Source organism: Actinokineospora sp. PR83 (assembly GCF_021056305.1).
In the GTDB taxonomy this organism is placed as follows: Bacteria; Actinomycetota; Actinomycetes; order Mycobacteriales; family Pseudonocardiaceae; genus Actinokineospora; species Actinokineospora spheciospongiae.
The window spans coordinates 172,862-226,859 of sequence record NZ_JAJCXD010000005.1; the positions used below are offsets into that span (position 1 = coordinate 172,862).

General features: G+C 73.2%; 50 protein-coding genes and 1 pseudogene (1 of these 51 only partly in view). 24 read left to right on the top strand and 27 right to left on the bottom strand.

Annotated elements, in window-relative coordinates:
* Positions 1 to 3: the 5' portion of a PaaX family transcriptional regulator C-terminal domain-containing protein gene (locus L6E12_RS01910; RefSeq protein ID WP_236226124.1), read on the bottom strand. Its footprint begins 723 nt before the window's first position; only the first 3 of its 726 coding nucleotides appear in the window; it begins with the start codon at positions 1 to 3; its stop codon lies off the left edge, out of view.
* Between the two features lie 54 nt (positions 4 to 57).
* Between L6E12_RS01910 and L6E12_RS01915 the strand changes: the two genes are divergently transcribed.
* From L6E12_RS01915 to L6E12_RS01925, 3 genes are all read left to right on the top strand, one after another.
* Positions 58 to 1,722 carry an acyl-CoA dehydrogenase family protein gene (locus L6E12_RS01915; RefSeq protein WP_236226125.1) on the top strand — a complete coding sequence of 555 codons (1,665 nt, stop codon included), beginning with the start codon at positions 58 to 60 and terminating at the stop codon, positions 1,720 to 1,722.
* Positions 1,723 to 1,827: 105 nt separating this feature from the next.
* On the top strand, positions 1,828 to 2,409 hold the full coding sequence (locus tag L6E12_RS01920) for an ABATE domain-containing protein (protein WP_236226126.1): 582 nt from the start codon (positions 1,828 to 1,830) through the stop codon (positions 2,407 to 2,409).
* Positions 2,410 to 2,413: 4 nt separating this feature from the next.
* A complete protein-coding gene (locus tag L6E12_RS01925; protein ID WP_236226127.1) occupies positions 2,414 to 2,800 on the top strand; it encodes an SRPBCC domain-containing protein in 387 nt (128 codons plus the stop codon).
* Positions 2,801 to 2,836: 36 nt separating this feature from the next.
* Here the strand turns inward: L6E12_RS01925 and L6E12_RS01930 are convergent, their stop codons facing one another.
* The 5 genes from L6E12_RS01930 to L6E12_RS01950 form a co-directional block, all read right to left on the bottom strand.
* Positions 2,837 to 4,057 carry a hypothetical protein gene (locus tag L6E12_RS01930; RefSeq protein WP_236226128.1) on the bottom strand — a complete coding sequence of 407 codons (1,221 nt, stop codon included), beginning with the start codon at positions 4,055 to 4,057 and terminating at the stop codon, positions 2,837 to 2,839.
* Positions 4,058 to 4,251: 194 nt separating this feature from the next.
* A complete protein-coding gene (locus tag L6E12_RS01935; RefSeq protein ID WP_236226129.1) occupies positions 4,252 to 4,887 on the bottom strand; it encodes an NUDIX domain-containing protein in 636 nt (211 codons plus the stop codon).
* 20 nt (positions 4,888 to 4,907) lie between these two features.
* Positions 4,908 to 6,155 (bottom strand): adenylosuccinate synthetase, encoded by a 1,248-nt coding sequence (locus L6E12_RS01940; protein WP_308073966.1) that lies wholly within the window; start codon positions 6,153 to 6,155, stop codon positions 4,908 to 4,910.
* 1 nt (position 6,156) lies between these two features.
* The gene (locus L6E12_RS01945) at positions 6,157 to 7,149 is read right to left on the bottom strand and encodes a hypothetical protein (protein WP_236226130.1); all 993 of its coding nucleotides are present in this window, start codon (positions 7,147 to 7,149) and stop codon (positions 6,157 to 6,159) included.
* Positions 7,146 to 8,156, bottom strand: a complete 1,011-nt coding sequence (locus tag L6E12_RS01950; protein WP_236226131.1) for an adenylate cyclase — start codon at positions 8,154 to 8,156, stop codon at positions 7,146 to 7,148. Before L6E12_RS01950 ends, L6E12_RS01945 begins: the two co-directional genes overlap by 4 nt.
* A gap of 183 nt (positions 8,157 to 8,339) precedes the next feature.
* Between L6E12_RS01950 and L6E12_RS01955 the strand changes: the two genes are divergently transcribed.
* From L6E12_RS01955 to L6E12_RS01980, 6 genes are all read left to right on the top strand, one after another.
* On the top strand, positions 8,340 to 8,918 hold the full coding sequence (locus L6E12_RS01955; RefSeq protein WP_236226132.1) for a QsdR family transcriptional regulator: 579 nt from the start codon (positions 8,340 to 8,342) through the stop codon (positions 8,916 to 8,918).
* Between the two features lie 114 nt (positions 8,919 to 9,032).
* Complete coding sequence (locus L6E12_RS01960; RefSeq protein WP_236226133.1) at positions 9,033 to 10,418, top strand: alpha/beta hydrolase domain-containing protein; 1,386 nt, start codon at positions 9,033 to 9,035, stop codon at positions 10,416 to 10,418.
* The gene (locus L6E12_RS01965) at positions 10,415 to 11,761 is read left to right on the top strand and encodes a hypothetical protein (protein ID WP_236226134.1); all 1,347 of its coding nucleotides are present in this window, start codon (positions 10,415 to 10,417) and stop codon (positions 11,759 to 11,761) included. The genes L6E12_RS01960 and L6E12_RS01965 overlap by 4 nt, the downstream gene beginning before the upstream one ends.
* Positions 11,762 to 11,903: 142 nt before the next feature.
* Entirely contained in the window at positions 11,904 to 12,863 is a 960-nt protein-coding gene (locus L6E12_RS01970; protein ID WP_236226135.1) for an alpha/beta fold hydrolase, read from the top strand.
* 315 nt (positions 12,864 to 13,178) lie between these two features.
* Positions 13,179 to 14,357, top strand: a complete 1,179-nt coding sequence (locus tag L6E12_RS01975) for a lipase family protein (protein WP_236226136.1) — start codon at positions 13,179 to 13,181, stop codon at positions 14,355 to 14,357.
* Positions 14,358 to 14,495: 138 nt separating this feature from the next.
* Positions 14,496 to 15,554 (top strand): hypothetical protein, encoded by a 1,059-nt coding sequence (locus L6E12_RS01980; protein ID WP_236226137.1) that lies wholly within the window; start codon positions 14,496 to 14,498, stop codon positions 15,552 to 15,554.
* Positions 15,555 to 15,560: 6 nt separating this feature from the next.
* Here L6E12_RS01980 and L6E12_RS01985 read toward each other — a convergent pair whose 3' ends face one another.
* The 3 genes from L6E12_RS01985 to L6E12_RS01995 are packed head-to-tail and all read right to left on the bottom strand — an operon-like array spanning position 15,561 to position 17,767.
* A complete protein-coding gene (locus tag L6E12_RS01985) occupies positions 15,561 to 16,796 on the bottom strand; it encodes an RNA polymerase sigma factor (protein ID WP_236226138.1) in 1,236 nt (411 codons plus the stop codon).
* The gene (locus L6E12_RS01990) at positions 16,793 to 17,116 is read right to left on the bottom strand and encodes a YciI family protein (protein WP_236226139.1); all 324 of its coding nucleotides are present in this window, start codon (positions 17,114 to 17,116) and stop codon (positions 16,793 to 16,795) included. Before L6E12_RS01990 ends, L6E12_RS01985 begins: the two co-directional genes overlap by 4 nt.
* 39 nt (positions 17,117 to 17,155) lie before the next feature.
* The gene (locus L6E12_RS01995; RefSeq protein ID WP_236226140.1) at positions 17,156 to 17,767 is read right to left on the bottom strand and encodes a dihydrofolate reductase family protein; all 612 of its coding nucleotides are present in this window, start codon (positions 17,765 to 17,767) and stop codon (positions 17,156 to 17,158) included.
* A 299-nt stretch (positions 17,768 to 18,066) separates the two neighbouring features.
* Between L6E12_RS01995 and L6E12_RS02000 the strand changes: the two genes are divergently transcribed.
* Both L6E12_RS02000 and L6E12_RS02005 read left to right on the top strand, forming a co-directional pair.
* Positions 18,067 to 18,798: an alpha/beta hydrolase gene (locus L6E12_RS02000; RefSeq protein ID WP_236226172.1), complete on the top strand. Its 732-nt coding sequence runs from the start codon at positions 18,067 to 18,069 to the stop codon at positions 18,796 to 18,798.
* 155 nt (positions 18,799 to 18,953) lie between these two features.
* Positions 18,954 to 20,312: a GAF domain-containing protein gene (locus tag L6E12_RS02005; RefSeq protein ID WP_236226141.1), complete on the top strand. Its 1,359-nt coding sequence runs from the start codon at positions 18,954 to 18,956 to the stop codon at positions 20,310 to 20,312.
* A gap of 247 nt (positions 20,313 to 20,559) precedes the next feature.
* Here L6E12_RS02005 and L6E12_RS02010 read toward each other — a convergent pair whose 3' ends face one another.
* Positions 20,560 to 21,219: a CatB-related O-acetyltransferase gene (locus tag L6E12_RS02010; RefSeq protein WP_236226142.1), complete on the bottom strand. Its 660-nt coding sequence runs from the start codon at positions 21,217 to 21,219 to the stop codon at positions 20,560 to 20,562.
* A 73-nt stretch (positions 21,220 to 21,292) separates the two neighbouring features.
* Here L6E12_RS02010 and L6E12_RS02015 point away from each other — a divergent pair, with 73 nt between their 5' ends.
* A complete protein-coding gene (locus tag L6E12_RS02015; protein ID WP_236226143.1) occupies positions 21,293 to 21,913 on the top strand; it encodes a TetR/AcrR family transcriptional regulator in 621 nt (206 codons plus the stop codon).
* Between the two features lie 88 nt (positions 21,914 to 22,001).
* Entirely contained in the window at positions 22,002 to 22,856 is an 855-nt protein-coding gene (locus L6E12_RS02020; protein WP_236226144.1) for an adenylate/guanylate cyclase domain-containing protein, read from the top strand.
* A gap of 47 nt (positions 22,857 to 22,903) precedes the next feature.
* Here L6E12_RS02020 and L6E12_RS02025 read toward each other — a convergent pair whose 3' ends face one another.
* The 6 genes from L6E12_RS02025 to L6E12_RS02050 form a co-directional block, all read right to left on the bottom strand.
* Entirely contained in the window at positions 22,904 to 23,821 is a 918-nt protein-coding gene (locus tag L6E12_RS02025; RefSeq protein WP_236226145.1) for an aminoglycoside phosphotransferase family protein, read from the bottom strand.
* 41 nt (positions 23,822 to 23,862) lie between these two features.
* The gene (locus tag L6E12_RS02030) at positions 23,863 to 24,969 is read right to left on the bottom strand and encodes a winged helix DNA-binding domain-containing protein (protein WP_236226146.1); all 1,107 of its coding nucleotides are present in this window, start codon (positions 24,967 to 24,969) and stop codon (positions 23,863 to 23,865) included.
* A 236-nt stretch (positions 24,970 to 25,205) separates the two neighbouring features.
* Positions 25,206 to 25,814, bottom strand: a complete 609-nt coding sequence (locus L6E12_RS02035; protein WP_236226147.1) for a hypothetical protein — start codon at positions 25,812 to 25,814, stop codon at positions 25,206 to 25,208.
* 27 nt (positions 25,815 to 25,841) lie between these two features.
* Positions 25,842 to 26,570: a hypothetical protein gene (locus L6E12_RS02040; RefSeq protein ID WP_236226148.1), complete on the bottom strand. Its 729-nt coding sequence runs from the start codon at positions 26,568 to 26,570 to the stop codon at positions 25,842 to 25,844.
* Positions 26,571 to 26,584: 14 nt separating this feature from the next.
* Positions 26,585 to 26,926 carry a hypothetical protein gene (locus tag L6E12_RS02045; RefSeq protein ID WP_236226149.1) on the bottom strand — a complete coding sequence of 114 codons (342 nt, stop codon included), beginning with the start codon at positions 26,924 to 26,926 and terminating at the stop codon, positions 26,585 to 26,587.
* A complete protein-coding gene (locus L6E12_RS02050; RefSeq protein WP_236226150.1) occupies positions 26,919 to 27,446 on the bottom strand; it encodes a hypothetical protein in 528 nt (175 codons plus the stop codon). The genes L6E12_RS02045 and L6E12_RS02050 overlap by 8 nt, the downstream gene beginning before the upstream one ends.
* 609 nt (positions 27,447 to 28,055) lie before the next feature.
* Here L6E12_RS02050 and L6E12_RS02055 point away from each other — a divergent pair.
* On the top strand, positions 28,056 to 29,381 hold the full coding sequence (locus L6E12_RS02055; RefSeq protein WP_236226173.1) for an FAD-dependent oxidoreductase: 1,326 nt from the start codon (positions 28,056 to 28,058) through the stop codon (positions 29,379 to 29,381).
* 46 nt (positions 29,382 to 29,427) lie between these two features.
* On the opposite strand, the gene L6E12_RS02060 is transcribed toward L6E12_RS02055, so the two are convergent.
* The gene (locus L6E12_RS02060) at positions 29,428 to 30,081 is read right to left on the bottom strand and encodes a response regulator transcription factor (protein ID WP_236226151.1); all 654 of its coding nucleotides are present in this window, start codon (positions 30,079 to 30,081) and stop codon (positions 29,428 to 29,430) included.
* A complete protein-coding gene (locus L6E12_RS35240; RefSeq protein ID WP_236226152.1) occupies positions 30,078 to 31,178 on the bottom strand; it encodes a sensor histidine kinase in 1,101 nt (366 codons plus the stop codon). Before L6E12_RS35240 ends, L6E12_RS02060 begins: the two co-directional genes overlap by 4 nt.
* A 128-nt stretch (positions 31,179 to 31,306) precedes the next feature.
* Between L6E12_RS35240 and L6E12_RS02070 the strand changes: the two genes are divergently transcribed.
* Positions 31,307 to 31,963, top strand: a complete 657-nt coding sequence (locus L6E12_RS02070; protein WP_236226153.1) for a DUF2306 domain-containing protein — start codon at positions 31,307 to 31,309, stop codon at positions 31,961 to 31,963.
* 76 nt (positions 31,964 to 32,039) lie between these two features.
* Here the strand turns inward: L6E12_RS02070 and L6E12_RS02075 are convergent, their stop codons facing one another.
* The 3 genes from L6E12_RS02075 to L6E12_RS02085 all read right to left on the bottom strand — a co-directional run bounded on the left by L6E12_RS02075 (position 32,040) and on the right by L6E12_RS02085 (position 34,805).
* Positions 32,040 to 33,536 carry a vanadium-dependent haloperoxidase gene (locus tag L6E12_RS02075; RefSeq protein ID WP_236226154.1) on the bottom strand — a complete coding sequence of 499 codons (1,497 nt, stop codon included), beginning with the start codon at positions 33,534 to 33,536 and terminating at the stop codon, positions 32,040 to 32,042.
* 371 nt (positions 33,537 to 33,907) lie between these two features.
* Positions 33,908 to 34,321, bottom strand: coding sequence for a hypothetical protein (locus tag L6E12_RS02080; protein ID WP_236226155.1), 414 nt, complete (start codon positions 34,319 to 34,321; stop codon positions 33,908 to 33,910).
* A gap of 106 nt (positions 34,322 to 34,427) precedes the next feature.
* Complete coding sequence (locus tag L6E12_RS02085) at positions 34,428 to 34,805, bottom strand: hypothetical protein (protein ID WP_236226156.1); 378 nt, start codon at positions 34,803 to 34,805, stop codon at positions 34,428 to 34,430.
* Between the two features lie 873 nt (positions 34,806 to 35,678).
* Between L6E12_RS02085 and L6E12_RS02090 the strand changes: the two genes are divergently transcribed.
* Both L6E12_RS02090 and L6E12_RS02095 read left to right on the top strand, forming a co-directional pair.
* The gene (locus L6E12_RS02090) at positions 35,679 to 37,013 is read left to right on the top strand and encodes an NAD(P)/FAD-dependent oxidoreductase (protein WP_236226157.1); all 1,335 of its coding nucleotides are present in this window, start codon (positions 35,679 to 35,681) and stop codon (positions 37,011 to 37,013) included.
* Entirely contained in the window at positions 37,010 to 38,611 is a 1,602-nt protein-coding gene (locus L6E12_RS02095) for an aminotransferase class I/II-fold pyridoxal phosphate-dependent enzyme (protein WP_236226158.1), read from the top strand. The genes L6E12_RS02090 and L6E12_RS02095 overlap by 4 nt, the downstream gene beginning before the upstream one ends.
* 63 nt (positions 38,612 to 38,674) lie before the next feature.
* Here L6E12_RS02095 and L6E12_RS02100 read toward each other — a convergent pair whose 3' ends face one another.
* The gene (locus tag L6E12_RS02100; protein WP_236226159.1) at positions 38,675 to 39,916 is read right to left on the bottom strand and encodes a hypothetical protein; all 1,242 of its coding nucleotides are present in this window, start codon (positions 39,914 to 39,916) and stop codon (positions 38,675 to 38,677) included.
* A gap of 115 nt (positions 39,917 to 40,031) precedes the next feature.
* On the opposite strand from L6E12_RS02100, the gene L6E12_RS34985 reads away from it, so the two are divergent.
* Entirely contained in the window at positions 40,032 to 43,049 is a 3,018-nt protein-coding gene (locus L6E12_RS34985; protein WP_308073974.1) for a BTAD domain-containing putative transcriptional regulator, read from the top strand.
* 299 nt (positions 43,050 to 43,348) lie between these two features.
* Here L6E12_RS34985 and L6E12_RS02120 read toward each other — a convergent pair whose 3' ends face one another.
* Together L6E12_RS02120 and L6E12_RS02125 are read right to left on the bottom strand one after the other, a co-directional pair.
* Positions 43,349 to 44,086, bottom strand: coding sequence for a Calx-beta domain-containing protein (locus L6E12_RS02120; protein WP_236226160.1), 738 nt, complete (start codon positions 44,084 to 44,086; stop codon positions 43,349 to 43,351).
* 112 nt (positions 44,087 to 44,198) lie between these two features.
* Entirely contained in the window at positions 44,199 to 44,492 is a 294-nt protein-coding gene (locus L6E12_RS02125) for a YkvA family protein (protein ID WP_236226161.1), read from the bottom strand.
* Here L6E12_RS02125 and L6E12_RS02130 point away from each other — a divergent pair.
* The gene (locus L6E12_RS02130) at positions 44,482 to 45,288 is read left to right on the top strand and encodes an ATP-grasp domain-containing protein (protein WP_236226162.1); all 807 of its coding nucleotides are present in this window, start codon (positions 44,482 to 44,484) and stop codon (positions 45,286 to 45,288) included. The genes L6E12_RS02125 and L6E12_RS02130 overlap by 11 nt on opposite strands.
* Positions 45,289 to 45,547: 259 nt before the next feature.
* Positions 45,548 to 47,104, top strand: a complete 1,557-nt coding sequence (locus L6E12_RS02135; RefSeq protein ID WP_236226163.1) for a hypothetical protein — start codon at positions 45,548 to 45,550, stop codon at positions 47,102 to 47,104.
* Here L6E12_RS02135 and L6E12_RS02140 read toward each other — a convergent pair.
* Together L6E12_RS02140 and L6E12_RS02145 are read right to left on the bottom strand one after the other, a co-directional pair.
* On the bottom strand, positions 47,092 to 49,098 hold the full coding sequence (locus L6E12_RS02140) for a tetratricopeptide repeat protein (protein ID WP_236226164.1): 2,007 nt from the start codon (positions 49,096 to 49,098) through the stop codon (positions 47,092 to 47,094). The genes L6E12_RS02135 and L6E12_RS02140 overlap by 13 nt on opposite strands.
* Before the next feature lie 25 nt (positions 49,099 to 49,123).
* Complete coding sequence (locus L6E12_RS02145; RefSeq protein ID WP_236226165.1) at positions 49,124 to 49,402, bottom strand: hypothetical protein; 279 nt, start codon at positions 49,400 to 49,402, stop codon at positions 49,124 to 49,126.
* A 446-nt stretch (positions 49,403 to 49,848) separates the two neighbouring features.
* Between L6E12_RS02145 and L6E12_RS35245 the strand changes: the two genes are divergently transcribed.
* Complete coding sequence (locus tag L6E12_RS35245) at positions 49,849 to 51,036, top strand: sensor histidine kinase (protein ID WP_236226166.1); 1,188 nt, start codon at positions 49,849 to 49,851, stop codon at positions 51,034 to 51,036.
* Positions 51,033 to 51,716, top strand: coding sequence for a response regulator transcription factor (locus L6E12_RS02155; RefSeq protein WP_236226167.1), 684 nt, complete (start codon positions 51,033 to 51,035; stop codon positions 51,714 to 51,716). Before L6E12_RS35245 ends, L6E12_RS02155 begins: the two co-directional genes overlap by 4 nt.
* 66 nt (positions 51,717 to 51,782) lie before the next feature.
* On the opposite strand, the gene L6E12_RS02160 is transcribed toward L6E12_RS02155, so the two are convergent.
* Positions 51,783 to 52,325, bottom strand: coding sequence for a DUF1453 domain-containing protein (locus tag L6E12_RS02160; RefSeq protein ID WP_236226168.1), 543 nt, complete (start codon positions 52,323 to 52,325; stop codon positions 51,783 to 51,785).
* Between the two features lie 416 nt (positions 52,326 to 52,741).
* Here L6E12_RS02160 and L6E12_RS02165 point away from each other — a divergent pair, with 416 nt between their 5' ends.
* Complete coding sequence (locus L6E12_RS02165; RefSeq protein WP_236226169.1) at positions 52,742 to 53,416, top strand: hypothetical protein; 675 nt, start codon at positions 52,742 to 52,744, stop codon at positions 53,414 to 53,416.
* Positions 53,417 to 53,520: 104 nt separating this feature from the next.
* Positions 53,521 to 53,998: pseudogene (locus L6E12_RS02170) on the top strand (hypothetical protein); the annotation flags it as partial.

Genomic DNA, 53,998 nt, shown 5'->3' on the forward strand with positions numbered 1-53,998 from the left:
CATCGCGGCTGACATTACATCCTTGGCACAGCCGCAGCGAGGACGTAATGTCGGGTCATGACCTCCACCCTGCCCACGCCGACCCAGCACGCGACGCACGCGGTGGAGAACCAGCCGCCGCCGCTGTCGCCCTACGACGCCTCCGACAACCCCGCGCTGCTCGACGGACTGCGGCGGGAGGGCGCGGGCTGGGCGGAGGACGACCTGCTCAGGCTGGGCGCGCACGCCGGGTCCCCGGAGGCCCAGGCGTGGGCGGAGCAGGCCGACGTCAACGAGCCCGTGCTGCGCACCCACGACCGCTACGGCCACCGCGTCGACGAGGTCGACTTCCACCCCGCCTGGCACAGCCTGATGCGGGTCGCCGTCGCCGAGGGCACCTTCGGCTCGGCGTGGGCCGACGAGCGGCCGGGCGCGCACGTGGCCAGGTACGCCGCCCTGCAGGTGTGGGGCCACACGGAGGCGGGCCACGGCTGCCCGGCGGCGATGACCTACGCGGCGGTGCCCGCGCTGCGCCACTCCCCCGCGCTGGCCGCGGTCTACGAGCCGGGGTTGACCAGCCGCGTCTACGACCCGGGCCTGCGCGCGCCCGCGGGCAAGCGCGGGCTGCTGGCCGGGATGGGCATGACCGAGAAGCAGGGCGGCTCGGACGTGCGCGCCAACTCCACCACCGCCACCCCCACCGGCGAGGACGGCGTGTTCACCCTGCGCGGGCACAAGTGGTTCACCTCCGCGCCGATGTGCGACGTGTTCCTCGTGCTGGCCCAGGCGCCGGGCGGGCTGTCGTGCTTCCTCGTCCCGAGGGTCCTGCCCGACGGCACCCGCAACACCTTCCGCATCCAGCGCCTGAAGGACAAGCTGGGCAACCGCTCCAACGCCTCGTCCGAGCCGGAGTTCGACGGCACGGTGGCCTGGCTGGTCGGGCCGGAGGGGCGCGGTGTCCGGACGATCATCGAGATGGTCAACTGCACCCGGCTGGACTGCGTGGCGGGCTCGTCGACGCTGATGCGCAAGGCCCTGGTCGAGGCCGCGCACCACGCGGCCCACCGCAGCGCCTTCGGGGCCCGGCTCCTCGACCAGCCGCTGATGCGCAACGTCCTCGCCGACCTCGCCCTGGAGTCCGAGGCGGCCACCACCCTGACCATGCGCCTGGCGGGGGCGGCCGACCGGGCCGTGCGCGGCGACGAGGCCGAGCGCGCCTTCCGCCGCATCGGCGTCGCGGTCGGCAAGTACTGGGTCACCAAGCGCGCCCCCGGTTTCACCGCCGAGGCGCTGGAGTGCCTGGGCGGCAACGGGTACGTCGAGGAATCCGGCATGCCCCGCCTCTACCGCGAGGCGCCGCTGAACTCCATCTGGGAGGGCTCGGGCAACGTCGCCGCCCTCGACGTCCTGCGCGCCCTGGCCAAGGAGCCCGGGACGGCGCAGGCCCTGTTCACCGAACTGGACACCACCCGGGGCGCCGACCGCCACCTCGACGACGCCGTGGCCCGCCTCGGCCGCGAACTGTCCGACGTGGACGGCATCCAGGCCAGGGCCCGCCGCGTCGTGGAGCTGATGGCCTTGGCGCTGCAGGCGTCGCTGCTGGTCCGCCACGCGCCCGCCCCCGTCGCCGACGCCTTCTGCGCCACCCGCCTCGGCGGCGACTGGGGCAACGCCTACGGCACCCTGCCCGCGGCCGCCGACGTGACCGCCATCCTCGACCGCGCCGCCGTCGGCCGCGGCTGAGCGGGCGCGCGGACCGGGGGCCACCGGCTTCGACGGCGGTCGTCGTCTCGGCAGGTCTCGTGCAGCGGGCTGTTCACGTCGTATGTAACCAGTTATGGTGGTTACATGACCTCGGTCGGGATGGTGCTCCGCTCGCACACGGGCGTGGAGTACCGGTTCGACCCCGGGGCGCTGTGCCTGGAGCTGCTGGTGACCGGCGGACCCGGCCCGTACCAGCGGTACGAGGTGCTGCACGCGCCGGACGACCTGGTCGCCTGGGCGGAGCGCGCGCGGCTGACGCCGACGCCGAGGCTGCGGGTCACCGCTGAGCACGTCGCGGCCGCTCGCCGGTTCCGGGACGCGTTGTTCCGGGTGGTGCACGCGTCCACCCCGGACCAGGCAGACCTGGAGGTCGTGAACGCGGCGGCGCGGCGACCGGCGCTCGCGCCGGTGATCGGGCCGGGCGGGGCGAAGGCGTGGGCGGGCGAGCCCGACGGCGAGCAGCTGCTCGCCACGGTCGCCAGGGACGCGGTGGAGTTGCTGACCGGGGCGTTCGCGCACCGGGTCAGGACGTGCTCCGCCGCGGACTGCCAACTGGTCTACGTCGACACGTCCCGGCCGGGGAGCAGGCGGTGGTGCTCGATGGAGCACTGCGGCAACCGGCACAAGGTGCGGGCCGCCCGGGCCCGCCAAGCCGAAGGGGGATGAGCACGTGCCCACCGGACTCACCAGGGACGCGGGGTGGCAGATCGGGGTGTCGCGCACCGTGGCGCACCCGCTGCCCGTCGTCTGGGACTTCCTGAGCGGGCCGGAGGGGTTGGCGCTGTGGCTGGGCGCGGACCCCGCCCCCGAGCCGGGAGCGCCGTTCCGCACCGCCGACGGGGTGGAGGGCGAGGTGCGCGGCCACCGCGAGCGGGACCGCATCCGCGTCACCCACGGCACGACCACCATCCAGGTGGCCGTGCGCGCCAGTGGTCCCGACCGGACGCTGCTGCGCTTCCACCAGGAGCGGATGGCAAGCGGTGACGAGCGCGAGCGGCAGCGCGCGCACTGGGCGTCCGTGCTGGACACCGTCGCCGCCGCGCTCGACCGCCGCTGAGCGGGCCCGCGCCGTCGACGTGGGCCCGCGGCCGGGTCAGGCGTCGTGCCAGGCGCCCGCGTTGGTGATGTAGGCGCCGGTGGGCTTGGTCGGGTCGCCGTCCTCGATGACGTTGAAGCGCTTGGCGGCGTCGTCCCACCTGGTGAAGCAGGGGAACACCGGCGACGCGTGCCTGCGGTAGACCATGACGATCTCGTTGACCGACTGCGTCGCGCCCGCGCCGAGGATCACGTTGTGCTGCAACGCGTTGTTGCGACGGCCTTCGATGTCGACCTCGTCGGCGATGATCTCCGCGGCGCCCTTGGCCCGCTGCACCCGTCCGGTGACCCCGTAGCGGGCGCGCACCGGGGCGGGCGGGCCCGCGCCGTCGTCGACGAAGATCGTGTGCATGTCGCTGCCCTGCGCCAGGCGGATGCGGGTGAGGGCGTTGCGGTACCCGCGCAGCACCGCCGCGTTCGGCTTCTCCAGGGAGGAGATGGCGTTGAACACCTGCGCGTCGGTCTCACTGGGCACCGGCATGAACACCACAACCGCGTCGGCGTAGCCCTTGAGCTGCTCGAAGACGGTGGGCTTGGACCCGTCCAGCAGGGAGGCGCTGAGGTCGTGCAGGCCCAGCGCGTCCTTGTGGTTCGCGCCGGTCTTCGGGTCGTTGAAGTTCGCCGGGTCCATCCGCGCCAGCACGCCCTTGGCCGACCGGTCGAGGACGATGTTCACCTGCTTGGTGGGGTCGCGGCGGGCGGCCTTGTTGACGATGGAGAACTCGCCGCCGCGCCCGTCCGCGCCGATCTGCCGGGCGGACATGCGGTTGGCGGCGTAGGCACTGGCCCAGGTCTCCCTGGCCTCGGCGGCCTTCAGGTCGGCCCACCACTTCTCGATCTGCGCCTTGCGCGCCTCCCAGGTGGTCCCGGCCCCGTCCAGGGCGACCAGGCCCTGCTGCAGCAGCCGCTGCCCGACGGCCCGCTGCGCGTCGGCGCGCTCCCGCGCCACCCGCTCCCGCTCGGCGACCTTGACCGGGTCCTGCCGGTCTTCGACTTCCTTGCGCAGCTCCGCCTTCTGCGCGGAGGTGAAGTGGAAGGTCTCGACGTCCTTGAGCATGTCCCACACCTCGAGCAGCTCGGGGAGGCTCAGCTCGCTGGTCCACCCCTTGTACTGGGGGATGTACTGCTTGGTCCGCTCGTCGTACTCCTGGAACCCGGTGGACAGGATCTCCAGGAACCGAGGGGACTTGGCGTCCTCCATGGCGGACTTCCAGCTCACCCGTGAAATCTGCACGTGCCCACTCCGATCCGATCGGGCGCACCACCCGTCGGAGGGGGGTCGACCCCCGGGAGGAGCCCGTTACGGCGATGGCGCATAACGGCCACCGATGGCGCGGCCGAGTCGGGGGGCAGTCCGTGGACTGCCGGTGGAGAGCGCGGTGGTGCGGGTGCCGGTGACGTGCCCGGCACCCCTCAGGAGGTCCACCTCCACACCAGTGGCGGGCGGCCGCCCTTCGGCAGGGCCGCGGCGTGGTGGGCGGTGCGTTCGAGGCCGGGGACGCGGTCCATCGTGCGGCCCAGGTTGGCCGGGTAGGGGCGGTCGCCGGTGAGGGACTCGGTGACGTCGAGGGCTTGCGCGGTGGTGAACTCGCCGCCGAGGAGGCCCGCGGTGAACTGCGGGTCGCGCCACAGCTTGTCGGCCAGCAGGGGGCGGCAGTCGGTGATGATGCGGTCGTGGTCGAAGGCCAGTGGGGGGACGGCGTCCAGGGGGGTCCAGGTGGCGGTGCCGTCGTCGGGGCGGGTGGGGGCGACCGTGGCCCACAGGGCGATCGACAGGGTCGGGCCGCGGGGGTCGCGGGAGGGTTCGTCGAACGTGGCGAGCTGGCCGGTCGCGGTGACGGCCGCGTCGGGGACGCCCAGCTTGCCGGTGACGGCGCGGCGGGTGGCTTCGCGCAGGCGTTCGCCCCTGCCCAGGAGCACGCCCGGCAGTGCCAGGTCGCCCGCGAACGGGGGCGTCGCGCGCGGTGCCACCCCGAGCAGCACCGCGCGCGCGTCCGGGTCGAAGCGCAGCACGAGGACGTCCACCGAGACCAGTGTCGACTCGATCATGAGGGGGATTGTCCCGCACGTCAGCGGTGGGCCGGTGCCCGCACGGTGTAGTCCGCCCGGGTGGGGCCCGTCCCGGTGACGAGCACCGGGACGTCGAGCAGGTCCTCCAGGAAGCCCACCGGATCGGGCAGGGGCTCCAGGACCGGGGTGCAGCCCGCCACCAGGTCCGCAGGTGACTCCAGCTCGGTGAGGTGGCCCGCGCCGGTCCGGTAGGCCGTGGCGGCTTGGAGGTCCCGCGCGTCCAGGTGCGTCACGGCGAGGCCGTCGACGCCGCCGCACGCGGCCATGGCGTACCGCAGCAGCACGGTGTCCAGGTGACCGGCCCGCCACGCGCCCTGGTACTCGCCGGTTCCGTTGTGGCGCTCGGGGAACCGGTCGAGGACACCGCGGTCCTCGGTCGGCAGCGGGCCCGCGCCGTGCCGGGTCTGGTAGGTCCGGGTCACCCCCAGCACCCGCGCGCCGCGACCCGCGAGCAGCGACCTGGCGTTGCGCGGTGTGACGGTGGACCAGGTGGTGTGCGGGTGGAAGCCGTGCGTCTCGTCGAGGAGGACCCCCTGCGCGCCCTCGAAGACCAGCCGCCCGGCGTCGGCGAGCCTGGACGCCTCGTCGCCGGTCGTGATCCGCACGGCGTCGGCGAACGCCCGGTAGAGGGCCACGAGGTCGTCGACCCGGGGGCCGTCGCCGATCAGCGGCTCGTAGAACCGGGCGAGCACGTCGAGCTTGCGCCGCAGCGCGACCGGGTTCGCGCAGTCGCCCACCGTCGGTGGGGGGCCGGGAACACCCCTCAGTTCCTGGCCCTCCACCACCTCGCCCGGTCGGGCTCCCCGCTCGGCCAGCAGCGCGTACCACGCGGTCTCGCCGATGCCCTTGCCGCACGACCCGTGCCGGTCGCGGCCCCTGGCGTCCTCCCGCGCCCGGTTCGCCGCGACGTGGAACGGGGTGGTCAGCAGCGCGTCGGCGTCGATCGAGACCATCGCCAGCGGGTCGGCGACGCCGAGGGCCGCCAGGTCCCGCGACTCCGCCGCCAGCGCGATCGGCTCCACCAGCACGTGGCGGGACAGCCAGGTCGGCACGCCCGCGAGCGTGCCGGACCCGAACTGGCTGAACGTGTGGTGCGCGCCGCCCGCGACGACGTTGTGCGCGGCCTGCGCGCCCCCGTTGAACCGCACCACCGCCGACACCGAGCCGTCGGCGCACAGCGCGTCGACCACCGCCCCCTTGCCCTCGTCGCCGAACCCCAACCCGACGACGACCACGTGCTCGTCCACGTCAGCTCAGCACCACGTCGTCGGGACCGTCGATGCCCAGCGGGGCCGCGGACTTCGCGGGCGACCTCCCGCTCGCGCCGACCGAGACCAGCGCCTTGCCGACGGCCCTGCTCTCGGCGACCGAGCCGACCTCGGCCAGGTCCACCAGCGCCTGGTCCAGGTCGACCACCCGCTCCTCCACGCCGATCGTGGCGGCGATCAGCTCGCACACCGCGCCGGGGTCGTCCAGCTTGAGGAAGTTCTGGCCCAGGATCTGCCGCCAGTGCTCGCCGATGGCGTCGTCGTTGTAGTACGAGGACTGGTTGGGCAGGATGAAGTACACGTTCCACTTGCGGGCCAGCTCGCGGTACACCGACACCGGGTCGATGTCCTGCGCGACGTCGTCGCCGATGACCCGGCGGATGTGCCGCGCCTCCAGCCGGGGCTTGTTCAGCTCGTCGCCGATGAGGAACAGGTAGCCCTTGCGACCGCGCTTGCGCCAAGCGTCGGTGACCACGTGCCGGGCCACGAAGTACGCGGCCAGCTCGTAGGACTCGCTCTTCTGCCCGCCGCCACCGCCCTCCAGGAAGATGTCGCGCAGCTGCTCGTCCATCCGGTTGTCCGACTCGAACTGCCCGACCTGCAGCGGCACGCGGTCGCTGTCGGCGTCGCCGATCCCGCCGAACATCAGTTGCGGGTCGGCGAGGTAGCCCTTGCGCTGCAACAGCCCGTGCAGCTTGCCGAGCTTGCCCTGCATGATCTTCGGCACGGCGCCCATCGAGCCGGTCACGTCGAACAGCACCGCGATCGGCGTCGAGTCGGCGTGGTCGGGCGAGTCGCGGCACTCGCGGGCCGCCACGCCCAGCGGGTCCAGGGCGGGAGCGGCCTTCCAGTCCCTGGACGACTTCTTCCGCAGCGCCGCGGTGTAGCCGAAGTCGGCGATCCCCTTGGCCGCGCGGAAGGTCTTGGCCGCCAGGTAGGCGTTGTCGTCCCACTTGCCGTGTCCCATGGTCATGCTCCTGTCGTTCGGGGGAGGGCGAACGGGCGGAAGACCCGTGCGCCGTACAGCTCTTCGAGCAGTTCGTCGTACTCGCCCAGCAGGTCGACCGCGTCCGGCCGTCGGGACGGCCGGTCCTGGGTGCACCCGCGGGCGAACGTGATCTGCCCCTTCTCGTCGGGCACCAGCAGGTCCAGCATCAGCGTGTGTGCCATGTGGACGTCCGTGGCGGTGGTGACCGGTTCCCCGGCGAGGACCTCCGGCGGGTAGGTGATGGTCTTGCTGGTCGCGAGCAGCCGCTGCCCGCTCTCGACGGCGAACGACCACCCGGCCAGCACGATCCCGTGCTCCTCGGGGTGCACCAGCACGTTCTCGGCGGTGACCGCGCCGTGCACCAGCCCGAGCCGGTGTGCCCCGGCCAGCGCCTTGAGCAGCCTGCGGTGCATCCACGCGTAGTCGCGGCCGTCCAACCCGCGGGGGAACGCGCGCCGCACGTCGGCGAGCGTCACGAACCCGTCCACCAGCGGGTCGAGCACCGTGAACGCCCGCTCGCCCCGGCCGAGGTCGCCGGAGGTGTCGAGCAGGCGCGGGTAGTAGGGGCGCAGCCAGCGGTGCCGGTCGGTGAACCGCTCCAGCGCGCGCAGCGCATCCCACTCGCCGTGCAGCAGCGGGTTCAGCGCCGGGTTGCGCACCACCTTGACCACGTGCGGGCCGTCGGCCTCGTACACGTTCGCGACGCTGCCGACGGCGAACGGTTCGCCGATCCGGTAGGTGCCGGTCGCCGTGCGCAGTTCGACCGTCGTGCCCCGCGTCCACTCGTGGTGCATCCGGGTCAGCTCCGCGGACGCCGCGTGCGCCCGGGTGTCCCCCTCGCCGGTCACGTCCGGGTGCAGGGCGGAAGCCAGCGCCCGGTACAGCCGCCGCGCCTCCGCGCGCCGCGTCGGGTCGGTGGTGGGAGGCCCGAAGAGCCCGGCGGCCGACCCCGCCCGCTCGACCCGTTCTAGCGCTTCTGCCCTGGTGAACATAGTTTGAGTCTACATAACTCAAACCAGGGGTGCAACTGTTCCCCGGTGGTGTGGCCCACCCCGACCGGTCCGAGGACGACAAGAGCGCCGCACCGGTGCCCGGCGTGACCTCGTGGCCGGGTGGTGGTGGAGGCGATGATGGGTGGGAGTGCGGGCGGGCGGCCCGACGGGAGTGGAGGCGTCATGGCGAGCCCGGTCGGCGCCCGGCGGGTCGTGAGCCGGGAACAGGTCGTGCTGGGCGCGTCCCGGTTCTTCCTGCGGCACGGCACGGTGGACATGGACCGGCTGGCGACGGCCCTGGCCATCAGCCGGGCGACCCTCTACCGGGTGGTGCACAGCCGGGACGGCCTGCTCGGCGACGTGCTGTGGCTGCTCGCCGAACGGCTCCTGGTGCGGGCGCGGCAGCAGCGCAGGCGCGGCGGGGACGACGGCGTCCTGGAGGTGACCCAGCGGTTCACGGACCAGCTCCGCGGGTCGGCGCCGTTCCTGGCGTTCCTGCGCGGTGAGCCGGAGACGGCCGCGCGGGTGCTGTTCAACGCCACCGGCGGGGTGCACCGGCGGGCGGTGTCGGCGCAGCGGGAGATCCTGCGGGAGGTGCACGGCCCCGGTGCGCCGTGGTCGCCGTCGGCGCTGGACCAGCTCGCCTACCTCTACGTGCGCATCGTCGAGTCGATGATCTACGCCGAGCTGCTGGGCGGTGCCCCGCTCGACCCCGACCTGGCCGAACGGGCCGCCAGGGCGGTGCTGCGGCCCTCCGGGTGAGGTGACCCGCGCCCGTGCGACAGCGGTCTCACGATCGCCGCCCGTCCTGGTGCGGGGTGTGCGGGCCCGGTTACGTTCCGTGTGCCCCCATCCCCCATCGTCGCGGGAGCCGGTATGCCGCTTTCCCCCTGGCGCCGCGTCGGCCTGGTCACGGCCGCGCTCGCCCTGCTCGCCCCGAACGCCGTCCCGGCGTCGGCCACCGCCGCCGCGGAGCCCGTGCCCCGGGTGGTCGGTCCGCTGCCGGGGACCGTGCCCGGCGATCGGTTGGCCGAGCGGATCGAGGACACATATCCCTTCTTCGCCACCCCCGTCGACCTGACCGCGCGCGGCTACGTCGAGCAGGAGTTCCACCTCTCCGGGCTGGCCGACGGCTGGTCCGCCGCGGGTGCGCGGGTGGCCGACGACGTCCCGTACACGACCAGGGTCGTGGTGCGGCGGCCCGCGCTGGCCCGCGACTTCTCCGGGACGACCCTGGTGGAGTGGCAGAACGTCACCGCCGGGTACGACCTGGACGCACTGTGGAACGCCGACTCGGTGGTGCGCGCGGGCCACGCGTGGGTCGGGGTGTCGGCCCAGCGGGTCGGCGCGGAGAAGCTGCGCGGGTGGAGCCCCGCCCGCTACGGCGGCCTCGACGTGACCGGCGGCGGCCGCTTCCCCGCCGACGAGCTGTCCTACGACATCTTCACCCAGGCGGGCCGGGCCGTGGAGCTGGGCGCGGTCATGGGCGGGCTGCGGACCAGGACCCTGCTGGCGATCGGGGCCTCCCAGTCCTCGGCTCGGATGGCGGTCCTCTACGACCGGGTGCTGCCGCGGACGAGCCCGGTGTTCGACGGCTACGCCTTCGTCGTCGGCGCGGCGCCGACGCGGGCGGGCGCGGAGCCGGTCTTCCAGGTGCAGTCCGAGACCGACGTGCGCAGCGCGCAGCGGCCCGCGGATACCGACCGGTTCCGCCGTTGGGAGGTCGCGGGCGCGGCGCACTCCGGGTACGAGGGGCAGGTCTACCGCGCCCCCATCTCCGAGCGCGACCTCGGCGGGGCACCGGAGTACGCCTGCGACCGGCCGCCGTTCAGCCGGGTCCCGATGCACCACGTGACCGCGGCGGCCTACGAGCACCTGCGCGCGTGGGTGGAGCGGGGCACGCCGCCGCCGACGGCCCGGCCGCTGGAGTTCGAGGCCGACGGGGTCACCAAGAAGCGCGACGCGCTGGGGCTCGCCCTGGGTGGCATCCGCCTCTCGCAGGTGACCGCGCCGACCGCGCTGAACACCGGTGACAACACCGGCGAGGCGTTCTGCCGCCTGTTCGGCACCCACGAGCCCTTCGACGGGCGGGCGCTGGCGCAGCTCTACCCGAACGCCGCGAGCTACCTGGGCCCGGTCATCAGCACCGACGCCGCCAACGTCCGCGCGGGTCACCTGTTGCCCGCCGACGCGCGGGAGAACCTGCGGGACGCCGTCGCGAGCGGCATCGGGCGGCCCGCCCACCACGGAGGAGGATCATGAACGTCCTGACATCGACCCGGTGGCGCCGATCGGGGGTGCTCGCGGGGCTGCTGGCGCTCGTCGCGGCCTCGGCGGTGACCCCGGCGCAGGCCGCGGTCGCGGGGGTGCGGGCCGGGTTCACCCCGGTCGTGTTCGTCCACGGCCAGCAGGGCTCGGCGCAGCAGTGGGAGTCCAACGCCATGCGGTTCTCGGTCAACGGCTACGCCGACGACCTGCTGCACGCCTACGAGTACGACACCAGCGTCGCGAGCAACGACCAGGCCGTCGCTGGGCTCGACGGGTTCATCGCGGGCGTCCGCGCCCGCACCGGGTCGCCGCGGGTGGACGTCATCGCGCACTCCCGGGGCACGTCGGTCGTGCAGACCTACCTCGCCGCGCCCGAGCGGGCGGCCTCGGTGCGCAGGTACGTCAACGTCGACGGGCGCTCCAGCGCCACCCTGCCCGGCGGCGTCCCCACGCTCGCGCTCTGGGGCAGCCTGCAACCCGGCGGTTCGATCGGCGGGGCGACCAACGTGCACCTGCCCACCCTGGGGCACACCGAGACCACCACCTCGGCCGAGGGCTTCGCCCACGTGCACCGGTTCCTGCGCGACCGCCCCGCCCTCACCACCGCGGTGCTGCCCGAGCTGCCCGACCGGGTCGAGATCGCGGGGCGGGTGCTGTACTACCCGCAGAACCAGGCCGTCGAGGGCGTGCTGCGGGTCTGGGAGGTCGACGACCGCACCGGCGCCCGCCGGGGTGGGGCCGCGCACGCGGTCACGATCGGCGCGGGTGGTTCCTTCGGCCCGCTGGAGGTCAACGGCCGCAAGCACTACGAGGCGGAGGTGGTGCGCGAGGGCCGGCAGACCCACCACTACTACTTCGAGCCGTTCGAGCGCTCCAACCGCTTCGTGCGGTTGCAGCTCTCCCGCCCCGGTGGCATCACCGACAACGTCGACAGGTGCCCCGGCCACTCCGCCTTCACCGTGATCCGGAACCGCGAGTGGTGGGCCGACCAGTCGGCCGCGGGCGACAACGACCGCCTGTGGTTCGACGGCGTGGACGTCCTGGCCCCCACCATCGCCCCCCGGCTGCGCCAGGTCCTCGCGGCCTTCGTCTTCGACGACGGCTGCGACGGCGCGTCCGCGCCGGGGGTGGCGCTGCCCCCGTTCAGCGCGCTGCCCTTCGTGACCGGGACCGACCGGTACGTGCCCGCCCAGCCGGACGCGGGCCGCACCGTCCGGGTGACCCAGTCGGTGCGCGGCAGCGGCGGCGCGATCCGCACCGTGGCCACGCGGAACTGGCCGTCGGACCAGCACTCGATCACGGTGCAGTTCAAGGACTACGTCGGCATCGGTTCCTGAGCACCACCGGAGGCGGCTCCCGCGGCATCGCCGCGGGAGCCGCCGTGCAGCCGAAATGCCCTGCACCGTGCGACTTTCGTAGCCCCCGGGGCCTACCTCCTCCGCTTCCGGGACGGCGGCTCACCGCGGTCTACTCGGTGCCATGGCGAACACGACGCATTCCAGGCGAACGGCGTTGCGCGCGGGCGCGGCGGCGGGCGGGCTCACCCTGGCCGGGTGCGGCACGACCGCGCAGGCGCGCAACAGCAGGGCAGGCACGACGACGTTCGTGGTCGTCACCGGTGCGAGCGGGACCCCGGGCGGGATCGACGCGCTGTCCCTGCGCGGGCACCGCACCGTCGGAGTGGGCCTGCCGGGGCACCGCGCCACCGATGCCCAGTTCGCCCTCGACTACCAGTGCCCGCAGGACCCGGTGTCGCTGGCGACCCGACCGTCACCGGTGGCGGGCATCGGGCTGGACGCCTACACCGCGGCGGCAGTCCAGGTGGTCCGCACGGTCGCCGAGTTCGGCCCGGTCGTCCTCTACGGCGGCAGCATGGGCGGCGCGACGCTGAACCGGGTCGGCAACGCCGTGCCGCACCTCATCGACCGGATCGTCTACGACACCGCGTTCTGCTGCGTGGACCTGCCCTGCCCGGAGGACTACCTGAACACCCCGGAGGGGTCGACCACCCTGGCGGGCAACCTCGCCGGTCTGGTCGTCGCCGACCCCGCGGTCATCGGCGCGGTGCGGGTCAACTACCGCACCGCCGACCCCGCCGCGCTGGCCGCGCTGAGGGAGGTGCTGATGGCGGGCGCGGGCGACGCCGAGTTCCACTCGGTGCTCGCCCACCTGCAACCCGACGAATCGCTGACCGTGGGCCGGGAGAACTCCCAGGTCCGGGCGGACACCTGGGGCCGCATCCCGCGCACCTACATCCGGCACACCGCGGACCGGGTGATCCCGCTCGCGCTGCAGGACCGGATGATCGCCGAGGCCGACCGGCTGACCCCGCACAACCGCTTCGACACGCACACAGTGGACGCGGGGCACGCCGCGACCGAGGAGCAGTTCCGCCGGGTCGTCGACATCCTGGACCGCTTGCCGGAGTGCCGCCGCTGAAGCGGACCGCTCCGGGGCGAGACCGCCGCGCGGGCCGCGCCCCGACCCCGTGCCGAGACCACCGGTGGGTCCCCGTCCCACTTGCGGGGTGGTGGGCCGCTTTTCAGCGCGAACGCTCATTCCTGCACTGGGAATTGCGCTCATCAGATAGATATTCGATGTTTCAGCGGGGTTGTCCGGCTGTCGGTCGCGCTTGTAGATTCATTTCGGAAACAGCACGTTTCCCCCAGGTCAGACGTATGCTCGACGAGGAGTCCCGTGAGGCCAGTGTCCCGATTCTTCCGCAGGTCCGAAGGCGGGGCACGGCGGTGGCCCGTGGTCGCCGCGGTCGTCACCGCGCTGGCCGTCCCCGCGACCGTCGGTGTCTTCTCGACCGTGTCCGCCGCGCCGGTCACCAAGGCCGCCGAGGCCCCGCAGGGCCCCATCGGCGACGCGTTCTACACCCCGCCGAACCCGCTGCCGCCTGGCGACAACGGTGACGTGATCTGGTGGCGCGAGATCGCCGGGAAGGCGGGCGCCAAGGGCTACCTGGTCCTGTACCGCTCGGAGTCGGCCACCGGGCAGCCGATCGCGGTCTCCGGCCGGGTGTTCGTGCCCCAGGCGGCGTGGACCGGCGCGGGCCCGCGCCCGATCGTCTCCACCGCCCCGGGCACCCGCGGCATCGGCGACGGCTGCGCGCCGTCGAAGTTCCTCGACTACGAGGCGCCCTTCACGGACCCGCTGCTGCAGAAGGGGTACGCGATCGCCACGACCGACTACGAGGGCCTGGGCACCCCGGGCACGCACACCTACGTGGTCGGCCAGTCCGAGGGCCGCTCGGTCATCGACGCCGCCCGCGCCGCGACCCGCCTGCCCGCGGCCGGTCTGGCCTCGGGTGGTCCGATCGCCTTCGCGGGCTACTCGCAGGGCGGTGGCGGCGCGGCCTGGGCCGGTGAGCTGGCCCCGTCCTACGCCCCCGACCTCAACGTCGTGGGCATCGCCGCGGGCGGCACCCCGGCCGACCTCAACGAGGTCGCCAAGTCCCTCGACGGCAGCCTCGGCTTCGGCTTCCTGCTGCTGGCCTCGCTCGGCCTGAACTCCGCCTACCCGGAGCTGGACCTGCCGTCCTACCTCAACGCCAAGGGCAAGGAGCTCTACGCGACCAAGCAGGACGTGTGCGTCGACGCCGTGTTCGGCTACGCGTTCCAGAAGATCTCGGACTACACCACCACCAACCCGCTGAACACCCAGGAGTGGCAGTCCAAGCTCGCCCTGAACAAGCTGGGCAAGGTCAAGCCGAACGCCCCGGTCTTCCTCTACCACGGGCTGGTGGACGAGATCATCCCGCTCAAGCAGGCCGAGACCCTGCGCAAGGACTACTGCCGGGCGGGCGTCAAGGTCCAGTGGGGAGCGTTCTTCGGCGAGCACGTCAGCACCATGGCCTTCGCCGCGGGTGACGTGGAGAAGTTCCTGACCGACCGGTTCGCGGGCAAGGCCCCGAAGAACAACTGCTGACCCGCGCTCCTGCTCGACCGCCGTGCCCCCGCCTCCCCGCAGGCGGGGGCACGGCTCTTCCTGGTGTCACCAGGAGCGCGCTGAACGGCTCCCGGGCCACCCCGGGGACGGATCCGTTGCGGGGTAACGTGTCGCGACATGGACATCGCTGGTGCGTCGCACTACCCGTACGTCACCCGGATGGTGGCCACGCTGTTCGCGGAAGGCTCGTTGTCCAACGTCGTGGACGTCGAAGTCGAGCCGGAGTACGGGTACGTCACCAGGATCCACTACGCGAACGGCACGTACCGCACGACTCGCGGGAACGACGTCGGGCTGAACTCGGGTGCCGCGCAGGAGGTGGTGAAGGACAAGGCCTACACCAAGTTCTTCCTGCGCCGCTCCGGTGTCCCCTGCGCCCGGGGCGAGTCGTTCCTGCTCCCCTGGTGGGCCCAGCGCATCCGCCCCCGGATGGAGTCGAACGGCCACCACGCGCTGCGCACCGTCGACGCCGCCGCCGAGTACGTGCGGGACAACCTGGGGTTCCCGGTGTACGTCAAGCCCGTCGACGGCTCGAAGGGCATCAACGTGTGGCGGGTGTTCGACGAGGCGGACCTCGCCGGGGTGTTCGCCGCGTTCGAGGAGGAACGGGTCAGGGTGGCCCTCGTGGAGGAGGCCATCGACCTGCCGGACTACCGGCTGGTCGTGCTAGACGGGAAGCTCATCTCCGCCTACCGGCGCAACCCCCTGGCGGTCGTCGGGGACGGCACGTCCACGGTGACCGAGTTGATGTCCCGGTTGCAGGAGTCGTACAGCCTCGGGCTCCGCGACACGGTGCTCAGGGCGGGCGACGCCCGCATCGAGGCGCGACTGCGCCGGGACGGGCGCACGTTCGGCTCGGTGCCGGGCCCCGGTGAACGGGTCCGCCTGCTCGACATCTCCAACCTGTCGGCGGGGGGCACCGCCGACGACGTGACCGGGATCGTCGCCGAACGGTGGGTCACCCTGGCTGTCACGGTGGCGGGCCTGTTCAACCTGAGGTTCTGCGGTGTCGACCTGGCCTGTTCGGACATCACCTCCGACGAGGGCGAGGGCGCGGTGATCGAGGTCAACGGCACCCCCGGGCTCGACCACTACGTGTCGACGGGCGCGACCCAGGAGGCGATCGTCCGGAAGCTCTACCTGGAGGTGCTCAACGTCCCGCCGCGGGAGAGCTAGGCCGTGTTACCCCAGTTGGTCGCGGCGGCGGGTCAGGTGGGCGGTCTCGGCGGTGTTGCCCGCCAGCTCGATCGCCCTGTCGTAGGCCGCGCGTGACTGCTCGCTGCGGCCCAGCCTGCGCAGCAGGTCGGCGCGGGTGGCGTGGTAGGCGTGGTAGCCGGACAGCTCGTCCTCCAAGCGGTCGACGGCGGCCAGTGCCACGTCCGGGCCGTCGAGTTCGGCGACCGCGATGGCCCGGTTGAGGGCGACGACCGGTGAGGGGTCGAGGCGGACGAGCCGGTCGTAGAGGGCGAGGACCTGGGACCAGTCGGTGTCGCGGGTGTCGCGGGCGGAGGTGTGCACGGCGTTGATCGCGGCCAGGACCTGGTAGCGGCCCGGGGCCACCCCGGCGGCGGCAGCGGCGAGGCGCTCGCGCACCAGCCGGTGGCCCTCGGCGATCAGGGCGGTGTCCCAGGCCCCCCGGTCCTGCTCGGGGAGGGCGACCAGTTCGCCGTCGGCCGAGACCCGGGCGGAGCGGCGGGCCTCGGTGAGGAGCATCAGCGCCAGCAGCCCGGCCACCTCGCCGTCCTCCGGCAGGAGGGCGCGGACCAGGCGGGTGAGCCGGATCGCCTCGGCGGTCAGGTCGTGGCGCACCGGGTCGGTGTCGGGGCCGGTGGCCAGGTAGCCCTCGTTGAAGACGAGGAACAGGACGGTGAGCACACCGGTGACGCGGGCCGGGAGGTCCTCGGCGGACGGTACGCGGTAGGGGATGCGAGCCGCGGCGATCTTGGCCTTCGCGCGGGTGATCCGCTGCCCCATGGCGGTCTCGCCCACCAGGAAGGCGCGGGCGATCTCGGGCACGGTCAGCCCGCCGACCATGCGCAGCGTCAGGGCCACCCTGGTCTGCGGCGCGAGCGCCGGGTGGCAGCAGGTGAAGATCAGCCGGAGCCGGTCGTCGTCGATGGCGCCGGGGGGCTCGGTCGGGTCGTCGTCGTGCACCAGCCGGGCCTCCTCGTGCTTGGCGTCGCGCTTGTCTTCGCGCCGGACGCGGTCGATGGCCTTGCGGTTGGCGGTGGTGGTCAGCCAGGCGCCGGGGTTGGGGGGCACGCCGTCGGCCCGCCACCGCTCGACGGCGGTCGCGAACGCCTCGGCCGCCGCCTCCTCGGCGATGTCGAGGTCACCGAAGCGCCTGGTCAGGGCGGCGACCATCCGGGCCCACTGCTCGCGGTGGGCCCGGGTGACCGCCTCGTCGACGTCGCTCACCGGAACGGCCGCACCTCGACCTTGCGGTCGCACACCTCCGACGCCTCGGTGGCGAGCCGCAGCGCCACGTCCAGGTCGGGGGCCTCCCACACCCAGACGCCCGCGAGGTACTCCTTCGACTCCACGAAGGGCCCGTCGCTGAACACGACCTGCTCGCCCCGGTTGTCGACGACCGTGGCGGCGTCGGGGTCGGCGAGCCCGCCCGCGAAGACCCAGTGGCCCTCGGCGATCAGCCGTTCGTTGAACGCGCTGATGGCGGGCTGCCGGTCCGCGCTGCCGGGGTTGACCTTGTCGTCGATGACGGAAACCAGGTACTGCATCCGAGGATCATCTCCTGTGTCGTGGGGAAAGCGGGGACTTCAGACCGTCGCGTACCGCGGGCGCCCGGCGGGCCGGTGGACCTGGATCGTCACGCCCTTCGAGTCGACCCGCGACTCGACCAGGTCGAGGGCGAGGTCCGGGCCGGTCTCCGGGAACAGCCGCGCACCCTGACCGACGACCACCGGGATCACGACCAGGGTCATCTCGTCGACCAGGTCGTGCTCCAGCAGCCACCGGGTCAGGACGCCGCTGCCGTGCACCTGCAACTCACCCCCGGGCCTGGCCTTCAGCTCGCGGATGGCCGCCGCGAGGTCACCGCCCAGGACGGTCGTGCCCTCCCAGGTCGGCGCGGTGAGCGTGGTCGAGGCGACGTACTTCGGAGTCCCGTGCAGCGCGACGCCGACGGGATGTGCGCGCATCTCGTCGTTCGACCCCCAGGAACTCGCGAACAGCTCGTAGGTGCGCCTGCCGAACAGGAACGCCTCGGCGCGCTGGTAGGTCCGGGTGATGAACTCCCTGGTCTCGTCGTCGCCCCGCCCGCGGGCCCACCCGCCGCGCTCGAACCCGTTCTCGCGGTCCTCCTCCGACGCGTGCCCGTTGCCCTGCATCACCCCGTCGATGGTGACCTGGGTCATCGTCGTCAGCCTCATCGTCGCGGTTCCCCTCGTCCGGACCACCCCGTCGGCGGCCTCACCCCTGCAACGAACGCCACCACCCCGATCCGACACCGCCTCCCGGATTTTTTTCGATCCACCCGGGCGGTCGCGGAGGTCGTGCGAAAACCCGTCGGTGGACCGCGGCGGGCACTGCTACCTTGCCGTCGGCCGTGCGAGAGATCGAGGAGGTGGTACCCGTGAACGTGGTGACATGGGTGCTCCCCTCGCGGGTCACGGTCGGGCGGTAGGTCGTCCGGGAGCGCCGTTCACGAGCTCTCCCGAAAGGCATGACCATGCGATTCACCTCCGAACAGCGCTTCGACGACGGTGTCCTCGAACGCGGGTTCACCCTCGGCGAGGTCCCCGGCATCCTGTGGACGCCAGAACCCGCGTCCGCACCGGCCCCGCTGATCCTGCTCGGCCACCCCGGCGGACTGGACGGGATGTACCCCCGGTTGGTCGACCGGGCCCGGCACGCCGCGGCGGAGGGCTTCGCCGCGGCCACCATCGAACTCCCCGGCAGCGGTGACCGACCCCGGTCCGCCGCCGCGGAGGAGGCCCGGGCCGACCTGCGCCGGGCGGTGCAGGCGGGCGAGCCGGTCCCCGACGAGGTCGTCGACCGGCTGGTCCTGCCGCTGGTCGACGAGGCGGTCCCGGAGTGGCGGGCCGCCCTGGACGCGCTCCTGCCGCTGCCCGGGATCGGTGGGCCGGTCGGGTTCTCCGGCGGGGTGATCTCCATCGGCGTCCGGTTGGCGGTGGAGGAACCGCGGATCTCGGCCGCCCTCCTGTTCGCCGGGAGCTACGTGCCGCGCGCCGTCGTCGAGGAGGCCCGGCGGGTCACCATCCCGCTGTTGGTCCTGTTGCAGTGGGACGACGAGGGGAACGACCGGCAGATGGCCCTGGACCTGTTCGACGCCTTCGGCTCCGGGGAGAAGACACTGCACGCCAACACGGGCGGGCACACCGGCGTCCCGCGGTTCGAGGGCGACGACGGGAACCGGTTCTTCCTCCGGCACCTGAGGTGAGGTCGGGCCGCGGCTGACGGCGGGCGAGCTGCCCGCCGAGGACGGGGTTCCAGCCGTCCTCGGCGGGTGGTCGCGGCCTCAGCCGGTCGCCCGTGACGCCCGAACACGTCCCGGGTATTACGGTGGCACCCCACGGACGAGGAACGGACCACACCATGACGGCGGCATCGAGCCAGCACCCCCTGCCCACGGGTCCTGCGGTTGCCGGGCAGGCGGCGGAGGAGGACCTGCGGGCGCTGTTCGGGCAGTCCACCGCCGTGTTCGCCTCGCTGGCGGGGCCGACGCACGTGGTGGAGACGGCGAACCCGGCGTTCTTCGCCACGATCGGTGAGCAGCGGGCGCGCACCGGTGTGCCGCTCGCCGAGTTGGTGCCCGAGCCTGCCGGTCAGGGCTTCATCGCCCTGCTCGACCAGGTCCACCGCACCGGTGAGCCCCACACCGGCCGCGACGTCCGGGTGGTGCTCGACAGCGGCCCGAACGCGCGGGAGGCGTTCTTCGACTTCACCTACGAGCCGCGCCGCGACGCCGAGGGCACCGTCGTCGGGATCCGGGTGATCGGCGTCGAGACCACCCAGGTCAGGCACGCCCACCAGCTGATGGCCGAGCACCGCGCCCTGCTGGAGCAGATCGCCAGGCAGGCGCCCCTGGCCGAGGTCCTCGACGGGATGGCCCGCTGCATCGAGGACCTCGCACCGCAGGAGGTGCTCGTCTCCGTCCTGCTCGCCGACCCCGACGGCCTGCACCTGCGCCACGGGGCCGCGCCCAGCCTGCCCGACTTCTACAACGAGGCCATCGACGGGATCGCCACCGGGGACGGCGTCGGCTCGTGCGGCACGGCCGCCCACCGGCGGGAGCCGGTCATCGTCACCGACATCGGCACCGACCCGTTCTGGGACGACTTCCGGGACCTGGCCGACCGGGCGGGCCTGGCCGCCTGCTGGTCCACGCCGATCCTGGCCCGCGACGGGAGCCTGCTGGGCACCTTCGCCATGTACCACCGGATCCCGCGCGCCCCGCAGGACTTCGACTTCGCCCTCGCCAGGGTCTTCGCGGGCACCGCGGCCCTGGCCATCGAACGCCACCACGACGAGCAGGCGCGGCGGGACGCCGAAACCCGCGCCGAGGCGGCCCGCGACGAGCTGGCCAAGGCGGTGCGCACCGAGCAGAAACTGCGCGCCGAGGCCGAGCAGCGCGCCGCCGCCGCCGCGGAACTGGCCACCCGGATGCGCACCGCCGCGGCCGCGCAGGCCGCCGTGCCGCACCCCGAGCAGTGCACGCTCGGCGCCGCCGACGGGTGCACCGCACCGGCCGAGCTCAAGGTCGCCGACTCCTGGGGCGACGCGGCGTGGGGCTGCCAGACCCATGCCGAGGAAGCCCTCCTCAACGTGCGGTCGGCGTTCATCGCCAGCGAGGAACTCGGCGGCCTGGCCGCCTACCTCAACCGCGGGCCCGTCCAGGCACTGCACGCCCCGACCGCCGAACCGCCGCACCAGGACGACCGCGCGGACCGCTGACGCGCGCGGCTCAGCGGTTCAGCCCGCCCGGGTACACCGGCCGCCACTCCCGGCCGGTGTACCTGGTGGACGACGAAGGTCGGGAACTCGGCGTCGCCGTGCTCGTCGAAGGACAGGGTGCCCGCGGTCGAGGTCGAGGGCGCGGGTCCGACCGGCCCATCGGTGGCACTCGCAGGACAACCGCCCCGGGAAAGCGGTGCGACACCGGCGCCATCGCCTGTGCGGAGTGGATCGTTTCCGGGGGGCGTCAGCTCGGACGCGCGGGGGCCGCGTGCTCCAGGTCGTCGACGGTGCCGGACATGACGGTGCGGATGTGGTCGGTGAGGTGCGGCAGCGGCCAGTCCCACCAGGACAGGGCGAGGAGGCGATCGATGTCGGCGTCGCTGTGGCGGCGGCGGATGAGCCGGGCGGGGTTGCCGCCGACGACCCCGTAGTCGGGGACGTCGTCGACGACGACGGACCCGGCGGCGACGATCGCCCCGTGGCCGATGTGGACACCGGGCAGCACCGTGGACCGGTAGCCGAACCAGACGTCGTTGCCCACCACGGTGTCGCCGCGCCCCGGGAGGCCGGTGATGAGGTCGAAGTGCTGCGCCCAGGAACCGCCCATGATCGGGAACGGGAACGTGGACGGGCCGTCCATGCGGTGGTTGGCGCCGTTCATGACGAACCGCACGCCCTCGCCCAGCGCGCAGAACTTCCCGATCACCAGCTTCTCCGGCCCGTAGTGGTACAGCACGTTGCGGGTCTCGAAGGCGGTCGGGTCACCGGGGTCGTCGTAGTAGGTGAACTCCCCGACCTCGATCAGCGGCGAGGTGATCAGCGGTTTCAGCAGCACCACCCGCGGCTGCTCGGGCATCGGGTGCACCGCGGTCGGGTCGGCAGGCTCGGTCGACGGCACGGACATCCCCCTATCGCGACGGCTGTTGCATTAAGATCCTGTCACGACGCCGCCCCGCCGAGCAACCGGATCACCAGCGATGACCTCCCCGACCCCGCGCCGCCGCCCCGGCGGCCGCACCGCCCGCACCCGTCAGCAGGTCCTCGACGCCACCCTCGCCGAACTCGGCGAGCACGGCTACGACGGGCTCACCGTGGAAGCCGTCGCCGCCCGGGCAGGCGTGCACCGCGCAACGGTCCACCGCCGCTGGGGCGATGTCGGCGGCCTGCTCGCCGACGCCCTCGACGCGGCGGGCGACGACGACTGGCAGCCCCCCGACACCGGTTCCCTGCAGGGGGACCTGGCGGCGCTGAACCGGGAGATCCAGGACTCGCTGGTCGCGGAACCCTCGATCACGGCGGCCCTGATCGCGGCCTCGTTCCGCTCCGAGAGGGCCGAACTCGCCCAACGACGGCTCTGGGAAGACCGGTACCGGCGCTGCGAGGCCATCGTCGACCGAGCCGTCCACCGCACCGAACTCCCCACCCACACCAACGCCCGGCGACTGCTCGTCGCCGCCACCGCACCCCTGTACCACCAGTTGGTGCTGCTCCACACCCCGCCCGACCCGGACCTGCCGGACCAGGCGGCCAGAACCGCCGTCCTCGCCGCGCACGCGGGCGCCTTCACCGACCCCTCACCGGACGGTTCAGCCCAGTGAGATCGTGGTGACACCGGCCACCCAGTGGGTTACCGATGGGTAGCATGCTGGTGCCCGGGCCCGCCCGCCGTGAAGGAGAGAGCGCGTCGTGACCGTCTGGTTGGTGGCAGTGTCCGTGGTCGCCGTCGGGGCCCTGGTCGCGGTGTTGGTGCTCTCCATCCTCCTGGGGCGATCGAGGCGCCGCTACGCCAGGCTGCTGGCCTCCACCCGCTCGCGCCCGGAGTCGCGGCCGCGACTGGGCGCCGGGCCGCGCGCCGAAGGTCTGCTGGGGGCGACCCACCGCGCCGTCCGGATCGCCAACACCACCGCGGCCCGCCTGCGCCGCCACGGCGTCGGCGGCCTGCTCCTGAGCTCGCTCGACGACCTGACCCGCTGGGCCGAGGAGCACCGCGGGGAACTCGCCCGCGTCACCGCCCCCGACGGCACCATCACATTCGTGTTCACCGACATCATCGACTCCACCACCCTCAACGAGGAACTCGGCGACAAGGCCTGGGTCCGACTCCTGCAAGCCCACGACCACCTGGTCCGCACGCAGGTCGACACCCGAGGGGGCCACGTCGTCAAATCCCTCGGCGACGGCTTCATGGTCGCCTTCAGCACCCCGGAACCGGCCATCTCCGCCGCCATCGCCATCCAGCACGCCCTGGCCCAGCGCAAGCACAAGGCCCTGCGCGCCACCCCCATCACCGTCCGCATCGGCATCCACCGCGGACCCGCCATCACCCGCGACGGCGACTACTTCGGCCGCACCGTCGCCACCGCCGCCCGGGTGGCGGCCCAGGCGGGCAGCGAAGAGGTCCTCGTCAGCGCGGACACCCTCGACGGCCTCCCGGACCCGGGCCGCTTCCGCCTCGCGGAGCCCCGGCGCACCGAGCTGAAGGGCCTCAAGGGCGACCACGCGCTGCACCCCGTGGAGTGGACCTCCCACCAACCCGTCTGACCGGCGGGAGCGGGGGTGACCGATTCCGGCGGTCGTCGGGGCGGGCCCTACGCCCAGGGTTCGGTGCCGCGCCAGGTTTCCACCGTCGAGGCCAGTCCGTCGACCAGCAGCGGCAACTCCGGGACCAGCGCCAGGCAGGCGACGGCCTGCAGGTCGCGCAGGCGTTCCGCCGCCCGCAGTGCGGCGGGGTCCACCGGCCGCAGCCCCAGGTCGACGGCCGCGGCGTCGTAGGCGGCGATCGCCTCGGCGCCGGTGTGCGCGAGGTCCCACTCCACCGGGGCGAGCCCGACGTGCTCGAAGTCGGAGTACAGCACGGCGTCGGCGGTCTCGATGAGGTTGAAGTACGGCGCGTCGCCGTGCACGACCTGCACCGGGACGCCGGGGAACACCCGGGCGAACGCCTCGGGCGAGGCGATGGCGGGCGACAGCGCCGCCCACTCGGCGCGGGCCCGGGCCAGGTCCGCCGCGGGCAGCAGGTCCGCGCGGCCCGCGAGGTCGTCGAAGGCCGAGTCCACGTAGCCCTGCATCCCCGGGAAGAACCCGACCTCACCGGGGTACTCGGCGAGCACCGAGTGCAGGCGCGCGACGGCGGGCATGCGCCCCACCACGTCGTAGTCCGGCGGGAGGACACCGTCGACCTTCTCCCAGAAGGTCATCGCGAACCCGTCGCGCACGACCGGCTCGGCCGGGACGAGTCCACTGGGGACGACGGTCGGCTCCCCGCGCCCGGCCAGCCACCGCGAAACCGCCAACTCGGTGCGCTGGAAACCCGCGGGGGAGGTGCCGCGCGGGGTCACGACCGGCACGCGGGCCACCACCGGCGACGGGGCCAGGTCGACCACCACCGAGAACACGTCGTAGACGACCACCGCCGCCGAGGCGTCGAGGCCCAGGTCGGTCGCGGCGGCCACGGCGGCGTCGCGGGCGCGGGCGGAGCGGGCGGTGCGTTCTTCCTCGGTGATCACCCCCGCACCCTAGCGGCGGCAGCCGCGCGACCCGAAGCCGATTACGCGCCCAGCACGCGCGCCTCGACCCCGGGCAGGGTCTTCCACCAGGCGAGGTGTCTGGTGTGGATCGGGCTCGGCCGCTCCCCCAGGAACCCCAGCAGCGACACGGCTTCGCCCTCCAACTGCTCCCACACCGCTCCCGGCAGCGCCTCGAACGCCGTCACCTCCACCCCGGAGTCCACCAGGCGCCACACGCCCGCGACCCGGCCGTCCACCAGCAGCGCGGGCAGGAAGTCGCCGTTGACCCTGGTGACGTGCCCGCGGTGCTCGGCGGGGACGAGGCGCGTGCGGTCGTGGTAGGCCAGCAGGACGTTGTCCCACATGGGCAGCAGCCGCGGCGGGGCGGGCACGTCCTCGTCCGGCAGCGGCGCGTCGGGCACGTCCAGCAGCGGCGGACCCGCCTCCGCCGGGTGCTCGACCAGGTCGAGCGAGGCCAGCACCGCCCGCACCCGCCCGCGCTGCACCCCGGCGAACTGGGCCACGTCGGCCACCGTCGCGGGCCCGTAGGCGGCCAGGTACCGGCGGACCAGCTCGGCCAGCCCCGCCGCGACCGCCTCCTCCGACAGGTCCGGGGCGGGGGCGGCCACGAAGCTCGGCCGGTCGCCGAACGACCACGCCGCCCCGGTCGGCGCGTGCCACAGCGGCGCGTAGAGGCGCATACCCCACCACGTTCCCGGCCGCCCCTGCTCGACGAGCCAGGACTCCAACTCCGCCTTCGTGGCGGGCTCGGCGGCCCGGCCCGCCAGCGCTGCCGCCAGCGGCCCGGCCTCGTCCGGCTCCGCGGCGAAGCGGTCATCCTCCAGGTGGGCGCGCAGCGTGGGCTGCACGGCGGCGCGCAGCGGCGCGTGGTCGGCGCGGTGGACCGTGTGCAGGGTTCCGCGCAGCAGGGTGCACTTGACCAGGTCGAAGTCGCGGTAGGCCGCGTCGACCTGCTCGGCGGTGACGCCGTCCACCCGGTTCCACAGGGCCAGGTAGGGCGACCCCGGCTGCTGCGACTGGAGGCCGACGAGCCTGCGCACCGCCTCGGCCGGGTCGAGGGCCTCCCGCCGCAGCAGCATCTGCCGGGCCAGCGTGCTGCGGTTGAGCCTGCGGGGGGTGAGCGCCATGCCGGGCAGTATCGCCACAGCGGCCCCGCACCGGACACGCCGCCCCCCGGGACGCCCGTGCGAACACCCGGCAGCGGGTCACGGCGGCGCCGTGGAAGCGGCGGGGTGGGACGAAGGCGCGGAACCCACACCGGGCAGCAGCGAACCGGTCCGGAAGTCGGTGGGGTCGGCCGTCCTGACCACGTCCCGCTCCAGCGGATCGGCGACGCGCACGGGGGTGCTCAAGCCCCCGCGGGTCACTGCGGCTGCACGGCGGCGTGGAACTGCTTCGCCAGTTCGCGCACGCGTCCCCGGCACTGCTCGGTCCGCCCCTCGGCGGGGTCCTTCGGATTGCTGCCCGCCACGCTCACAACCGCGTTCCCGTCGAGGATCTCCAGGGTGCAGCCCGTGGTGTCGTCCCGCTTCCAGCGGGCAGCCGAACCGAGGCCGAGGCCGCTGTCCTCCTCGCGCGCCTGCCCCCGGCCGAGGAAGTCCTCCTCGGCCCGTTCCGCCCCGGGGTGGGTGCCGGTGATGTCCTCCGTGGTCTCCCAGTACTGGATGCTGAGGACGACGAGTGCGGCATCGGACTGGAAGGAACAGATCCGCAGGGACCAGCCGGGCCCCTCCTGCTCGTCTTCCGGCCGTGGGGGCGGCAGGTCGCCGCCGAGCTTCCGCTGGACCTCCTGACACCCCTTCCAGCCGGTGGGGGAGTACTTGACCGGCGCCGGGGGAGGCGTGGTCGAGGTCGTGGTCGGGCTGAACGCGGGCGTCCGGATCGGCTCCACACCGCAGCCGCTGACCAGCGCCATCGCCGCGGCCACCACACCGATGACCGGTCGCCACGCGTTCGAGGGGTTTCTGCTCATGGTCCCTGTCTCGTGATGGGTGCGGCTTCAGCCGCTGACCGCCTGCGGCCACCCCTGTCCGGGGAGCTTGCCGTCGGTCATCATGCTCATGATGTCCCGAACCTTGCTGAGCGCCTCCGCGAACCTCTTCGCGATGCCCACCAGGTTGTCCAGCGCCTGGGTCACCAGGGTGCCGATGGCGCCGGCGAGGTCCTTGACCGCGAACGGGATGCCGACGACGGTCGCCCCCTCGATCGCGGCGGTGACCAGCGCGCCGATGAAGCCCGTCGCCATCTTGGCCAGCTCGGTCATGTACTCGATGTTGTACTTGGCGATGTCCATCAGCCACTTGCTGACGCCGTCCGCCTTCGTCGAGACGGCGCCGATCGCGTCGTTCTGCGCCGTGACCCGCTCCGCGTACGCACTGGCCGCGGGGCCCTCCCAGTAGTTGGCCAGGAAGGTCGTGGTCTTCTGGTGGGTCAGCCCGTTCACCGGACCCTGGACCTTCTCGATCCAGTTGAAGGACTGCACGATCAGCGACACGACGGGCATGTGGTGTTCCACAGCGGTCCTGACGAGCTGGAACAACTTCAGCAAGCCGTCGCGGATGGTGTCCAGGGCGGGGCGGATCGCGATCATCGCCGGACCGAGCACGAAGCGCCAGTCGTTGATGTGGTGCACAGCGGCGTTGAACTTGTCGCCGCACTCCCGGGCTTTGTCCTCAAGCCCCTCGAACCCCCGTTCGAACAGGTTGAGCATCTCACCGGAACTGGACATCGGGTCCTCAACTCCTACACGCTGTAGAACTTCGCGAGATCGATCTCGTTGACGCTTTCCGTGCGGTCGTACTCGTCCGCGATCCTGCGCAGCGCGACGTCGATCTGGTTGAACTCGGTGACCGCGCCCTGGAGGACCTTCTCGATGAAGGCGCGGAATTCCTCGTACTGGCCTGCCTCCAGTCCGGCGTTGACCATTCCCGCGGCGAGGGTCGCGAGGTCGCCGACGAAGAAGGCGGGAGCCGTCAGGTAGGTCTCCTTCACCGCCTGCACGATCGGCGCCGCCCTGTCCGCTTTCTCCTGCCAGAGCTTGGCCTCTTTGCGCAACTCCGATGTGACGACCTTGTAGTCAGCCATTCTCACCCCTCTTGCCCAGCACCTTGAAGCCTTCGAAGTACTCGTCGTCCGCCACGTCGCCGCCGGTGCGCGGCCGTGCGGCCGGGCGTGGTCGTTCGTCCGGTTCGACGCCGAAGCCCGCCCGGGCGAACAGGTGCAGGGCTTCCTCGGCGAGCACGGTGTCGGACGGGTTGTCGAGCGCCCGGGGGTTGCCGTGGATCGCGATCGGGCCGCCGTCGCGCACGTGCATCGTGAGGTACCCGAGTGGACTCCGGACCTCGGTCGTGGCCACCGGCGGCGCCTGCTCCCGACGTCGGATCGCGTCGTACTCGGCGTCGATGGCGTCGAGTCGGGACCTGGTCCTCGCGATGAACTCCTCGAGGGGTAGTTCGGCGAGGTGCACCGGGGACTCCGCCTGCGCCTGCGGTCTCGACGGATCGCCCTGGCCCTGGGGCCGGTGGGTGAACTCCACGGCGAGCGCGCGCTGAACCGCGGTGATGTAGGTGTTGTAGAGCGCGGCCGGGAATGCCTCCGGTCGCATCTGCTCGTACCACCGCGGACGGATGCGGACATCCGTCACCATCTGCGCCCTGTTCACCGTGACGGTGATGAGCCCGCCCGGATCACGGGCTTCGTACGCCTCAGCGGGCCGCAGTTCAACACCACCCGGGCGGGTGAGCTCGGCGAAACGGGCTCTCGTCTGCGGGTCGTCGGGGATGTTCAGACCGGCCAGCTCAACGTGACCCAGAGGCACAACGCCCCCTTCCGGATCGCGGGTGGGTCGAAGTGGACGTTCGATGCGGCACGAACCGATCGTAGCGGCACACCGCGGGGAGGATGTGCGCGATTCGGCAAATCGACCGACAGCCGGGACAACGAACCCTTCCCGGTCCACTTGGGACAACCGGGGGCGAAGCCACCACCGGTTGCCCCCGGGACACCGGAGGAGCACCCACACCCCCGCCCGCGGTCGCGCCCGGAGACCGGCACCCACCGCGCTGGACCACATGACCACAAGGCGTGATCACCCGGCGTCGACCACCGAGAGTAGTCAGAATCACAACTTTTTAGGTAAGCCTTACCTTAATATGTGCTTACTGTCTTCGACGAGAACCTGGAGCGCCCGTTGAGCCGTCCCCTGCGAATCGCCGTGGTCGGCGCGGGTCCCGCCGGCATCTACACCGTTGACGCGCTCATCAAGTCCGGGGCCGACGTCGGGGTGGACATCTTCGAGCGGATGCCCGCGCCCTTCGGCCTCATCCGCTACGGCGTCGCCCCCGACCACCCGCGGATCAAGGGCATCGTGGACGCCCTGCACCGGGTGCTGGAGAAGCCGGGCGTGCGCCTGTTCGGCAACGTCGACTACGGCACCGACCTCAAGCTGGAGGAGCTGCGCCAGTTCTACGACGCCGTCGTCTTCGCCACCGGCGCCGTGGACGACCGGCCGCTCGACATCCCCGGCGTCGACCTGGCGGGCAGCCACGGGGCGGCCGACTTCGTCTCCTGGTACGACGGGCACCCCGACGTCGCGCGCGACTGGCCGCTGACCGCCCGTTCGGTCGCCGTCCTGGGGGCGGGCAACGTGGCCCTCGACGTGGCCAGGGTCCTGGCCAAGTCCGCCGAGGAGATGCTGAGCACCGAGATCCCGGACAACGTCCACGCCGGTCTGGCCGCCAGCGCCGTGACCGACGTGCACGTGTTCGGCAGGCGCGGCCCCGCCCAGGCCAAGTTCACCCCGATGGAACTGCGGGAACTGGACCACTCGCCGACGGTCGAGGTCGTCGTCGACCCGGAGGACATCGAGTTCGACGAGGGTTCCCTCACCGCCATCCGGGCCTCCAAGCAGGTCGACATGGTGGTCAAGACGTTGCAGGAGTGGGCCATCCGCGACGTCGGCACCCGCCCGCGCCGCCTGCACCTGCACTTCTTCCACGCCCCGACCGCCATCCTGGGCGCCGACGGCCACGTCACCGGCCTGCGCACCGAACGCACCGAACTGACCGGCGACGGCACCGTCCGCGGCACCGGCACCTTCCACGACTGGGACGTGCAGGCGGTGTACCGGGCGGTGGGCTACCGCTCCACGCACCTGGCGGACCTCCCGTTCGACCACGTCTCCGACACCGTCCCGCACAGCAGGGGCCGCGTCCTGGACATGGACGACGACCTGGTGCCCGGTGTCTACGTGTCCGGCTGGATCAAGCGCGGCCCGATCGGCCTCATCGGCCACACCAAGGGCTGCTCCTCGGAGACCGTGGCCTCCCTCCTGGCGGACGCCCCGACCCTGCGCCCGGCGGCCCAGCCCGACCCCGGCGCGGTGCAGGCGTTCCTGCGCGAACGCGGGATCGAGTTCACCACCTGGCAGGGCTGGAAGAACCTCGACGCCTACGAACGGGCCCTCGGCGCACCCCACGGCCGCGAGCGCATCAAGGTCGTGGACCGCTCGGAGATGCTCAAGGCCTCCCGCGCCCGGTGACCCACCGGTGGGCGAGCCCGGGGGGTCGAGGGCGCGCGCAGTGGGGTCAGGAATCCCGAGCCCGGTAGGCGAAGCCAGTTCGGTAGGCCCACACGACGGCTTGGGTGCGGTCGCGGACTCCCAGTTTGGCGAGGACGTGCTTGACGTGGGACTTGACCGTTTCCACGGACAGGTGCAGCGTTCGGGCGATCTCGGTGTTGGACTGGCCGGTGGCCATCGCCCGGAGCACGTCGGCCTCGCGGTCGGTGAGGCGGGGGGCTCGCCGGGGGTCGGGGCCGGTGCGGGCGGTGTGCGCGTCGAACAGCCTGCGGGTGACCGCGGGGGCCAGCACCGCGTCGCCCGCGGCGACCGCGCGGATGCCCGCGACGAGTTCCTCGGGGGTGGCGCGCTTGAGCAGGAAGCCGTCGGCGCCCGCGGCGATCGCGTCGTCGACCACCTCGTCGAGGTCGAACGTGGTGAGGACCAGGACGCGGGGGCGCGGGTGGGTGGTGCGGAGTTCCCTGGTGGCGGAGACGCCGTCGCGGACCGGCATCCGCACGTCCATCACCACGACGTCGGGGTGGTGGGTGGTGGCCGCGCGGACCACCTCCCGGCCGTTGGCGGCCTCGCCGACGACGGTGATGCCCTCCTCGGCGTCGAGCAGGGCGCGCAAGCCCTTGCGCACCAGGGCGTCGTCGTCGGCGAGCAGGACCCGGATCACCGGTGGGCCCCGGCCGGGAGGGTGGCCCGCACCCGGAAGCCGCCCTCGAACGGGCCCGCCTCCAGCTCGCCGCCCGCCAGCCGGGCGCGCTCGCGCATGTTGGCCAGGCCGTGGCCGGACCTGCCCCCGGGCACGGCTTGGCCACGGCCTGGCCCGCCCGCACCACGGCTCGGGCTGTCCCCGGGGAGGTGGGCGCCCTCGTTGACGACCTCCAGCACGGCGGTGGCGCCGACCTGCCGCAGGCGGACGTCGATCCGACCGGAGTCACTGTGCCGCAACGCGTTGGTGATCGCCTCCTGCGCGATCCGGTGCAGCGCGCGGGCGGGCCCCTCGTCCAGTTCCACCTGTTCCGCCCGCAGCCGCAGCTCCCGGCCCGCGGCCCGGACGTGCTCGGCCAGCGCGGCCAACCCGGGTGGCGGCCGGTCGGCCCGCACGACCCGGACCAGGCGGTCCAGTTCGCCGAGCGCGTCCCGGCCGACGGTCTCGATGTGCCCCAGCGCCTCCCTGGCGAACCGCGGGTTGTCGTCGAAGACCCGGCGCGCGACCCCGGCCTGCATGACCACCACGTTCACCGCGTGGCCGAGGGAGTCGTGCAGCTCGCGCGCCAGCTCGGTGCGCTCCTCCGCGCGCTGCCGGGCCTGCTCGGCCGCGGCGGCCGCACCGCGGCTGCGGACGGCGTCGCCCGCGACCACGGCGATCAGGAAGGTCATCGCCACCCCGAACACCGTCTCCACCTGGACCTCCCCGCGGTCGAACACGGCGTAGCCCACCACGGCGGCCAGGGTGACGGCCACCGCCACCGCGCGGTACCGCCGGGTGCACACGGAGAAGCAGGTGAACAGCGCGACCCACGTCGCCCACGGCACCACCGTCGGCGGGTACCCGGCCGCGGCGTTGGCCACCACCACCAGTGCCGTCGCCCCGAGCACGGGGATCGGCGCGGCCCGCCGCCACAGGAGGCACCCCGCGGCCACGACCGCGAACCCCACCCCGAGCGCGTCCGCGGCCCGGTAGGGCGGTCCGGCGGAGGTGAGCACGCTCGCCGCGACCGCGACGACCACGAATCCGAGGGTTTGCCAGAGCTGGGATTTCCGCACGGTCCATCCTGCACTCGGCACACCTCCCGCAGCCTCCCTCGCAGGAGGGAGGCGACTGCCCCAGCGAGAGGGGCGAGCCGGGGCCGTCGAACTCCTACCGTTGCGGCACCGACGAGAGGGAGCCGCGCATGGCAACGACGACAGGCCCGACCCCGTGGCGGCTGGCGGGGGTGTGGTGGCTCGCGTTGACGGCCGTGGCGATCGCGGTGTTCGCCCTGCTGCCCTACGTGGCGCAGCCGCTGGACGACCTCGCCGCGGACGGCAGCGAACTCGCCGCGAACTACGCCGACCGGCCCGCGTGGCTGCGGCTGTGCCTCTACGCCCACATGACCGGCGGTGGGCTCGCCCTGCTGCTGTCGCCGATCCAGCTCTCCGCCCGCATCCGGTCCCGGGCCCCGCGCCTGCACCGGTGGACCGGGCGGGCGGCGCTGGCGGCCATCGGGATCGGCGCCGCCTCAGGACTCGTGCTCGCACCCCACAACCTCGCGGGCCCGGTCGGCGTGGCCGGGTTCGGCCTGCTGGCCGTGCTGTGGCTGACCTTCGCGGCCCTGGGGTTGCGGGCGATCCGCCGCGGCGCGGTCACCGCCCACCGGCGGTGGGCGCTGCGGGCGTTCGCACTCACCTACGCCGCGGTGACCCTGCGGCTCTGGCTGGTCGCGCTGGTGCCGCTGACCGGCGACTTCCTCACCGCGTACCGGGTCGTGCCGTTCCTGGCCTGGGTCCCCAACCTCGTCGTGGTCGAACTGCTGCTCCGCGACCGCCGCGCCGCGCACCTGCCGCGGTGAGTTCGACCCCGGCCCCGGTGGGGCACCCGCCGGGGCCGGGGTCCGGGGCGGGAGCACCGGACCCCGGCCCAGCCGGTCAGATCGTCATGCGCCGCCCGTCGAAGCGGGTCAGGCCGAACGACGCCGCCTCGTGGCCGACGCGCACCTGGTCGCGCAGCACGCCGATGGCCACCGCCTCGCCCAGCAGCACCGCCTCGCTGTAGTCGGTGCGCCAGTGCACACCCGCCATGTTGCGGCCCGAGGCGATGTTGGCGGCCACCTTGTCCAGTTCCCCGCCGACGGTCAGCCGGTCGGCGTCGGGACCCTCGTAGGGCACCAGCGACGTGCCCGACGCGTCGGGCACCACCGGGTCGGGCAGGACCCAGGACTCGTCGAACCACGCCTTGAGGACCGTGACGCACGCGCCCGCGACGGTGGCGTGGCCGGAGCCGTAGGCCGGGTGCAGCGGTGAGCCCTCCGGGAACGCCTGCGGCAGCAGGAAAGAGCCGAACTTCTCGTGGGTCAGCTTCACCGCGGCGGAGTCCAGCACCTCCGCGTCGATCATGCCGTAGTCGCGCAGGCCGCTCAGGTGGGCGTGCACCCGGCCGCCGAACGCCTCCGGGCGCATCCTGCGGTGCACGAACCACTTCTGGAACCACGCCGCCTTGAGCGCGCGGGTGGCGACCTCGGTGACCAGGGTCAGCAGGTGCGGCGCGCCGTAGGTGCCGAACCCCTCCTGGTTGGCCGAGTGCCGGTACGGGTTCCCGTTGTCCACCGGGGCGTCGAGGCCGGTCAGGATCAGGGCAGCGTTGAGGTAGGCCTCGTACAGCGCGTCGAAGTGCACGTAGTTGGCCAGGTCGCGCGGGGTGCGCAGGTGGCGGCGGCGCTTGTGGTCGCGCTTGATCGGCGTCACCGCGGTGCCGCGCTGCACGGCCAGCCACTCGGCGAACCCGGTCATGAAGTCGCGGTCGGCGCGCACGGTGTCGTGCTTCTGCGTGACGAGCAGGGTGCCGTAGGGGATGTCGCGGTAGAGGAACTGCGACAGGTACGGGCCGCGCAGGTCGCCCCGGGTGTCGCCGCGGAACAGCGTGGCCGGGGTGATCCGGCCGCCCTGCCTCGGCGCGCGGTAGTCCGACAGCGAGGACAGCTCCGTCGCCGCCTGGTCGGCCAGGGCGCTGGTGTCGAACTCGTCGAACGGGACGTCGCGGCACAGCGCCATCCAGTACAGCTCCACCATCTCCGCGGAGTGCCGGGCGCTGTCCAGGCGCGGCGCGGGCGGCATGGGCGTCGACTGCGCATCCGGGCCCTGCGCGTCGAAGGCCAGGCCCGACTGCGGGTTGACCAGCTTGCGGCCCGGCGCCGGGACCCGCTCGAAGTCCTCCGGCGAACCGGTGGTCACCGCGCGCAGCAGCGCGTTGTACGCCTCGGGCACGACCTCCCCGGTGTCGTCGTGCGGCAGCCCCTTGCTGTAGCTGGCGATGAAGGGGTAATCCCCCTCCTCGCCGTTGCTCACGTGGTCCGGCCACGGCTGCCGGGTCAGGACGTCGGCGGCGGCGAGTCTGGAAGCGCGCGCGAGCGCACAGCGATCGTTCATGGTGTTCCCCCCACATCGAAGTACTCCGGATGGCCTCTCCCCAGGGGCCGTCCTTCCAGGAGACCACCGTCGGTGATCGACATCAGCGGCCGAACGGGTGAAGTCCGCGACCGGTACCCCGACGGCGGCCTCCAGGGCGGCGGGGACCATCACTCGATCCGTCTCGGAGGTGTCGAGGGCGGTGACCGACCCGCGCGGGACGTGCTCGGCCAGCCAGTGGGACCTGCCGCCATCACCCGGGCCAGGTCGAGGCAGCGCACGTCGTCGGCAGGGGTCGTCGACGGCCTGGGCCGTCACTACCGGCGTCCCCACCACCCGCCAGGTCGTCGCCAGGGAAGCCTCCGGCATCGGCAAGTGACCGGGTCGCACCGTCAGGCGGGCCCCTCGGGAGGGGTCGCGGTGGCATGCCTGCGCCCCAGTTCGTACTGGACCACTCCGACGATGACCAGGGCGGCCAACACGAGCCTGCTCAAGCCCGCCAGGACGTCCCCCTCGACGAGGGTCAGCACCGCGAGCACCGCGCCGAAGACCTCGATGACGAGCGCGAGCACCCGCGCCCACGCGTGGCGCAGCAGGAACACCGCCGAGACGAGCAGACCGACGGCGACGACCACGCTGCCAATGAGCGAGAACCCCGGAACCGAGGTCTCCGCCGAACCGTCACGCGCCTGCCCGACCGCGTCCAGCAGCAGGACCACACAGGTCGCGGTCGCCAGCACGGCCTGGATGGACAGCACGATGCGGGCGGACCGCAACGTCTGCCGCAGTTGGTCCTTGTCGTCCACGGTCAACCCCCACGGTCACTCCGACGAAGATCATCCCCACCAGGATCCACCCACCGGGCTTCTCCGCGCTCGGGGACGAGGTCCCCCGGATCGCGCTGCCGACCGCTCAGCGGCCGCTCACCGCGGCGTCCTGCCTCCGGCGCGCAGCAACTCCGCGAAGCCCGAGTCGGGGCAGCGGTGGCGGGACGGGCACCGGTGCCAGGCCCTCGATGAGCAGTTCGAGGTGGCGGTGGGCGAACCCGGCGCCGGTGCCCGGCAGGTCCGCCGCGACCCGGCCTGCGGCGTAGGCGAACAGGGGGATGTCGGCGGTGAAGTCGTGCCGGACGGTGTTCTCGGCCCTGGCGCGGTCGACGATGGCGGTCAGCCGCGGTTCGACGTGGTAGGCCAGGAAAGCCGCCGCGCGGTCGGCGTCGGCGAACAGGAGCTGCTGCACCGCCCGGTTCCGGACCTGCGTCTCGACGTGGGCGAGCAGCACCGCCTCCACCACCTCGCGCCCGGTCGGCGCCGCGGCGCACCGCGTTCGGGACTGGGCTCAGCGGGAACAACCGTGGCCGGAAGTGGGGGCACGCATCAGGGGAGTCGTCCTCGGGTACACATCGGTCCGGACGTCCCCCGCCCGCCTGCGCGTGACGGCTCGTCCGGCGGACATCGCCCTGGTGGAGTCCATCGAGGACCCGGCCGAGGCGCTGTTGCGTTCCCCCACGCCATCGCCCTCCTGCGCTGGGCGCTCACCCAGGCTCCGGACGGCGACAACCGCCGTGTGGCGTCCGCCATCCTCGCCTCGGCCCCACCTGCGATCCGGGAACAGTTCCGGGGTCCTCGGACTTGATCTCCGCGCGCAGTCGGTGTCCTCGACCACGTGGTGCGGCACGGCGGCCCGCAGGACGTCGGTGCCCCCGGTGGGCTCGACGAGCACGGGCGCGCAATCCCGAACCGCACCCGGGCGCGCGGTGTGCGGTCCGTTGACAACCGGATGGAGGATTGCCCTCGGGAGGGACTCTCTGGAGAGTGGTGGCGCACCCGCGGCCGGGTTCGGGACTCACCGAGGGTGTTCGTGACCTGGCGGGCAACCTCACCGGGTTGGCGCTGAACCACCGCTGGGAGGGCAGCCTCGGCGGCGACGGGCGGCAGTGCGGCAACCAGGGTGGATTCCCGCTCCCCGTCACCTCGCAGCAAATCCTCGGGCCCACCATCAGGGTGGACACCGATGACCGGCGTGGCCACTGCAACCTCGCGTTCTCCCTGGGCACTGACGTCCGGGGCTCAGTTGACCCGTGGAACACCGGTTGTGGACACAGGGGCTGCGCTCGGCCGTTCGGCCCTGTACAGGGTGGGGGGTTCCTGTTGGGATGGCCGCATGTATGACGCTGTTGTGATCGGTGGTCGGTGCGCGGGCGCCGCTGTCGGGACGCACCTGGCCCGGCAGGGGCGCCGGGTGTTGGTGGTGGACCGATCGCGGTTCCCCAGTGACGTGTTGTCCACGCACTTCATCTGGCCGCACGGTGCCTCCCACCTGAACCGCTTGGGCGTGCTGGACCAGGTCAGAGCCGTGACACCCGCGCACTCCGAAGTGACCATCGTCAACGACGGGATCGCCTTGCGCGGCAGCGTTCCCGAGGAGCTCCTGCGCAACCAGTTCCGGTTGCTGCACGGCGACGACCACGGGATCACCACGGAGTACTTCTCGGTCCGCAGGCACGTGCTGGACAAGCTCCTGATCGACAACGCGGTCGCGGCCGGTGTGGAGTTCCGCGAGGGGTACACCGTCGAGGAACTGCTGCGGGACGACGACGGCACCGTCGTCGGCGTCAGGGGGCGGGACGGCACGGTCGAGCACGCGCGGGTGGTGATCGGGGCCGACGGGCGGAACTCGTTCGTCGCGCGCGCTCTCGGCATCGACAAGTTCGACGAGCGCCCCCGGTGCACCTTCGCCTACTGGAGCTACTTCAGCGGCATCCCCGACGCCCCCGCGCAGATCCACCGCCGGGGCAGGCTGGGGATGGCGATGGCCTCGACGAACCACGGGCAGACCATGGTGCTGGTGTGGGGGCCGAGCGAGTGGGCCGCGCAGTTCCGGGCTGACGTCGAGGGCAACTTCCACCGCGCCCTCGGGCTGATCAGCGAAGAGGCGGCGGGCACCGTCGCGGCGGCCACCCGGGAGGAGCGCTTCTACGGGACGCTCGACCAGGCCGCGTACCTGCGGCAGTTGCACGGGCCCGGCTGGGTGCTCGTCGGCGACGCCGAGTCGTTCAAGGACCAGTGCACCGCGCTGGGGATCACCCACGCCCTGCGCGACGCGGAGCTGGCCGCTGAGGCGATCGGCCGGTGGCTCGGCGGGGAGTCCGACCGGGACACGGCGATGGCCGGGTACGCCGCCAAGCGGCGCAGCCAGACCGCCGCCGCCTACTACGACTACGTGTGCACGCTCGCGGAGATGAAACCGCTGCGGCACGACGAGTTGCAGCTCTTCTCGATCCTGCGCGGCAACCAGGCCGAGATCGACCGCTTCATCGCCACCCACGTCGACGTGGCGCCGGTCTCGGAGTTCTTCGACCCGTCCAACGTGTTCCTGCTCAACGACACGGCCAGGGAGTCCTCGCGCGACCACGGCGTGTTCGCCGACTTCGAGGCGACCTACCGCGACCACCACCGCAACCCCTTCCTGCGCGCGGAAGCCGAGGTGGCCCGGTGACCGGCACCTCCGCACACGAGCGCGAGGACGGCGAGGTCGTCGCCGCCGTCATCGCCGCGGCCGACACCGCCGCCACCGACCCGCTCGCCGCTGCCAAAGCGGTCGCCGCGGCAGCGCGCGAGGTGTCGGACATGATGCGGAACTGGGCCTCGCACATCCCCTGGGAGGACCTGGACGAGTTGGACACCCTCCCGGCGGAGGCGGCGGCCCGGTTCTTCGACGAGGACTACCCGGCGATCCGCGCCGACCTGGAACCGATGTGGGAACCGGCGACGGCGGCCGCACCCGCGATCGACCCCGACGAGGACTACGCGCTCGACAAGAACGCCTACGACTTCTTCCGACCCGTCGGCGCCAACCTGCTCGGCCGCACCGAGGAGTTCCACGGCTGGGTGCAGGCGCGCAGGCGCACCGAGACCTGGCAGTACTCCCGGGTCCTGGAGGCGGCGCCCGGCGGGGTCGCGACCATCACCAACGACCTGAGCAAACCCGCCCGGGGCATCAACTTCAACTCCCAGGACTACCTGTCGTTCAACGCCCACCCGGAGATCCGGGAAGCGGCGGTCCGGGCGATGCGCGACTTCGGCCCGCACAGCGCCGGATCGCCGATGGTGCTGGGCAACACCCGCATCTCCGACGAGCTGGAGGCGGCCCTCGGCGCGCTGGTCGGCCTGGAGCACGTGACGCTGTTCTCCAACGGGTGGTCCGCGGGCTTCGGCACCGTCACCGGCCTGGTCCGCCAGGAGGACCACATCCTCATCGACCGCCTCGCCCACTCGTGCCTGCAAACGGGGGCGCGGGCGGCCACCAGGAACATCACCCGCTACACCCACCTCGACGTCGAAGCCGTGCGCACCCACCTGGCCCGCATCCGCGCCACCGACTCCCGCAACGGCATCATGGTCATCACCGACGGCCTGTTCTCGGTGGACGCCGACTGGCCCGACGTCGCCGCGCTCCAGGAGGTCTGCCACGCCCACGACGCGACCCTGCTCGTCGACGTGGCGCACGACCTGGGCTCGATGGGCCCCGGCGGCACCGGCGTCCTGGGCGTGCAGGACATGGTGGGCAAGGTCGACCTGGTCATGGGGGCGTTCTCCAAGACCTTCGCCTCCAACGGCGGCTTCGTCGCGGCCAGGTCCCCCGCGGTGAAGCAGTACATCAAGATGTTCGCGGGCTCCCACTTCTTCTCCAACGCCCTGTCCCCCATGCAAACCGCGGTGGTGCTCAAAGCAGCCGAGATCATCCGCACCGACGAGGGCGACGCCCTGCGCGGGCGCCTGTTCTCCGCCATCCACGCCCTGCGCGACGAACTGACCACCCGCGGGCTGACCTGCATGGGCTCCCCCAGCCCGATCGTGCCGGTCCTGATCGGCAACGAGAAGCTGGCCCGGACGGTCAACCGCCTGCTGTTCGACCGCGGGGTGCTCGCGTTCATGGTCGAGTTCCCGGTCACCCCGACCGGCGCCTCGCGCTTCCGGTTGCAGGTGCAGGCCGCGCACGAACCCGAGCAGGCCCGGGAGGCGGCGCGCATCATCGCCGAGGCCCTGCGCGACGCGAAGGAGTACCTGTCCAGCGCGTTCGGCAACTCGTTCTAGTACGCGCGGAAAGGCCGTGGGCGGGGACTTCCCCCGCTCACGGCCTTGGTCCGGCAGGTCGGATCAGACGTGCACCTTCCAGTGGACGTTCATCCGGTAGGAAGTGCTCGACGCGGTGAACCAGATGGACTTGGTCGAGGTGCGGAGGTTGTCCCAGCCCGCGAGCTTGTTGTTGTCGTACATGTGGGCGTAGCGGTGCGGGATCGTCATGCACGCCTTGGCGGGGGTGAACACGTCGTCCATGAAGAGCTTGATGAGCCAGCCGAGGAGCTTGCCGACGAGCCAGGAGATGACCTTGCCGAGGAGGCCCGCGAGCACCTTGGACAGGTACACGCTGAGCGCGGTGCCGATGAGGTCCTCGATCGCGCCGAGGACCTGGGCCTGGACCTTCTCCCAGGCGGCGTTGACCGCGTCGGCGAAGCCGCCGTAGTCGGCGTCGGCCATGAGCAGCACGTCGCAGACGGTGGCGGGGGCGGATGCCTCGTGGCCGATCAGGTTGGCGTAGGAGAACGTCAGCGAGGGCTGGTAGACCTTGATCTCACCGGAGTCGAAGTCGTTCATCACGGTGAACGGGGCGATCTTCTTGGTCACGCCCTTGTGGTCGACGGTGCTGCCGCCGAGCCTGATCTCGTCGCCGAAGTACTCGTTGGAGTTCACCGCCTTGATGGAGCTGATCTGCAGGCTCAGGCCCTTGAGCGACGAGTTCGCCGCCGTCGGGTCGACGCCCTCGGCCGCGGCGACGTCCAGCGCGTGCCGGGTGGTGGTGGCCGACTCGGCCTCCACCCGGTCCGCCTCAGCCTGCAGGCTGCGGCGCAGGGCCGCCCAGTCGACCGGCAGGTCGCGGAAGGCGCCCTCGAAGCCCAGCCGGGCGTACTCCGCGGGGTCGAGGCGGCCGTAGCGGCCGAACTCGGCGACCCGGGTGTCGACGTCGGCGGCCAGCAGGGACTGGGCGCCGCGGCGGGTCCGCTCCTGGCGCTCGGCGGGCAGCGAGCGCACACCCGCCTGGAGGATCGCCTCGATCGAGCCCGCCGGGAACACCTGGTCCGGGTTGGCCGCGGCGGTGGTCAGCGACAGGCGGAACGCCTGGTCGGCCTCCTGGGCGATGATCAGGGCCTGGGGGTCCCGCAGGTCACCCGGTCCCTCGGCGGTCGGGTAGTCGGCGTCCTCAGCGGTCACGGCCGTGTCGGCGACGGCCTGGACGGCGCCGGGCGACACCAGGGTCGCGGTCATCGCCGCGGCCACCGCCACGGCGGGCAGGGCGTAGCGCCACGCGGGGTACGAACGAGAACGGAGGTGTGTTTTCATCGGGAAACCTTTCCTGGTTGATCGGCGAGCGCCGCCCGCCGTGCACTCATAGGTCTACGGAGGCGACGTTGTCGGCCTGTTGTGCTGCTGTTGTGGTCCGTTCGCGGGGAACGCGGTGACCGGCACCGAGCAGGTCGGGCAGTGCGAGGTCCGGGTGCTGGGGCCGGTTTCCGCGCACGGCCCGAACGGGGAGGCCGAGCTGTCGGGCACCCGCCAGCGGGCCGTGCTGGGCGTCCTGGCGCTGCACGCGGGCGAGGTGCTGCCCTTCCACCGCCTGGTGGAGGTGCTCTGGGGCGAGGACCCGCCGCGCACCGCCCTGCGCACGCTGCACAGCCACGTCGCGCGGATCAGGCAGGCGCTGGCCGCCTGCGGCGCCCCGCCGGTGCTCGGCACCCGGGAGTCCGGTTACCTGCTCGACCTGCCCGCCGGGTGCGTCGACGCCCACCGCTTCGCCGAGCTGGTCGCCACCGCGCGCCGCGACCTGGCGGGCGGTGCGCCCGAGCGCGCGGCGCAGGGGCTGCGCTCGACGCTGGGGCTGTGGCGGGGCGAACCGTTCGCGGGCGCGGCCCTGGTCGGGTGGGGTGAGCACGAGGTCGAGCGGCTGCGGGAGCTGCGCCGTTCGGCGGTCGAGGACCTGTGGGAGGCGGAGATCCGCTGCGGCGGGCACGAGGCGGCCGCCCTGGAGCTGCCCCGGCTGGTGGCCCAGGACCCCACCCGCGAGCGCCTGGTCGGCTTGCAGATGCTGGCCCTGTACCGCTGCAACCGCCACACCGACGCGCTCGAGGTGTACGGGCGGCTGCGGCACACGCTGGCCGAGGAGTTCGGGGTCGACCCCGGCCCGGAGGTGGCCGCCCTGCACACCGCGATCCTGCGGCGCGAACCCGTGCTCGACCCACCGCCCCCGGCGGCCGCCGCCGCGCCCGTCCCGCCCCGGCAGCTCCCGGCGCGGGTCGGGCACTTCACCGGCCGGGACGGGGAACTGGCCGCCCTGGACGAGGTGCTGGCCACCGCCGACGAACCGCCGATCGTGGTGATCACCGGGCCCGCGGGCATGGGCAAGACGTCGTTGGCGGTGCAGTGGGGCCACCGGGTGGTCGACCGCTTCCCCGACGGGCAGTTGTTCGTGGACCTGCGCGGCCAAGACCCGCGGCGGGCCGTGCCCGCCCACAGCGCCCTGGCCCACCTGCTGCGGGTGCTCGACGTGCCCGACGACCGCATCCCCGCCGAACCCGACGAGCGGGCCGCGCTGTACCGCTCGCTGCTGCACGGCAGGCGGTGCCTGGTCGTGCTGGACAACGCAGGCAGCGTCGAGGACGTGCTCCGACTGGTGCCGGGCGGCGACGGGAACCTGCTGCTGGTCACCAGCCGCCTCGGCATGGCCGCGCTGGCCGCCCGGCACGCCACCCGCGTCGTCGTGGTCGACGCCCTGCGCGACGACGAGGCGGTGTCCCTGCTGGGCAACGTGGTCGGCGGCAACCGGGTGGAGCGGGAGTCCGGCTCAGCGGCCCGGCTGGCCCGCCTCTGCGGCGGCATGCCGCTGGCCCTGCGCATCGCCGCGGCCCGGCTGGTCGGCGACCCGGCGCGGCCCATCGCCGAGTTCGCCGCCGAGCTGACCGGCCCCCACCGGCTCGACGGCCTGGTGGTCGACGGGGACTCCCGCACCGTGCGCACCGTGCTGGCCAGCGCCTACGAGCCCCTGCCCGCGGGCACGGCGCGGGTGTTCGGCAGGCTCGGCCTGCACCCGGGCCCCACCTTCAGCACCCACCTGGGCGCCGCGCTGGGCGGCCTGAGCCCCGCCGACGGCAGGCGGGCCGTGGCGGAGCTGGCCGCCTCGCACCTGGTCACCAGGGCGGGCACCGGCCGCTTCCGCTTCCACGACCTCATCCGCGAGTTCGCCCGCCAGTCCGTCGACGTCCGCGAACCCGGCTGCGACGTCACCGACCGCCTGGTGGACTGGTACCTGGCGGTGGCCGACGCGGCGAACCGCCTGGTCGACCCCGAACGCGACCAGGTCACCCCGGTCGTGCACCACGTCCCGGCCGAGTTGCCGTTCGCCGACAAGCACGGCGCCCTGGCCTTCCTGGAGGCGGAGCGGGGCAACCTGGTGCCGGTGGTGCAGCAGGCCAGGGCGGGCGGCCACCTGACCGCGGCCTGGCAGTTGACCTACCTGCTCACCAGCTTCTACGACGCCACCGGCCACTGGCACGAACGCGTCGAGCTGTGCAAGCAGGGCGCCGCGGCAGCCGCCGAACTGGGCGAGCCCGCGGCGGAGGCGGAGATGCTGCGAGCCCTGGGCGTGGCCTACTCCATGACCCGCAGACTCCACGACGCCCTCACCACCAGCGAACAGGCCCTGCGCGTCGCCCACACCATCGACGACGTGGTCGGCCAGGGCCACATCCACAACAACATGGGCAACATCTACGCCGAACTGCGCCGCTTCGACGAGGCCGTCACCGCCCACCTGCTGGCCGTCGAACGCTGCGCCACCGCGGGCCACGCACTGGGAAAGGCGCTGTCCCAACGCAACCTGGGCCACACCTACACCCAGATGGGCCGCGCCGAGTCGGCCTTCACCCCACTGCACGAGGCCCTGGCGGGCTTCCGCGAACTCGGCCACGGCAGGCTGGAAGCAGGCACCCTGGACGCCCTGGGCGAGGCCCACCTGCAAACCGGCGAGCAGGAACAGGCCCTGGGGCACTTCCACCGAGCCCTGGACATCTGCCGCGAGATCGGCGACCGCTGGCTGGAGTGGGAAACCCTCCTCGACATCGGCATCGCCCACCTCGACCTCGGCCACCACGACCAGGCCCGCCACCGCTTCGAGGAAGCCCTGGCCATCAGCCGCGAGGTCGGCGACCGCCACGGCGAGTCCTGCGCCCTCGGCCACCTGGGCCGAGCCCACCTGCTCGCGAACGACCTGCCCACCGCCCAAACCCACCTGGAATCAGCCCAGGCCATCCGCGAACGCGTCCCCGACCACTTCGAGGAGGCCCACCTCCACCGCGACCTCGCGGAGGTGGCCCAGCGCCGCGAGGACCCCACCACCGCCCGCAGGCACCGCGAAACCGCCGCCCGCCTGTACGCCCAGGCGAACGCCACCGCAGAGGCCGAGTCCCTGCTGGGCCCCTGACGTGGGCCCGTCCCCCGTGGACGGGCCCACGTCCCCCACCGCCGCCCGCCCCCGGAGCCGACCACCCGCCAGCCCGGCCCGCCTGCCAAACCGAACCCCGGCGGGCGCAGCAGGCGACCACCCCACCAACCGCAGACAAGGCGGCCAGCCGCCCGAAACCCCATCGGGCGCAGCGAAAGCCGGCCACCCCGCAACCGCAGGCCCGGCTACGCAAAGGCCCGAGCGGATCCACCCGCCCGGGCACCACCACTAGACGACCGGCGCTTCAAACAGGGCAGACGGATCCACTCAGGCACCACCTACGGCCGAACAGTCACCGAAACCCGCGCAGTACCGACAACCCCAGCCGAAGGGTCGAACAGCTCGAAGTAGAAGTAAGCACCAGGCTCCAAGTCGGCCCCAGCCAACAGAGGCACGGACACAACCGCCGAAGTGCTCCCGGGCTCCAACGTGAGAACCCCCCGAACCGAGCTGTAGTGCACCCCGTCGACCGCCGTCCCGTTCCGAGTCCGGAAGTGCACGGTCACCGGAGCCTCCGGAGCGGCGCTGATGTCCACCGGGATGTCCACGTGCTCCGGTCCCCAGTAGATCTTCCCGGCGTCGACCCCGAGGACCACCCCCTCGTCGTTGAGGATCTTCCCCACCGCCACCGCCCGGGTGATCGCCACCCCGCTCGCCTCGTACAGCTCCACCCGCACCACCTCGTCGGGCTCGACCTTCTGGTCCGGCACGACCGGCACCTGCACCGACATCGGCGCCCCGCCGCTGACCGCGAGGACACCGCTGACCGCCGTGTAGTCCTCGGGGGTGTTCGCCACCCCCTCCCCGGCCGGGGTCACCACCGTCCGGTACTTGACCGTCCCGGCGCAGCCCTCCGTCGCGGTCACGCCGAAGCCCATCTTGGCCCCGCCCAGGCTCCCCTCGTACATGGCGGTGTCGAGGATCGCCACCTCGCACCCGCTCGCCGCTGCCGCCACCCCGGGCACCGCCCCCAGCCCCAGGATGACCGCCACAACCCCCAGCATCGCCTTCCGCATGATCCTTCGTCCCCTCTGGTGTCTCCGACCTGCGGGTCCATTGGTAGTCGGCCCCCGTTGTGAGTCGGTTGTGAAGGGCCCGGGGCCTGTCGAAGGCGGCTGCCGATCGTGGTCAGCCCGGTCGGCCTTCCTTGCCGCGCCGGACCTTGCGGACGGTGGTGGTGATGTAGGTGAGGGCGCCGAGGAGCACGCCGATGTCGTCGAAGAGGATCGGGTCGGGCAGGAGGTCGATCGGGAAGACGGTGTAGGCGATCGACCCCCAGAACGCGACCTTGGCGGGGAGCGGGGTCTCGGCGCTGCGGATCATCCGGTACTTGCGCCACAGGGCGAAGAGCAGGCCGAGGACGACGACCCCGCCGACCACGGCGATGGTGATCAGGAGAGGACCCCAGGGGATGTCACTCATCACAGGCTCCGAAGGGGTGGCGGGGACGACGCGGCCCACGCTACCCGCTGTCCTGGTCCTGCCCCCTCGGCTGACCGCCAGTGCGGAGGCGATCCGGGACGCCGCCGCGCAGCGGGGGCTGCGGACGGTGCGGCTGCCGACGTTCGAGGTGCCGGACGGGGTGGTCGGGCACCACGTGCACGCGGGCCCGAGCTTCGCCGACGTCGTGGCGCCCGCGCTGGGGATCGGGTTGCTGGAGGCGCCGGTGGACTGGTTGGCCCGGTTGCCGGAGGAGTTCACGCGGCGGGACGTGCGGTTGACGACCATCCGCGAGGCGTGGGCGGTGCGGCACCCGGTGTTCGCGAAGTCGCCGAACGACAAGGGCATCCGGGCGATGGTGTACGGCGACGGGACCAAGTTGCCGGGGGCGGACGCCGTTGAGCCGGACACGCCGGTCCTGGTGTCGGACGTGGTCGGGTTCGACACCGAGGTCCGCCTGCACGTGCTGGATTCCGCCGTGGTCGCCGCCAGTCGCTACGCGAGTGCCGGGTCGCGCTCCCTGGGGCAGGCGCCGCGGGACGCCGTGGCTTTCGGGACCGAACTGCTCGGGGCGGTCGGGGACACCCTGCCCAGCGCGATCGTGGTCGACGTCGGCACGATCGACGGGCGGTGGGCGGTCATCGAGGCGAACGCCGCCTGGGCGAGCGGTTGCTACACCTCGGACCCCTCGGTCGTGCTGGACGTGATCACGCGTGCGGCGCGGCCGGTGGAGTCGATCGGCGCGCACGACCGGCGTTTCCTCCGGCCGACGGGGTGACCCGCGGCCCGGGTGGTCGGTGCCCTCATGCGCGATCCGGCGGGGCGGACCCGGCACGTAGACTGGCGCGGTGCCAGGGCGATCCCCCCATCCGGAACGGCGCCCCGGGTCAACTTCCCAAGATCAAAACACCGCTGAGCTGGTAGAATTCGATGTTGAGCCGGGAGCCGGGAGCCGGGAGCCGGGAGCCGGGAGCCGGGAGCCGGGAGCCGGGAGCCGGTGGTCCACGGTCACGGCGATCCGCACGGTCCTCGTGGTCGTGCGCTCCCCCGCCGCCCTGCACCGGTTGATGGACGTCCTGCCGGTCTTCGAGGGTGACCCCCGGGTCGAACTGGTCTTCACCGTCGACGGCGGGTCGTGGTTCTCCGACCGGCTCGTGTCCGCGCTGCGGGAGCGCGGGGCCATCCTGCTCCCCTGGGGTGAGGCCGTCGGGCGGTCGTTCGACCTGGCGCTGGCGGCCAGTGACAACGGCGACCTGCACCGGTTGGCCGCCCCGCTGGTGCTGTTCCCGCACGGCGTGGGCTACCAGCGGTTCGCCGCCCACGAGGCGGGTGCCGTGTCGGGGCTGCGGCGCTCGACCCTGGTGCGGGACGGGCGGGTGGTGCCCCGCAGGATCGTGGTCAGCCACCCCGGTCAGCTCGACGTGATCCGCGCGGTCGAGCCGCTGCTGCTGCCGCGCGCCGTGGTCGCGGGCGACCCGTGCTTCGACCGGATCCGGGTGAGCGGGCGGCTCCGCGACCGCTACCGGGCGGCGCTGGGGGCGACGGGCAAGCGGCTGGTCGTGCTGTGTTCGACCTGGGGGCCGCACTCGCTGTTCGGCAGGCAGCCGGGGCTGCCCGCCCGGGTGGTCGGCGCCGTGGCGGCCGACCTGAACCGGGTCGCGCTGGTGCTGCACCCCAACGTGTGGGCGAGGCACGGGCCGTTGCAGGTCCGCGCCTGGCTGCGGCCCGCGATCGAGTCCGGGCTCGTGGTCGTGCCCCCGGAGGAGGGGTGGCGGGCGGCGCTGGTGGCCGCGGACGTCGTCGTGTCCGACCACGGGTCGTTGACCTCGTACGCGGCGGGGGCGGGGGTTCCGGTGGTGCTCGCGGAGGACGGGGGCCCGGAGGTGGTGCCCGGGTCGCCGATCGACCGGCTGCGCGGGCGGCTGGCCAGGCTGCGCCAGGACCTGCCGATCACTGGGCAGTTGGACTCCGCCGCGCCGTTGGAGGCGGGCGTCGCCGACGCGCTGTTCGCCTTCCAGGGGCGGTCGATGGAGCGGGTGCGCGCCATGGTCTACGGCGAGCTGGGGGTGCAGCCGCCGCGCGGGCCCGCCCGGGTCAGACCCGCGCCCGTGCCGGAGGTCGACGTGCCGACCCCCACCGCGTACTCGGTGCGGGCCACGCTCGGGCCGGTCGAGGACGGGCGGGCGACCGTGGAGCTGGCCCGGTTCCCCGCGCTGACCTACGACGAGGACCAGCCGCACGCCCGGCACCTCGCCGCGGACGACGCCGAGGTCGACCCCGGCTGGGCCGAGCGCGCCGCCGTCGTGTGGAGCACGACGCGGCACGCCTCGACCGCGCGGGCCGGGGAGTGGGCCGCGGCGGCGTTCGCCGGGCTGCCTGCCCTGCGGGTCGCGGTGGCCGCACTCCGGCACGGTGGGCTGCTCGTCGCCGTTCGCGGTGGCGGGGCGGTGGTGGCGGCCGGGCCGGTGGACGCCTCGCTGGTGGGCTCCGCCGTCCAGTGCTGCCTGTCGCGCGGTGTGCCGCTCGACCGGTTGCGCCGCCTCACCGTCGTCGTCGGGTCCGGCTCGACGACGGTGCGGCTTCACGCCCGCTGAACGATCCCCGCGATCAGGCGGGCCGCGCGGGGGCTGCCCATCTGCTCCAGCAGTTGCACGGCCTGCCTGCGGTGCGCGTCCTCGTCCGGGCCGCCCAGGTCCGCGAGGCTGATCAGGGCGTCGGTGGCGTCCGCGGTGTTGCCCTCCGCCACCGCCTGCTCGACGGCGTCCAGGAGCGCCCGCCGGGCCTCGTCGACGCGTCCCGCCGCGGCGAGCACGGCCCCGGTGCCCGCGAGGATCTTCGGCAGCAGCACCGCGGCCGGACCACCCGTGACGAGGTCGCGCGCCTCGGCGAACAGCGCCAGCGCTTCCTCGACCCTGCCCAGCCTGCCGAGGGCGCGCGCCGCCAGCGCGCTCTGCAACGCGGTCCCCCGCACCAGGCCCAGCCCGCGGTTGATCGCCAGCGCCCGCCGGAACCAGGTCAGCGCGGTCTCCGGGTCGCCCTGCCGCAAGCAGAGGTTGCCGGTGAAGTCGTACACCGAGGCGGCGAACCGCTCGGGGATGTCGTCCACCAACTCCTGGGCGCGGCGGAGCTGGGCGTGGGCCTCGTCGAAGCGTTCGAGTTCCTGGAACGCCTTGGCCAGCAGGCAGCGGCAGCGCGCCTCGGTCTCCCGGCTGCCCGTCAGCACGGCCGCGTCCACCGCGACCTGCCCCGCGCGCACCCAGGACGACAGCGGCTTGCGCGTCTTGTAGAGGGCGAACAACGCCTCGAAGAGCCTGCACACCTCGGCGTTCCAGCCCTCCGCCGCCGCGGCGTCCAGGATCGCGAGGAGGTTCGCGTGCTCGTGGTCGAGCCAGGCCAGGGCCTCGGCGGCGGACACGCCCGCGGGCCGTTCACCCCGCACCGACTCGGGGTCGGGGACGCGCAGGCGCCCGGGGTCGGCGGCCAGGTCGGCGCCCATCGCCTCGGCCAGCCACCACCGCACCGCCCGCTCGCGCCAGTCGCGGCGCACGCCGTCGCCGTCCTCCTCGGCGGTGCGCTGCAGGGCGTGGCGGCGCACCAGCCGGTGCAGGCGGTAGGTCTCGGCCCGGTCCTCGGTGACGAGCCCGACGGCGAAGAGGTCGTCCAGGTCCGCGGCCACGTCGTCGCGGGGCCGCCCGGTGATCTCGGCGAGCGCCTCGACGCCGATCCGGACCCCGATGACCACGCCGACGACGCGGTACAGCTCCCGCACCGGCCCGGGCAGGTCGCCGTACACCTGGTCGAACGACTCCAGCACCTTCGCCTCGACCGACCCGTTGGCGGGCACGGCCCGGCGCAGCTCGGTCAGCAGGCGCGACACCGGCCACGACGCCCGCAACCGCAACCGGCCCGCCACGGCCTTGATCGCCGACGGGTGCCCCTCGTAGGCGGCGACCAGCTCACGCGCCTGCTCCACCTGCGCGTCCACCCGGTCCGCCCCGCACAGCCTGCGCAGCAGCTCGACCCCGTCGTCCACCGACAGCGACTCCAGCGGGACGTCGAGCGCCCCGTCCGCGAGCAGGTCCTCCAGCGCGCGGTTGCCCGCCACGACGACCATGCTCCCCGACGAGTTCGGCAGCAGCGCCGACACCTGCCCGGCGTCGGTCACGTCGTCCATCAGCACCAGCAGCCGCCGCCCGGCGGTCATCGACCGGTACATCGCGACCCGGTGCTCGAACTTCGCCGGTATCCGCTGCTCGGGAACGCCGAGCCCCTGCAACAACCCCCACGCGGCCTCGCTCGGCGCCCCGGCCTCCGGCCCGAACCCCACCGCCAGCACACCGTCGGTGAACAGGTCCGCCGCCGTGGCCGCGAACTGCAGCAGCAGCGCCGTCTTCCCCACCCCCTGCATCCCCCGCACGGCGGCCACCCCCGGCCCCACCCGGTCCACGGCCTCCGCCCGAGACCGCAGCTCCGCCAACGGGACCTCCCGGTTGACGAACGGCGAGGGCGGCGCCCCGGCCTGCGCGGGAACCGCAGGCTCCGCCTCCGGAGCGCCCAGGTACACGTTGTCGATGTTGGTCGCCTGCACAACGCCACGCGCCGTACCGGACATCTCATTGCGCGACGACGAGTTGTCCACCGCTGGTGACCCCCACAGTCCGAGGTGTGCGGCCTGCAACCCTAGTACGGACCGCGTACGGTCGTGCACGAATCCGCCGATCGACGGCGGGGAGCCGGATGGCGAGGACGTAGCGTTCGTCGATCCCCCGGTCGTGGCTGACCCCGGCCATCTCGGCGCCGGGCGGCAGCATGATCTCGCCGAGTTCCAGCGCGCCGCCCACCGTTGCCCGGTCGCCTGTCGATGTTCCGACCCGCGTGGTGTCCTCCCGCACGTCCGTGCCGTTCGAGGGGGGCGCAGCCCGCGGATGCGAAGCCGAGCAGCAGCACACCCAGGAACAGGCGGGTCGGGGTGTTCACCGGGTGGGATCACTCCTGGTTCAGCGCACAGGTCTTCACCGACCCGGCAAGATCAGGTCACACAGGGTGCTTCACCGGGGGTGCGCGAGGGCTTTCGAGTGACCTCATCCTTCGACATCCTGCCCCCATGCCAGTTGCCGACCACCTCCGAATTTACCACGGTGAAGATCTGCCCCCTCGACCAAATGCGGAACAACCCATCCGCGATCGGGAAGCGGTCTGATTCAGGTCGCTCCCCGTTCGCCGCATTCCGCACGGGTTCGCGGCGGCGGTCGACCCGGCCGGCCCGACCTCCTCGCCGCCCCGGCCCGGTGCGAAGCTGTCCGCGTCGGGGCACCGGGACGGGTGGGGGCGGCTGGGAGTGGCGCAGGGGAGCGCGACCGGGCAGGACGGGCCACCGGGCGGCGAGCGCACCGGGGGGCGGTTCGAACCGGGGTGGTGGCTGGTCCGCGTCCTGGGCAGCGTCTTCATCGGCGCCACGCTGGTGTCGGTGCGCCCGGGGGAGTTCGACGGTCCCGAGTGGGCGGTGGTGGCGGCCTGCGCGCTGTGCTGGGTCGCCTTCACCCTGCTCGACACCCGCCACCCCCGGTCGGCTGTGGTGGTGCTGGCGGTCAGTTCCGCGCTGCCGTCGGCGCTGACCGGGCCGGAGGCCAACGGCAGCGCGGCGATCCTGGCGGGCATCACCCTGCTCGTGCTCGCCTCGCACATGACCCCGCCCGCGCCCGCCATCCTGGCCGCGTGCGGGCTGGACGTGGCGATCAGCGCCACCAGCTACGCGCTGGCGGGCAGGCCGCTCGGGTCGACCGCGGCCACCGCGGCGGTGCTGCTGCTGGTCACCCTGATGGGCCTCAACCGCAGGCAGTACCGGGTGCAGGCCGAGCAGAACCGGCGGCTGGTCGAACAGGTGCGGCGCACCCAGCACGAGCAGGCCCGCGCCGCCGCCCTCGACGAGCGCGCCCGGTTGGCCCGCGAGCTGCACGACCTGCTGGCCCACTCCCTCGGCGCGCTGAGCGTCCAATTGGAACTGGCGGAGGCGCACCTGGGGGAACGCGGCGACCTGGAGCACGGCCTGGCCCACGTGCGCCGGTCCCGCGCGCTGGCCGCCGCGGGCCTGGACGAGGCCCGCGAGGCCGTGGCCGCGCTGCGCGCCGACGTCCCACCCCTGCCCGTGGCCATCGCGGCCCTGGTCGCGGGCTACCGCCTGGACCGCGGGATGCACGTCGACCTGGTCACCGAGGGCACCGAACGGGCGCTGCCGAGTGCGGTGTCCGTGGCGGTGCTGCGGGTGGCCAGGGAGGCGCTGACCAACGCCGCCAAGCACGCCGGGGGCACCCCGGTGGCGGTGCGGCTGAAGTATGGTGTCGGCGACGTCCGGCTGACCGTGCGCAACCCGCTGCGACCAGGGGACCCGGCGGCCACCCGGGACGGCGGCCACGGCCTGGAGGGGATGCGCGAGCGGGTCGCGCTGGTGGGCGGTGCACTGACCGCGGGAGCGGAGTCGGACGGCGACGGGCCGAGCTGGGCCCTGACGGTGGAGGTGCCTGCGTGAGCGAGGGGACCGGTGGGGCGGCCACCCGGGTGCTCGTGGTCGACGACCAGCACGTGGTCCGCGAGGGGCTGACCGCCCTGCTCGGCCTGGTCGACGGGGTCGAGGTGGTCGGCTCGGCCGGGGACGGGGCAGCGGCACTGGCCGCGGTGGCCCGCGACCGCCCGGACGTGGTGCTGATGGACCTGCGCATGCCCGGCGTGGACGGCGTCGAGGCCACCAGGCAGATCACCGCGCGGCACCCCGGTGTGGCGGTGCTCGTGCTGACCACCTACGCCGACGACGAGTCGATCGTCTCCGCGCTGGACGCGGGGGCGCGTGGGTACCTCACCAAGGACGCGGGGCGTAGGGAGATCGCTGCCGCCCTGCGCTCGGCGGCTGTCGGGCAGTCGACGTTCGACCCGGCGGTGTCACAGCGGCTCATGGCGGCTCTGCGTCGGTCTGGTCCTTCGCCGCAGCAGGCTGGGGCGCGGGCGGCGAAGCCGGGTGGGTTGACCGAGCGGGAGTTGCAGGTGGTGGGGTTGATCGGGGCCGGGTTGAACAACACCGAGATCGCTGCGAAGTTGTTCATCGCGGAGACCACGGTGAAGACGCACATCAACAACGCGTTCGCCAAGATCGGGGCTCGGGATCGGGCTGGTGCGGTGCGGTATGCGTACGAGCACGGGATCGCAGGCGGCTGAATCCGGTTCCGGCAGTGGGCTCGGCTGTGCCTGTGGTGCACAGCGCCGGGATTCTCGGGGGGCGGGCTACGCGACCGCGGTCGCCTCCCGGCGGTCGCTGCCGGAGCTGAGGCGGGCCGAGCGGACCCAGGTGCCGATGGTGCGGACCAGGACCATCGCCATGGCCATCAGGACGAAGAACGCGGCCAGGCCCTTGGGCTCGACGCCGTTCTCCACCAGGAACTCCGCCACGCTGCGGCCGAAGGAATCCACGTTCTCCAGCGCCCAGACGAACGCCAGGCGGCCGAGCAGGACCACGAGCCAGATCAGCAGGTACGGCAGACCGGCCCGGGTGTAGGACTTGCCCTCGGCGTGGTCGCGCTCGACCCGCATGGTGGCCAGCAGGCCGAAGCCGATGCCGAGCCCGGTGGCGGTGCCGATGGCGGCGGCGAGCACGTTGGGGGTGGTGATGCCCATGCCGCGCAGCACGTCCCAGCCGACGAACACCACGAGTGCCAGCGGCAGCAGGACCTTGACGATGCCGAACTTGTGCCTGCCGACCTGGGTGGACAACACGATCGCCAGGAGCACACCGCTGAGCATGAGCGCGTCGCGCATGCTGTCGCTCACGGGCCACCTCCGGTTTCCTCGTCGTGGGGTGCCACTGACAGCGCCCCTGAGTACGAGGTCGAGCGTAGGGAGCGGGGCGGCCCGGCACTTCCCCTCGGCGGTGGACTCGGTGGTGGAGATGCGTGGGCGGGTGGAGGGCGTTCTCCACCCCGGATCTCCACCCCGGAGTCGACTTCGGCCCGCACGCCGGTCGTCACCGTCGACGGGGCCCGAACGAGGAGGTCCGGTTGATCAGCAGCCTGTCAGAGTGGGCGGGTCCCCGGGACCGGGCGACGTCTTCGACGACATCGTGCCGGTGGTGCTGCCGGAACACCAGGGCTGTGGACAACCCAGCCCGGGGCACCGGGTACCTGCGGTAGGGTCACCGACGCACGTGGGGGTGCGGCCGGGGGGCCGCGGGACCGGGGGGTTCGTTCGTGATCGAGGAACAGCAGACGACGACGTGGTCCACCGGGGCGGGTGCCGTTGACAGCGTGGCGGGGTTCGTCGACTCGCTGACCGCCGGTGCCGAGGGCGAGGGGCCCGACGTCATCGACGTGGCGTCGGGTGTCGTGGTGGACGTGGTGTCGTCGTTGGCCGACCCGCTCTCGGCGGTGGCGTCCGGTGAGGCGTTCCGGGCGCGGGTGGACGAGTTGGCGGGCCAGTTCGAGGCCCTGGGCAAGACGATGGACGGCACGGCGGCGATCCACGCGCTGTCGGGGGTGCTGGTGTGCGAGCTGCGTTCGTTGGTGTTCGGTTGGATCTCCGACCTGATCGGTGAGTCGGTCGCCGGAGCACTGATCGCTGCCGCTTCCGCTGCTCCGACCTTCGGTGGGTCGATCGCCGCGCATGCCGGGTACGCGGGTGTGCGCGGTGCCACCATGGCCACGAAGATCGCGGGCAGGCTGGGCTCGGCCATGAGCCGGGTGGGCGGACGGCTCGCCGAACTGGGCGCCGAGATGGACGGACCGGCCCAGGGGACGCGCACCTCCTCGGGCGCGCAGCGGATGCAGGACGTCGCCCGCGGCGTGGACCGCGCCCTCGACGCCGCCGACCTGTCCAAGGGCGCCCACGACGCGGTCACCCCCTACGGCGTGCCGCCTGTCCGCTGATGCCCGGTCGCCGCAGACACTCCGCCCCCGACGGCGGTGCTCCCACCCACTCTCCCCGCCCCGCCCCTACCGGGGGCGCTCCCGCGGGCCCCGGGACCACCGGCATGGACCCCGACCGCGTCGAGTCCCTCGGCGGCCGCATCACCAACCGCGGCTCCGACCTGCGCGGCGGCGTCCTCGGCAAGCTCAACATCAGCGCGGGCCCCGCCAGCGCAGGCGTCTTCGGCCAAGCCGCCATGGGCCCCGCCGACGCCGCCATCGCCCGGGCCAGGAGCACCGTCGAGGGAGCCGCCACCGCCGCCGAGGACGCGGGCGGCAAGGCCAAGGCCAGCGCCCAAGCCGCCCGGGGCACCGACCAGTCCGCCTCCTCGACCATGGACCGCCTGGGTCGCAACACCCCGCCACCCCCCGAAACCCGCTCCACCGCCAAGCCGTCCACCCCCACGAGCCCCGCGCCCCCCACCCCCTCCCGCACGAATGCCCCCCGAGGCACCACCCCCACGTCGACGCCTAACCCGCCCCGCGGCACCGGCCCGACACCACCACGCCCACCCGCGCCCCCCGACAGCACCGGCCACCCCC

Bases quoted from the DNA above. Each gene is read 5' to 3' on its own strand.
- L6E12_RS01915 (WP_236226125.1), top strand. From the start codon at position 58: ATGACCTCCACCCTGCCCACGCCGACCCAGCACGCGACGCACGCGGTG.
- L6E12_RS01920 (WP_236226126.1), top strand. From the start codon at position 1,828: ATGACCTCGGTCGGGATGGTGCTCCGCTCGCACACGGGCGTGGAGTAC.
- L6E12_RS01935 (WP_236226129.1), bottom strand. From the start codon at position 4,887: ATGATCGAGTCGACACTGGTCTCGGTGGACGTCCTCGTGCTGCGCTTC.
- L6E12_RS01945 (WP_236226130.1), bottom strand. From the start codon at position 7,149: ATGACCATGGGACACGGCAAGTGGGACGACAACGCCTACCTGGCGGCC.
- L6E12_RS01950 (WP_236226131.1), bottom strand. From the start codon at position 8,156: ATGTTCACCAGGGCAGAAGCGCTAGAACGGGTCGAGCGGGCGGGGTCG.
- L6E12_RS01955 (WP_236226132.1), top strand. From the start codon at position 8,340: ATGGCGAGCCCGGTCGGCGCCCGGCGGGTCGTGAGCCGGGAACAGGTC.
- L6E12_RS01960 (WP_236226133.1), top strand. From the start codon at position 9,033: ATGCCGCTTTCCCCCTGGCGCCGCGTCGGCCTGGTCACGGCCGCGCTC.
- L6E12_RS01965 (WP_236226134.1), top strand. From the start codon at position 10,415: ATGAACGTCCTGACATCGACCCGGTGGCGCCGATCGGGGGTGCTCGCG.
- L6E12_RS01970 (WP_236226135.1), top strand. From the start codon at position 11,904: ATGGCGAACACGACGCATTCCAGGCGAACGGCGTTGCGCGCGGGCGCG.
- L6E12_RS01980 (WP_236226137.1), top strand. From the start codon at position 14,496: ATGGACATCGCTGGTGCGTCGCACTACCCGTACGTCACCCGGATGGTG.
- L6E12_RS01990 (WP_236226139.1), bottom strand. From the start codon at position 17,116: ATGCAGTACCTGGTTTCCGTCATCGACGACAAGGTCAACCCCGGCAGC.
- L6E12_RS01995 (WP_236226140.1), bottom strand. From the start codon at position 17,767: ATGAGGCTGACGACGATGACCCAGGTCACCATCGACGGGGTGATGCAG.
- L6E12_RS02000 (WP_236226172.1), top strand. From the start codon at position 18,067: ATGCGATTCACCTCCGAACAGCGCTTCGACGACGGTGTCCTCGAACGC.
- L6E12_RS02005 (WP_236226141.1), top strand. From the start codon at position 18,954: ATGACGGCGGCATCGAGCCAGCACCCCCTGCCCACGGGTCCTGCGGTT.
- L6E12_RS02010 (WP_236226142.1), bottom strand. From the start codon at position 21,219: ATGTCCGTGCCGTCGACCGAGCCTGCCGACCCGACCGCGGTGCACCCG.
- L6E12_RS02015 (WP_236226143.1), top strand. From the start codon at position 21,293: ATGACCTCCCCGACCCCGCGCCGCCGCCCCGGCGGCCGCACCGCCCGC.
- L6E12_RS02030 (WP_236226146.1), bottom strand. From the start codon at position 24,969: ATGGCGCTCACCCCCCGCAGGCTCAACCGCAGCACGCTGGCCCGGCAG.
- L6E12_RS02035 (WP_236226147.1), bottom strand. From the start codon at position 25,814: ATGAGCAGAAACCCCTCGAACGCGTGGCGACCGGTCATCGGTGTGGTG.
- L6E12_RS02040 (WP_236226148.1), bottom strand. From the start codon at position 26,570: ATGTCCAGTTCCGGTGAGATGCTCAACCTGTTCGAACGGGGGTTCGAG.
- L6E12_RS02045 (WP_236226149.1), bottom strand. From the start codon at position 26,926: ATGGCTGACTACAAGGTCGTCACATCGGAGTTGCGCAAAGAGGCCAAG.
- L6E12_RS02050 (WP_236226150.1), bottom strand. From the start codon at position 27,446: ATGCGACCGGAGGCATTCCCGGCCGCGCTCTACAACACCTACATCACC.
- L6E12_RS02070 (WP_236226153.1), top strand. From the start codon at position 31,307: ATGGCAACGACGACAGGCCCGACCCCGTGGCGGCTGGCGGGGGTGTGG.
- L6E12_RS02075 (WP_236226154.1), bottom strand. From the start codon at position 33,536: ATGAACGATCGCTGTGCGCTCGCGCGCGCTTCCAGACTCGCCGCCGCC.
- L6E12_RS02090 (WP_236226157.1), top strand. From the start codon at position 35,679: ATGTATGACGCTGTTGTGATCGGTGGTCGGTGCGCGGGCGCCGCTGTC.
- L6E12_RS02100 (WP_236226159.1), bottom strand. From the start codon at position 39,916: ATGAAAACACACCTCCGTTCTCGTTCGTACCCCGCGTGGCGCTACGCC.
- L6E12_RS02120 (WP_236226160.1), bottom strand. From the start codon at position 44,086: ATGCGGAAGGCGATGCTGGGGGTTGTGGCGGTCATCCTGGGGCTGGGG.
- L6E12_RS02130 (WP_236226162.1), top strand. From the start codon at position 44,482: ATGTCACTCATCACAGGCTCCGAAGGGGTGGCGGGGACGACGCGGCCC.
- L6E12_RS02125 (WP_236226161.1), bottom strand. From the start codon at position 44,492: ATGAGTGACATCCCCTGGGGTCCTCTCCTGATCACCATCGCCGTGGTC.